This is a genomic window from Limnobacter humi (genome assembly GCF_024518835.1).
Taxonomy (GTDB): Bacteria; Pseudomonadota; Gammaproteobacteria; order Burkholderiales; family Burkholderiaceae_B; genus Limnobacter; species Limnobacter humi.
On the sequence record NZ_JANIGO010000001.1, the window covers coordinates 1 to 56,827 of the forward strand.

60 protein-coding genes and 1 riboswitch (1 of these 61 cut by a window edge) are annotated in these 56,827 nt (G+C 54.6%); of the genes, 29 read left to right on the top strand and 31 right to left on the bottom strand.

Features of this window, described 5'->3' with window-relative positions:
* The 5 genes from NQT62_RS00005 to NQT62_RS00025 form a co-directional block, all read left to right on the top strand.
* Positions 1-208, top strand: a 208-nt coding sequence (locus NQT62_RS00005) for a hypothetical protein (RefSeq protein WP_256762407.1), incomplete at its 5' end; no start/stop codon positions are given.
* A gap of 7 nt (positions 209-215) precedes the next feature.
* Positions 216-851, top strand: a complete 636-nt coding sequence (locus NQT62_RS00010; RefSeq protein WP_256762409.1) for a 16S rRNA pseudouridine(516) synthase — start codon at positions 216-218, stop codon at positions 849-851.
* Between the two features lie 81 nt (positions 852-932).
* Positions 933-1,493 (top strand): elongation factor P, encoded by a 561-nt coding sequence (gene efp / locus NQT62_RS00015; protein ID WP_256762411.1) that lies wholly within the window; start codon positions 933-935, stop codon positions 1,491-1,493.
* 47 nt (positions 1,494-1,540) lie between these two features.
* Positions 1,541-2,620, top strand: coding sequence for an elongation factor P maturation arginine rhamnosyltransferase EarP (earP, locus tag NQT62_RS00020; RefSeq protein ID WP_256762413.1), 1,080 nt, complete (start codon positions 1,541-1,543; stop codon positions 2,618-2,620).
* A gap of 86 nt (positions 2,621-2,706) precedes the next feature.
* The gene (locus NQT62_RS00025; protein ID WP_256762415.1) at positions 2,707-3,381 is read left to right on the top strand and encodes a hypothetical protein; all 675 of its coding nucleotides are present in this window, start codon (positions 2,707-2,709) and stop codon (positions 3,379-3,381) included.
* Between the two features lie 28 nt (positions 3,382-3,409).
* On the opposite strand, the gene NQT62_RS00030 is transcribed toward NQT62_RS00025, so the two are convergent.
* From NQT62_RS00030 to NQT62_RS00050, 5 genes are read right to left on the bottom strand one after another with little or no spacing between them, the layout of a single operon-like run.
* A complete protein-coding gene (locus NQT62_RS00030) occupies positions 3,410-4,333 on the bottom strand; it encodes a tyrosine recombinase XerC (RefSeq protein ID WP_256762417.1) in 924 nt (307 codons plus the stop codon).
* Entirely contained in the window at positions 4,294-4,941 is a 648-nt protein-coding gene (locus tag NQT62_RS00035) for a DUF484 family protein (protein WP_256762419.1), read from the bottom strand. Before NQT62_RS00035 ends, NQT62_RS00030 begins: the two co-directional genes overlap by 40 nt.
* Positions 4,938-5,819: a diaminopimelate epimerase gene (gene dapF, locus NQT62_RS00040; RefSeq protein WP_256762421.1), complete on the bottom strand. Its 882-nt coding sequence runs from the start codon at positions 5,817-5,819 to the stop codon at positions 4,938-4,940. The genes NQT62_RS00035 and dapF overlap by 4 nt, the downstream gene beginning before the upstream one ends.
* 34 nt (positions 5,820-5,853) lie before the next feature.
* The gene (locus tag NQT62_RS00045; RefSeq protein WP_256762424.1) at positions 5,854-6,729 is read right to left on the bottom strand and encodes a lysophospholipid acyltransferase family protein; all 876 of its coding nucleotides are present in this window, start codon (positions 6,727-6,729) and stop codon (positions 5,854-5,856) included.
* 15 nt (positions 6,730-6,744) lie between these two features.
* Positions 6,745-7,590: a lysophospholipid acyltransferase family protein gene (locus tag NQT62_RS00050; protein WP_256762426.1), complete on the bottom strand. Its 846-nt coding sequence runs from the start codon at positions 7,588-7,590 to the stop codon at positions 6,745-6,747.
* Positions 7,591-7,781: 191 nt separating this feature from the next.
* Between NQT62_RS00050 and metK the strand changes: the two genes are divergently transcribed.
* From metK to metF, 4 genes are all read left to right on the top strand, one after another.
* Positions 7,782-8,948, top strand: coding sequence for a methionine adenosyltransferase (gene metK / locus NQT62_RS00055; protein WP_256762428.1), 1,167 nt, complete (start codon positions 7,782-7,784; stop codon positions 8,946-8,948).
* 15 nt (positions 8,949-8,963) lie between these two features.
* Positions 8,964-9,041, top strand: a riboswitch (S-adenosyl-L-homocysteine riboswitch).
* Positions 9,042-9,071: 30 nt separating this feature from the next.
* Positions 9,072-10,499 carry an adenosylhomocysteinase gene (gene ahcY / locus NQT62_RS00060; RefSeq protein ID WP_256762430.1) on the top strand — a complete coding sequence of 476 codons (1,428 nt, stop codon included), beginning with the start codon at positions 9,072-9,074 and terminating at the stop codon, positions 10,497-10,499.
* Between the two features lie 8 nt (positions 10,500-10,507).
* A complete protein-coding gene (locus tag NQT62_RS00065; protein WP_256762432.1) occupies positions 10,508-11,290 on the top strand; it encodes a TlyA family RNA methyltransferase in 783 nt (260 codons plus the stop codon).
* Between the two features lie 27 nt (positions 11,291-11,317).
* On the top strand, positions 11,318-12,136 hold the full coding sequence (metF, locus tag NQT62_RS00070; RefSeq protein WP_256762435.1) for a methylenetetrahydrofolate reductase [NAD(P)H]: 819 nt from the start codon (positions 11,318-11,320) through the stop codon (positions 12,134-12,136).
* A 16-nt stretch (positions 12,137-12,152) separates the two neighbouring features.
* Here metF and NQT62_RS00075 read toward each other — a convergent pair whose 3' ends face one another.
* Positions 12,153-12,716, bottom strand: a complete 564-nt coding sequence (locus NQT62_RS00075) for a 5-formyltetrahydrofolate cyclo-ligase (RefSeq protein WP_256762437.1) — start codon at positions 12,714-12,716, stop codon at positions 12,153-12,155.
* A gap of 58 nt (positions 12,717-12,774) precedes the next feature.
* Between NQT62_RS00075 and NQT62_RS00080 the strand changes: the two genes are divergently transcribed.
* From NQT62_RS00080 to NQT62_RS00100, 5 genes are all read left to right on the top strand, one after another.
* Positions 12,775-14,730 (top strand): lytic transglycosylase domain-containing protein, encoded by a 1,956-nt coding sequence (locus NQT62_RS00080; protein WP_256762439.1) that lies wholly within the window; start codon positions 12,775-12,777, stop codon positions 14,728-14,730.
* Between the two features lie 49 nt (positions 14,731-14,779).
* A complete protein-coding gene (locus tag NQT62_RS00085; RefSeq protein ID WP_256762441.1) occupies positions 14,780-15,754 on the top strand; it encodes a complex I NDUFA9 subunit family protein in 975 nt (324 codons plus the stop codon).
* Between the two features lie 146 nt (positions 15,755-15,900).
* Complete coding sequence (locus NQT62_RS00090; protein WP_370569110.1) at positions 15,901-17,082, top strand: aspartate aminotransferase family protein; 1,182 nt, start codon at positions 15,901-15,903, stop codon at positions 17,080-17,082.
* A gap of 72 nt (positions 17,083-17,154) precedes the next feature.
* Positions 17,155-18,063: an ornithine carbamoyltransferase gene (argF, locus tag NQT62_RS00095; protein ID WP_256762443.1), complete on the top strand. Its 909-nt coding sequence runs from the start codon at positions 17,155-17,157 to the stop codon at positions 18,061-18,063.
* A 52-nt stretch (positions 18,064-18,115) separates the two neighbouring features.
* On the top strand, positions 18,116-19,348 hold the full coding sequence (locus tag NQT62_RS00100) for an argininosuccinate synthase (protein WP_256762452.1): 1,233 nt from the start codon (positions 18,116-18,118) through the stop codon (positions 19,346-19,348).
* Positions 19,349-19,413: 65 nt separating this feature from the next.
* Here NQT62_RS00100 and murB read toward each other — a convergent pair whose 3' ends face one another.
* The gene (gene murB / locus NQT62_RS00105; protein ID WP_256762454.1) at positions 19,414-20,439 is read right to left on the bottom strand and encodes a UDP-N-acetylmuramate dehydrogenase; all 1,026 of its coding nucleotides are present in this window, start codon (positions 20,437-20,439) and stop codon (positions 19,414-19,416) included.
* Positions 20,440-20,492: 53 nt separating this feature from the next.
* On the opposite strand from murB, the gene NQT62_RS00110 reads away from it, so the two are divergent.
* The 4 genes from NQT62_RS00110 to NQT62_RS00125 are packed head-to-tail and all read left to right on the top strand — an operon-like array spanning position 20,493 to position 25,379.
* On the top strand, positions 20,493-20,978 hold the full coding sequence (locus tag NQT62_RS00110) for a YajQ family cyclic di-GMP-binding protein (RefSeq protein ID WP_256762456.1): 486 nt from the start codon (positions 20,493-20,495) through the stop codon (positions 20,976-20,978).
* Between the two features lie 7 nt (positions 20,979-20,985).
* Positions 20,986-21,579, top strand: coding sequence for a UreE family protein (locus tag NQT62_RS00115; protein ID WP_256762459.1), 594 nt, complete (start codon positions 20,986-20,988; stop codon positions 21,577-21,579).
* 38 nt (positions 21,580-21,617) lie between these two features.
* Positions 21,618-24,335, top strand: coding sequence for an aminopeptidase N (gene pepN, locus NQT62_RS00120; RefSeq protein ID WP_256762470.1), 2,718 nt, complete (start codon positions 21,618-21,620; stop codon positions 24,333-24,335).
* Between the two features lie 45 nt (positions 24,336-24,380).
* Positions 24,381-25,379: a class 1 fructose-bisphosphatase gene (locus tag NQT62_RS00125; protein ID WP_256762472.1), complete on the top strand. Its 999-nt coding sequence runs from the start codon at positions 24,381-24,383 to the stop codon at positions 25,377-25,379.
* A gap of 8 nt (positions 25,380-25,387) precedes the next feature.
* On the opposite strand, the gene NQT62_RS00130 is transcribed toward NQT62_RS00125, so the two are convergent.
* Positions 25,388-26,983: a M48 family metallopeptidase gene (locus NQT62_RS00130; protein WP_256762474.1), complete on the bottom strand. Its 1,596-nt coding sequence runs from the start codon at positions 26,981-26,983 to the stop codon at positions 25,388-25,390.
* Between the two features lie 127 nt (positions 26,984-27,110).
* On the opposite strand from NQT62_RS00130, the gene moaC reads away from it, so the two are divergent.
* Positions 27,111-27,584, top strand: a complete 474-nt coding sequence (gene moaC / locus NQT62_RS00135; RefSeq protein ID WP_256762476.1) for a cyclic pyranopterin monophosphate synthase MoaC — start codon at positions 27,111-27,113, stop codon at positions 27,582-27,584.
* An 18-nt stretch (positions 27,585-27,602) separates the two neighbouring features.
* Here moaC and NQT62_RS00140 read toward each other — a convergent pair whose 3' ends face one another.
* The 14 genes from NQT62_RS00140 to miaB form a co-directional block, all read right to left on the bottom strand.
* Positions 27,603-28,130 carry a pilin gene (locus tag NQT62_RS00140; protein WP_306173497.1) on the bottom strand — a complete coding sequence of 176 codons (528 nt, stop codon included), beginning with the start codon at positions 28,128-28,130 and terminating at the stop codon, positions 27,603-27,605.
* A gap of 171 nt (positions 28,131-28,301) precedes the next feature.
* A complete protein-coding gene (gene sucD, locus NQT62_RS00150) occupies positions 28,302-29,189 on the bottom strand; it encodes a succinate--CoA ligase subunit alpha (protein ID WP_256762478.1) in 888 nt (295 codons plus the stop codon).
* Between the two features lie 92 nt (positions 29,190-29,281).
* Positions 29,282-30,448, bottom strand: a complete 1,167-nt coding sequence (gene sucC, locus NQT62_RS00155) for an ADP-forming succinate--CoA ligase subunit beta (protein WP_256762480.1) — start codon at positions 30,446-30,448, stop codon at positions 29,282-29,284.
* A 266-nt stretch (positions 30,449-30,714) separates the two neighbouring features.
* Positions 30,715-31,323, bottom strand: a complete 609-nt coding sequence (locus tag NQT62_RS00160) for a regulatory protein RecX (RefSeq protein WP_256762482.1) — start codon at positions 31,321-31,323, stop codon at positions 30,715-30,717.
* A complete protein-coding gene (gene recA / locus NQT62_RS00165) occupies positions 31,304-32,371 on the bottom strand; it encodes a recombinase RecA (RefSeq protein ID WP_256762484.1) in 1,068 nt (355 codons plus the stop codon). The genes NQT62_RS00160 and recA overlap by 20 nt, the downstream gene beginning before the upstream one ends.
* A 61-nt stretch (positions 32,372-32,432) precedes the next feature.
* Positions 32,433-32,918 (bottom strand): CinA family protein, encoded by a 486-nt coding sequence (locus NQT62_RS00170; protein WP_256762486.1) that lies wholly within the window; start codon positions 32,916-32,918, stop codon positions 32,433-32,435.
* Between the two features lie 30 nt (positions 32,919-32,948).
* A complete protein-coding gene (locus NQT62_RS00175) occupies positions 32,949-33,467 on the bottom strand; it encodes a phosphatidylglycerophosphatase A family protein (RefSeq protein WP_256762488.1) in 519 nt (172 codons plus the stop codon).
* Positions 33,468-33,507: 40 nt separating this feature from the next.
* Positions 33,508-34,590: a thiamine-phosphate kinase gene (gene thiL, locus NQT62_RS00180; RefSeq protein ID WP_256762490.1), complete on the bottom strand. Its 1,083-nt coding sequence runs from the start codon at positions 34,588-34,590 to the stop codon at positions 33,508-33,510.
* Between the two features lie 17 nt (positions 34,591-34,607).
* On the bottom strand, positions 34,608-35,066 hold the full coding sequence (gene nusB, locus NQT62_RS00185; RefSeq protein WP_256762492.1) for a transcription antitermination factor NusB: 459 nt from the start codon (positions 35,064-35,066) through the stop codon (positions 34,608-34,610).
* Complete coding sequence (ribH, locus tag NQT62_RS00190; RefSeq protein ID WP_256762494.1) at positions 35,059-35,562, bottom strand: 6,7-dimethyl-8-ribityllumazine synthase; 504 nt, start codon at positions 35,560-35,562, stop codon at positions 35,059-35,061. Before ribH ends, nusB begins: the two co-directional genes overlap by 8 nt.
* Complete coding sequence (gene ribBA / locus NQT62_RS00195) at positions 35,559-36,683, bottom strand: bifunctional 3,4-dihydroxy-2-butanone-4-phosphate synthase/GTP cyclohydrolase II (protein ID WP_256762497.1); 1,125 nt, start codon at positions 36,681-36,683, stop codon at positions 35,559-35,561. The genes ribH and ribBA overlap by 4 nt, the downstream gene beginning before the upstream one ends.
* A gap of 12 nt (positions 36,684-36,695) precedes the next feature.
* On the bottom strand, positions 36,696-38,261 hold the full coding sequence (gene lnt, locus NQT62_RS00200) for an apolipoprotein N-acyltransferase (RefSeq protein WP_256762499.1): 1,566 nt from the start codon (positions 38,259-38,261) through the stop codon (positions 36,696-36,698).
* Positions 38,261-39,193, bottom strand: coding sequence for a CorC family transporter (locus NQT62_RS00205; RefSeq protein ID WP_256762501.1), 933 nt, complete (start codon positions 39,191-39,193; stop codon positions 38,261-38,263). Before NQT62_RS00205 ends, lnt begins: the two co-directional genes overlap by 1 nt.
* Positions 39,194-39,280: 87 nt before the next feature.
* Entirely contained in the window at positions 39,281-40,618 is a 1,338-nt protein-coding gene (miaB, locus tag NQT62_RS00210) for a tRNA (N6-isopentenyl adenosine(37)-C2)-methylthiotransferase MiaB (protein WP_256762502.1), read from the bottom strand.
* 189 nt (positions 40,619-40,807) lie between these two features.
* On the opposite strand from miaB, the gene coq7 reads away from it, so the two are divergent.
* Positions 40,808-41,431 carry a 2-polyprenyl-3-methyl-6-methoxy-1,4-benzoquinone monooxygenase gene (coq7, locus tag NQT62_RS00215; protein WP_256763499.1) on the top strand — a complete coding sequence of 208 codons (624 nt, stop codon included), beginning with the start codon at positions 40,808-40,810 and terminating at the stop codon, positions 41,429-41,431.
* On the opposite strand, the gene NQT62_RS00220 is transcribed toward coq7, so the two are convergent.
* On the bottom strand, positions 41,428-41,850 hold the full coding sequence (locus NQT62_RS00220; RefSeq protein ID WP_256762503.1) for an OsmC family protein: 423 nt from the start codon (positions 41,848-41,850) through the stop codon (positions 41,428-41,430). The two genes, coq7 and NQT62_RS00220, sit on opposite strands and share 4 nt — an antisense overlap.
* A gap of 542 nt (positions 41,851-42,392) precedes the next feature.
* Here NQT62_RS00220 and rplM point away from each other — a divergent pair.
* From rplM to NQT62_RS00255, 7 genes are all read left to right on the top strand, one after another.
* Positions 42,393-42,821, top strand: a complete 429-nt coding sequence (gene rplM / locus NQT62_RS00225) for a 50S ribosomal protein L13 (protein ID WP_256762504.1) — start codon at positions 42,393-42,395, stop codon at positions 42,819-42,821.
* Positions 42,822-42,829: 8 nt separating this feature from the next.
* Positions 42,830-43,222 (top strand): 30S ribosomal protein S9, encoded by a 393-nt coding sequence (gene rpsI, locus NQT62_RS00230; RefSeq protein WP_256762508.1) that lies wholly within the window; start codon positions 42,830-42,832, stop codon positions 43,220-43,222.
* Positions 43,223-43,353: 131 nt separating this feature from the next.
* Positions 43,354-44,397, top strand: coding sequence for an N-acetyl-gamma-glutamyl-phosphate reductase (gene argC / locus NQT62_RS00235; RefSeq protein WP_256762509.1), 1,044 nt, complete (start codon positions 43,354-43,356; stop codon positions 44,395-44,397).
* Entirely contained in the window at positions 44,394-45,125 is a 732-nt protein-coding gene (locus NQT62_RS00240) for a DUF6776 family protein (protein ID WP_256762510.1), read from the top strand. The genes argC and NQT62_RS00240 overlap by 4 nt, the downstream gene beginning before the upstream one ends.
* 13 nt (positions 45,126-45,138) lie before the next feature.
* Entirely contained in the window at positions 45,139-45,561 is a 423-nt protein-coding gene (locus tag NQT62_RS00245) for a bactofilin family protein (protein ID WP_256762511.1), read from the top strand.
* A gap of 15 nt (positions 45,562-45,576) precedes the next feature.
* Positions 45,577-45,927: an iron-sulfur cluster insertion protein ErpA gene (gene erpA / locus NQT62_RS00250; protein ID WP_256762512.1), complete on the top strand. Its 351-nt coding sequence runs from the start codon at positions 45,577-45,579 to the stop codon at positions 45,925-45,927.
* A gap of 31 nt (positions 45,928-45,958) precedes the next feature.
* The gene (locus tag NQT62_RS00255) at positions 45,959-46,942 is read left to right on the top strand and encodes an AEC family transporter (RefSeq protein ID WP_256762513.1); all 984 of its coding nucleotides are present in this window, start codon (positions 45,959-45,961) and stop codon (positions 46,940-46,942) included.
* On the opposite strand, the gene miaA is transcribed toward NQT62_RS00255, so the two are convergent.
* Genes miaA through tsaE form a run of 4 tightly spaced genes read right to left on the bottom strand, consistent with a single transcriptional unit; the run spans position 46,930 to position 51,730 of the window.
* Positions 46,930-47,886, bottom strand: coding sequence for a tRNA (adenosine(37)-N6)-dimethylallyltransferase MiaA (gene miaA, locus NQT62_RS00260; protein WP_256762514.1), 957 nt, complete (start codon positions 47,884-47,886; stop codon positions 46,930-46,932). The genes NQT62_RS00255 and miaA overlap by 13 nt on opposite strands.
* 12 nt (positions 47,887-47,898) lie before the next feature.
* Positions 47,899-49,797: a DNA mismatch repair endonuclease MutL gene (gene mutL, locus NQT62_RS00265; protein WP_256762515.1), complete on the bottom strand. Its 1,899-nt coding sequence runs from the start codon at positions 49,795-49,797 to the stop codon at positions 47,899-47,901.
* Between the two features lie 17 nt (positions 49,798-49,814).
* Complete coding sequence (locus NQT62_RS00270; protein ID WP_256762517.1) at positions 49,815-51,197, bottom strand: N-acetylmuramoyl-L-alanine amidase; 1,383 nt, start codon at positions 51,195-51,197, stop codon at positions 49,815-49,817.
* A gap of 14 nt (positions 51,198-51,211) precedes the next feature.
* Positions 51,212-51,730, bottom strand: a complete 519-nt coding sequence (gene tsaE, locus NQT62_RS00275; RefSeq protein ID WP_256762518.1) for a tRNA (adenosine(37)-N6)-threonylcarbamoyltransferase complex ATPase subunit type 1 TsaE — start codon at positions 51,728-51,730, stop codon at positions 51,212-51,214.
* Between the two features lie 2 nt (positions 51,731-51,732).
* Between tsaE and queG the strand changes: the two genes are divergently transcribed.
* Positions 51,733-52,812, top strand: a complete 1,080-nt coding sequence (gene queG / locus NQT62_RS00280) for a tRNA epoxyqueuosine(34) reductase QueG (RefSeq protein WP_256762519.1) — start codon at positions 51,733-51,735, stop codon at positions 52,810-52,812.
* 233 nt (positions 52,813-53,045) lie between these two features.
* Here the strand turns inward: queG and ftsH are convergent, their stop codons facing one another.
* On the bottom strand, positions 53,046-54,947 hold the full coding sequence (gene ftsH, locus NQT62_RS00285) for an ATP-dependent zinc metalloprotease FtsH (RefSeq protein ID WP_256762520.1): 1,902 nt from the start codon (positions 54,945-54,947) through the stop codon (positions 53,046-53,048).
* 163 nt (positions 54,948-55,110) lie between these two features.
* A complete protein-coding gene (locus tag NQT62_RS00290) occupies positions 55,111-55,743 on the bottom strand; it encodes an RlmE family RNA methyltransferase (protein WP_256762521.1) in 633 nt (210 codons plus the stop codon).
* Positions 55,744-55,769: 26 nt separating this feature from the next.
* Between NQT62_RS00290 and yhbY the strand changes: the two genes are divergently transcribed.
* Positions 55,770-56,141 (top strand): ribosome assembly RNA-binding protein YhbY, encoded by a 372-nt coding sequence (gene yhbY / locus NQT62_RS00295; protein ID WP_370569111.1) that lies wholly within the window; start codon positions 55,770-55,772, stop codon positions 56,139-56,141.
* Here yhbY and NQT62_RS00300 read toward each other — a convergent pair.
* Together NQT62_RS00300 and greA are read right to left on the bottom strand one after the other, a co-directional pair.
* The gene (locus NQT62_RS00300; RefSeq protein WP_256762522.1) at positions 56,138-56,626 is read right to left on the bottom strand and encodes a DUF4149 domain-containing protein; all 489 of its coding nucleotides are present in this window, start codon (positions 56,624-56,626) and stop codon (positions 56,138-56,140) included. The genes yhbY and NQT62_RS00300 overlap by 4 nt on opposite strands.
* Before the next feature lie 13 nt (positions 56,627-56,639).
* Positions 56,640-56,827 carry the end of a transcription elongation factor GreA gene (greA, locus tag NQT62_RS00305; protein ID WP_256762523.1) on the bottom strand. Its footprint extends 289 nt past the window's final position, so the window shows 188 of its 477 coding nt (coding positions 290-477); the start codon falls outside the window, past its right edge; its stop codon occupies positions 56,640-56,642.

Below are 56,827 nucleotides of genomic sequence, written 5' to 3' on the forward strand. Positions count from 1 at the left end.
CACGCTACAATCTTCAAATCGCTTCGAAAACCGCTTGCTTGCTTCGTTTCGCGCTGCGTGTCGTGCAGCAGAGAAACGAGATTATGCACACCTCTTTCTCACCTGTCAAACACTTTTCGGAAAAAAAGTATCAAAAGCCCTTCATGAAAGTCCACCCAAACGTAAAAATTCTTCAGTCTCAAGGACTTGGAAATCGAAAATTTTGTGAAAAAATTTTGTGGTCTTCCGAGATTTTTCTGAATACCAAAACCTTCCACCCCGATGAGGACCGGATTCAATGGGGTGACGAGCTCACCATCGACGGCCATTCCTATCAAATCAGCCAATTTAAATACCTGCTGATGAACAAACCCGCCGGGTATGAGACCTCGCACAAGCCGTCACGACACAAATCCGTATTTGAATTGCTGCCAGCGCATTACATCAACCGGGGAGTGCAGGCAGCCGGCCGCCTCGATGTTGACACCACGGGGCTGCTGCTGTTCTCGGACGACGGCCAATTCATCCACAAAGTCATCAGTGGCAAACAAGGGATCAAGAAGGAGGTGGAGAAGATTTATGTCATGACGCTGGACATGCCCATCCAAGATGAACAAATTGACCGCCTGCTGGCTGGCGTTGAACTGCAGGAGGAGTTCGACACAGAGTGGGTCAGTGCCAGCAAGGCTGAGCGTCTGGCAGATGGCCGATTGCGCATGGGCATCACCACAGGCAAGTACCACCAGGTAAAACGGATGCTGGCCGCCGTGGGTAATCACGTGACCGGTTTGCACCGGGAAAGCGTGGGGCCATATCAATTACCGGCGGACCTGGCACCTGGCGAATGGATTGAATTTGAGCCGAACGCCTGATTTGATTGGAAAAAGTGGGTTGTGTCGCCAAACACTTCGAGTACAATACGTGGCTTCCAATTTACCCAAGACTCGGTTCCCATGAAAATCGCTCAAGAAATTCGCACTGGCAACGTGGTGATGGTCGGCAAAGACCCCATGGTTGTATTGAAGACTGAATACAACAAGTCTGGCCGCAACGCCGCAGTGGTCAAGATGAAAATGAAAAACCTGTTGACCGGCGCTGGCATGGAAAACGTGGTGAAAGCCGACGAAAAGTTTGAGCTGCTGGTTCTGGATCGCAAAGAAGTGACCTACTCTTATTTTGCGGATCCCATGTATGTATTCATGGACGGTGATTACAACCAGTATGAAGTGGAAGCCGAAAACCTTGGCGACGCACTGAACTACATTGAAGACGGGATGCCTTGCGAAGTGGTGTTTTATGACGGCAAAGCCCTGTCCGTTGAATTGCCCACCAGCCTGATTCGAGAAGTGGAGTACACGGAGCCTGCCGTTCGTGGCGACACCTCTGGCAAAATCATGAAAGCGGCTCGTATCAAACCAACTGGCTACGAAATTCAAGTGCCGGCTTTTGTTGAAATTGGTGACAAGATTGAAATCGATACCCGCACCAATGAATACCGTAACCGGGTTAAGTAAATAGATTCAGAACGCGGATGGAAAGGGCCCCGAGTGGGCCCTTTTTCATGATTCCACCAACAGGCCCCACCATGCGCCACCTGACGATTGTTGTTGTGTGCAAAGTCATCGACAACTTGGGCGATGCCGGTTTTTGCCTGCGTCTGTCCCGGCGGCTTGCCACGCTGGGACACTCCGTGGTGATGCTGCACGACGCACCAGCGACCCTCGCGTTGTTGTACCCAACAGCAGAGTGCTCATCGTTGTTGTTGATTGATGCTCGGTCCTCTTGGCAATGGCCGACAAACGGGGCCGAGTCAAACAGTGAACCGGATTTGATTTTGGAACCGTTCGGGACATCCAGTCATCAGACTCAGACTCGTTTTGATAACACCTTAAAAACAAGATTTCCCAAAACACCCTGGCTGTTGATTGATTACCTGTCCGCAGAGTCGTGGATAGAGGATTTTCACCTACGGTCCTCCGTTGAACCTAGCACGGGTCACCGCAGCACTTATTTTTACCCAGGCTTCACAGCACAAACCGGTGGCATCGTTCATGGCGACTTTGCACAGTCACTCTGGAGCCCCCCAGCAGTCCGCTGTCATCGCATCTTTGTATTCGCTTACCCTCATGCCCCCCTGGACCGTTTGATTAATCACGCCACGCAAGAACAAGCGATTGTGGTGTCTGGTCGAGCCCCTCAAGATCCAGCGCTGAGGACTCGGGTTCAGATGCAAGAATTTGTTCCGCAATCGGCGTTTGATGCACTGTTATTGAAGCATGATTTGCTATTCGTTCGCGGTGAAGACAGCTTTGTGCGGGCGCAACTGGCCGGGCGCCCGATGATTTGGCAGATTTACCCGACCGATGATCAGGTACACCTTGAAAAATTGGCTGAATTTTTCAACCTCTACGCCAAAGGCTTGCCACAGACGACCCGTGATTGGTGGTGGCAACTGTGGCGATGCTGGAATGGCGCAGAACCGGTCGACATTTGGCCCTTGCTGTGGTCACACATGGAAGAACATTGGCCTGTATTGTGCACGCATTCTCAACACTGGCAACAACACCTGCTGAATGGACCAGAGCTTGTAAAGGAAGTTCTGACATGGGTGGAATCCCAAGCCCCTACAAACCAACAATAGCCAATTAATCAGTAACTTATTCCACCCACTGATTAACCCCCAGACCGCTGACACTGAACACCAAGATGATCACTTGGATGTTCACCATGCTGTCTTTTCTACTATCGCTGGGACTTGGATTTGGCGCCATCGACTTGGACGAACTCCCGATGACTCAGGTGCAGTCCATCGTGAATGAGGTGGTGCAACAACTCGACTCAAGCCTGTCGGTCAAACCGAGTGTGGTCGTCAGTAACCGAAAGGATCCTACCCCGCTGGGCGCCATCTCCTACACCAGCGGCCGATGTGTCATCGTCATCAACCCCAATCCAGATGCATGGGCGCAATGGGGACGCTTTCTGAATGCGGACAACAAACCAAATTGGCAAGAGATCATTGCCGCTTCAGCAGCGCATGAGGTGGGCCATTGCATGCGGGAAAGCCGTCAGTTTGTGACGCAATTCACCGTACAGGACCCTCAGCATCAAGCCTTGTCTGGCTCCGCTCAACTTTCTGGTTCCCACGAATCAGTATTCAAACAAGAGCTATTCGCCGACGCGGTGGCGCTGATTTATGCGCGGGAATTTGCTGGCCCCAACGCTGAGCCTGTGGTGGAGGCCATGATCAACAGCCGAGAGAGATTTGCTGACAATGACCCCACTCACAGCACCGGGGCTTACCTCAAGGCATTGAAAAGCATGGATGTAACACGCCACGCTGCTGAATCCATGGGGCAAGCGGCCAGCAGGTTGCTCAATGATGTCAGCATCGCCGCCCTGTAAACGGCGGCCAATTCGACACCCGCAAACCTTACTTCGCCCGGGGAAACGCCTTGTCGTAAACCGCGGAGAGGTGGGCAAAATCAAGCGCTGTGTAAACCTGGGTCGAGGCAATGGATGCATGGCCCAGCAATTCCTGGACCCCGCGAAGGTTCTGTGAACCTTGCAGGACATGACTTCCGAAGGAATGGCGAAGCATGTGCGGATGCAGGTGTTGGCTCAATCCTTTCTGCCGCGCGTATTTGGATATGGCGTGCTGCGCCATTCGGACGGTCAACGGTTGGCCTTTGGATGACAAAAAAAGTGCAGCCGAATCTGGCATGTTCAATTCGGTTAAATGGCGCTGCCGACACTCAAGGAATTGAAGCAGTGTGTTCCGAAGACTCTCGATCAGCGGAACAACGCGAGTTTTTGAACCCTTGCCCAACACACGCAACTGGGCCGCATTCAAATCCAAGCTGGACATGGCGGATACATGGGCACCCGGCGTTTGCAATGAGAGGGCTTCGCTAATGCGCAGCCCGGTGCCGTACAGCAACTCAATCAAAACACGGGACTGGCAAGCCTGAAAATCAGTGGCCCCCCCCCCCTCCAACAAGGCCATGACCTGATCAACAGACAGCGCTTTGGGCAACGCTTTGCCAGACCTGGGCGTTTTTAAAGTTTCGGCGGGGCTATTCTGCAAATGCCCTTCGCGAACCAGAAAACCATAAAACCCGCGCCAGCTACTGGCCATCCTGGCCAACGACCGGGGCGAAAGGCCATCGGCATGTCGCCGCGCGAGCAGGCTCTTCAAGCCAGGCTCATTGAGAGCCGCTGGGTTTTCACCCAGCAAGCCCAGGTCTCGCGCCACCGCAGCACAGGTGTTGGCGCTGTATCTGCGCTCGAAGGCCAAATAATTCAGGTAAGCCTGAACTAGTGGCTGGGGGCTTGCAGGCGACTGAGGGCTGCGCATGCGATTTCAGCCAAGGTATTGAGAAAATCGGTTTCAAGAGTGGGCGCAAATCGATCTTTGTCTGGGGAGCCCAAACCAAGCACTCCAAAAGCATCCGGGCTGGCACCGACGCGGATGGGCATGAGCACCACGGAACGGGGGTGAATTTCCTCGCCTTCGAAGACTGCTAAGGACGGGGCATGGTCGGCAAAGCCGCAATACAGACCCTTCATTTGGCTAAAGAGATTCCGATCGGTCGATTGGGCATCCGCGGAGTCCAACCACAGGGACAGTCGAACCATGGGAACCTGAAACTGCTGTTTGATTTGCTCGGTGAGAACCAGGGGTAAAGTCGCAACATCCTTGATGGTCAGCAGCGTTCGCGATACCGCCTGCAACTTGTTGATGATGGCCTGGTTTTCGACAGCCGCATTGCTCATGTCGGCGATGCGGTGCTCAAGGGCCTTGACCTTTTCGCGCATGGTTTGCAATTGCCGATCCTGCAGCGAAGCAACATTGCCCGAGGTTTGCTCTGGCAAACGCACAAAGGCCAACACACCTGGGTTACGGATGAGGAACTCTGGATTTGCTTTGAGAAAATCCACAACTTTTTGAGCTTCTTCGCTCATAGATAAAACTCTCCTTCGAAAACGGTTTGTGCGGGGCCCGTCATGAGTACATCACTGTCTGGATTTCCCGACCATTGAATGGTCAGCGTACCACCGGCTTTGACGATGTCGACCTGATCGGACAGGAGTCCCATTTTCATGCCGGCCACTGCGGCAGCGCACGCGCCAGTGCCACAAGCCAGCGTCTCGCCGACGCCGCGCTCATACACCCGGAGGTGCGCCCGGCTTCGATCCACCACACAGAGGAATCCGACGTTGACCCGCTCAGGAAACCGAGGATGGCTCTCCAGCGTGCTCCCCAGAGATTGCACCAGGTCATCGGATGCTGGCTGATCCAGCAAAATAACCACATGGGGATTGCCCATGGACACCACAGAAACCCAGAGGTCTTGCTCAACAAGCCCAGCATCCACGGGTAATTTGTATTGCACTAGCCCGCCGAACTTCCGCATGGACAAACCATCGGCAACAAACGGCAAAGCGGCAGGCTCGAAGCTGGCTGGCCCCATGTTGACCTTCACCCAATTGTGTCGAATGATTTGAGGCTCGATCACGCCAGGTATGGTTTCAACCCGAATGCTGTTTTTGTCAGTCAGGCCTTTGTCCGTCACGTACTGGGCGAAACAGCGAGCGCCATTGCCACATTGCTGAACCTCATGGCCATCGGCGTTAAAGATACGGTATCGAAAGTCGTTGCCAGCGGACTGGGCCGTTTCAACGACCAAGACCTGATCAGCGCCAACGCCAAAGTGGCGATCCGACAATCGCTTGATCAACTCCGGCTGAAGGTTCAACGATCCGTCCCGGTTGTCCAGCACGACAAAGTCGTTGCCAGCGCCATGCATTTTTGTGAATCGCAGTATGGTCCGAGAGGGCATTTGCAAAATTCCGAGGGAACGAAGGTGTAAGCACTCAGTATATTCTGGACTCACCGGGGGGGCGGGTCTTGAAGCGCTTATGAAGCCAAAGGTATTGCGTGATGTTGTCGCGAACCCACCGTTCAATGTGGTGATTCATGGCCTGCGTGGATGCAGTCTCATCGTCAAGTGGAAAATTGGCCAAGGGTTCGCCAATCGTCACCTCATAACGCCCCTGCCTGTAACGGGTCAACACGGGTATAACCTGGGCTTTCATCATTTTGGCCAAGCGGGCGACCGCCGTCACAGTGGCGGCTTTGTTGCCGAAAAAATCGACGAATACGGAGTCGCGCTCACCAAAATCCATGTCTGGGAGGTAATACAGCGGCCTTCCCTGCTTCATCGCGGCAATCAAGGGGCGAATGCCTTGCTGACGGGACAACAGGAGCGGTTGGCCCAGTTGGGAACGCCCTTTGAGAATGAGGTCGTTCAAGACTGGGTTTTTCTGGTTGGAATACATGGTGACCATGTCAACTTCCAGACAGAGCCGACTCCAGGCAGCGTCCAGTCCCAAAAAATGGGGTGCAAGGAAAATGGTATTTTGCCCACCGGCCAACACCCGTAGTGCTTCGGGATTGACCAAGCGAACACGGCGACGCACCGTGTTGGCATTGCCTTGCCACAACCACCCGCGGTCCAAAAACGTACGGAGATAAAAATACATGTGGGCAGCGCACCAACCCCAGCGCTGAAATGGTCCCGCTTCGGGGAAACAGAGGCGCAGATTGGTCAAAGTGACTTGACGCCTTTCACGGGCAACAGCCATCAACAACAGTGTCAACACTATGGCAATTGTGCTGGAGAGCATTCGATAGAACAGGTAAGGCAAGTTGGCCAAACCAAACCAACACTTGATGAGCAATGACGTCACGATGCGACCCTCAATTCAGGTATTTTTGGGTGCTTTGTAACGCTCATAGCCCCAATAGTATTGTTCGGGATGCTTGAGGATAAGCGCTTCCATGGCTTGATTGACCTGGGTTGCTGCCTCAACAGGGTCCTCGCTCAATTGAACGGGACCTGGATACAAGTCAAGCCGAAAGCCCTGTCCAAAAGGCTTGCGATAACCGATTGCCAAAATGACGCTGGCGCCTGTTGTATTCACCAAACGACCTGGCAAAGTCATGGTGTATGCGGGCTGCCCAAACATGGGAGCCCACACACCCTCGCCATTGGAGGGCACTTGATCGGGCAAGAGACCGACGGCCTCACCGCGCCGCAGGGCCTTCAGAAGAATTTTGACACCCGACAAATTGGTGGGTGCAATACCCACACCATCCCGCGCTCGGCTGGTTTCAATGATTTGCTGCAGTTCTGGCTTGCGATTGGGGCGATACAGCACCGTGATGGCTTGCCGTGTTGAAAAAATTTGGGCGGCCGATTCGAAGCTTCCCATGTGGGGCGTGAGAAACAGCATGCCTCGCCCCTTTTCCCGAGCGCTATCCACAACATCCCAACCGGTGATTTCGGCGCAAGCCGCCACGCCTTGATCGGTTTTCCGTCCCCACAAAAACGGCAACTCAAGCAGGGCCATGCCAGCCTGGGCAACGGATCCCCGCACCGCTTTCCATTTCAACGACCCATGGCTTCCAAAAGCGATAGCGGCATGTTGGTGGATTTTTCGCCGATAAGACGCCGACAGGCCGTACACCGCCCAGCCCAACACAGCACCAATGGCATGCAACAGGGGCAAGGGAAAACGGGCCAGCAGATTGAACAGAGGTTTGATCATGAACGGATTGTACCCAGAGCTGATGAACCATTTTTTTGCCCAATACTCTATTTTGTTGTATATTCGCTGAGTTCGCTGAGTTAAATGACAACTTGCGGGGCGAACTAAAACAACACTGCTAAAGCGTCGCCGGGCTTCAAATCAACAGGGGTCGGCTTCGCCGAGTCACCCGTTCATTTGGAGCTTTTTTTATGTCTAACGAGTTTTATTTCACATCCGAGTCCGTATCCGAAGGTCACCCCGATAAAGTGGCGGACCAAATTTCGGATGCTGTTCTGGATGCCATTCTGGCCCAGGACCCCCGTGCACGCGTTGCTGCCGAGACCCTAACCAACACCGGCTTGGTGGTCATGGCGGGTGAAATCACCACCCATGCACAAGTCAATTACATTGACGTAGCCCGCGAAACCCTTAAGAAAATTGGTTACGACAACGGCGACTTTGGCATTGATTACAAAAGTTGCGCAGTCATGGTTTGCTATGATCGCCAAAGCCCAGACATCGCTCAGGGCGTAGACAAAGCGCATGATGACAACCTGGACCAAGGTGCCGGCGACCAAGGCCTGATGTTCGGTTATGCGGTGAATGAAACCCGCGAATTGATGCCACTGGCCATCAGCCTGTCTCACCAACTGGTTCATCGCCAGAGCCTGCTGCGCAAAGATGGCCGCTTGCCCTGGTTGCGTCCAGATGCAAAATCTCAGGTCACTATCAAATATGTGGACGGAAAACCCTACGCGATTGACACCGTGGTGTTGTCCACCCAGCATTCGCCCGACATTTCCTTGAGTTCATTGCGGGAGGCCGTCATTGAGGATGTGATCAAACCTGTTCTACCCAAAGAACTGATCAAGGGCGACATCAAGTATTTGGTGAACCCCACGGGCCGATTCGTGATTGGTGGTCCGCAGGGCGATTGCGGTCTGACTGGTCGAAAAATCATTGTGGACACCTATGGTGGTGCTGCGCCACACGGTGGCGGTGCTTTCTCTGGCAAAGACCCGTCCAAGGTCGATCGCTCAGCCGCCTATGCCGGCCGTTATGTGGCCAAAAACGTGGTTGCAGCCGGCCTGGCCGAGAAATGTCTGGTGCAGGTAAGCTACGCCATTGGCGTGGCCAAACCAACATCGGTGATGGTGAATACCTTCGGCACTGGCAAAATTTCGGATGAGAAGATCACAGCGTTAATTGGGGAACATTTCGATCTGCGCCCCAAGGGTATTGTTCAAATGCTGGACTTGCTTCGTCCAATTTATGCCAAGACGGCAGCATATGGTCACTTTGGCCGTGAAGAGCCCGAGTTCAGCTGGGAGCGAACCGACAAGGCAGAGGCACTTCGCGCCGCGGCGGGAATCTGATAAACTGCAAAGCTATTGTTCGAGGAGCGTTGCGACACCCGTTTTTTCGGGTGCTAGGCTCGAACTGAAAATAAACAACGGCGCTCACGCTTCTTTCTTTTTGTTTTTTTAAAGGAGGGCGTGATGAACGCCATTGCAAAACCACTCACCGCCTCAGGCGAAAACGACTTTTTCGTTGCAGATCTGGGCCAAGCCGACTTCGGCCGCAAAGAAATCGCGATTGCCGAAACCGAAATGCCCGGCCTGATGGCCATTCGCCAGGAATACGCGGCCAGCCAGCCCTTGAAAGGGGCTCGAATCACCGGTTCGCTTCACATGACCATTCAGACGGCCGTGTTGATTGAAACGCTGGCTGCCTTGGGTGCCGACATCCGCTGGGCGTCTTGCAACATCTACTCAACCCAGGACCACGCCGCTGCCGCGATTGCTGCTGCAGGCATTCCCGTGTTTGCCTACAAAGGGGAGTCGCTGGCTGATTACTGGAAATTCACCCACCAGATTTTTGAATGGTCCGATGGCGGCTATTCCAACATGATTCTGGATGACGGCGGCGACGCAACATTGTTGTTGCACCTGGGTGTAAAAGCTGAAAAAGATCTTAGCGTGTTGAACAACCCCGGCAGTGAAGAAGAAGTCTGCTTGTTCAACAGCATCAAGGAAACCCTGAAAAAAGACCCTCAGTGGTATTCCAAGCGCATTGTTCACATCAAAGGCGTCACTGAAGAGACCACCACGGGTGTAAAGCGCCTGTACGACATGGCCAAAAAAGGCGAATTGGCCTTCCCCGCCATCAACGTGAATGATTCGGTGACCAAATCCAAGTTTGACAACCTGTACGGTTGCCGCGAATCGCTGGTGGATGGCATCAAACGGGCCACCGACGTCATGATTGCCGGCAAAGTGGCTGTGGTGGCAGGCTATGGCGACGTGGGTAAAGGCTCCGCACAAGCCCTGCGTGCGTTGTCAGCGCAAGTATGGGTTACCGAAGTGGACCCCATCTGTGCCTTGCAAGCGGCCATGGAAGGCTACCGTGTCGTGACCATGGACTACGCCTGCGACAAAGCCGATATTTTTGTGACCGCAACCGGGAACAAAGACATCATTACTCATGACCACATGGTGAAAATGAAGGACCAGGCGATCGTCTGCAACATTGGTCACTTCGACAATGAAATCGACATCGCGAGCGTGAAGCAGTACACCTGGGAAAACATCAAACCACAGGTAGACCACATCATTTTCCCTGATGGCAAGCGCATTATCATGCTGGCCGAAGGTCGTTTGGTGAATTTGGGTTGCGGTACCGGTCACCCTTCATTTGTGATGTCATCCAGCTTTGCGAACCAAACCATCGCCCAGATTGAGCTGTTTACGCAGACCGACAAGTACCCGGTTGGCGTGTATGTACTGCCCAAGCACCTGGACGAAAAAGTGGCCCGCTTGCACCTGAAGAAAATTGGTGCACAGCTGACAGAACTGTCACAAGACCAGGCTGCCTACATCGGCGTCAAGCAAACAGGCCCTTACAAGCCTGACCACTACCGCTACTAAGAAATCCGTTGCGAGCTGATCTCGCTTTGGTGAAACAGGGCCTGTGCACATCCCGTGCGCAGGCCCAGTCGTTCATAGAACAAGGTTTGGTCCAAGTTCAACGGGGGATGGCTTTGCCCCACCCAGTCCGGAAAGCATCTCAGACCATTGAGGCAACCGACACACTGGTGGTGGCTGAATCGGATTGTCGGCTGTATGTGTCTCGCGGTGGCTTGAAGTTGCAAGGTGCGCTAGCGCACTTGCAGATGCGAATTGACGGAGCGCGCTGTATGGACTTCGGTCAATCAACGGGTGGATTTACAGATTGCTTGTTGCAACACGGTGCTCATTCGGTGATCGGCTTGGATGTTGGACATGGGCAATTGCACGAGCGCTTGAGAAATGACCCGCGGGTGTTGGCCGTCGAAGGGGTGAACCTGAAAACAGTGGATGTTGTACCGCTGTTGGCCCAATGGCAACGAAGTCATGCGGATTTTCTTCCGATCGATGTGTCGGTGGCGGACGTGTCTTTTATATCGCTGGTGAAGATCATGCCGACCCTTGCACAATTTTTACCACCGGGTAGCCAGAACATCTGGTTGGTTAAACCCCAATTTGAATTGGGCCCCGATCACATTGGAAAACAGGGCCTGGTGAAGTGGAAAGACGGACTACTGACCGAGCTAGAGCAAGCCATACGACAAGCCTGCCACTGCCATGGCTTTGAAACAAAAGAATTTTTCCCCTGCCCCTTGAAAGGTGGGGATGGAAATCAGGAATACATCGTTCGGGCGCTAAAAACGGCCCATTAAACCTGTGACTGCGACGTGACGAATCATATGAACATCAGCTTCGAATTTTTTCCAGCCAAAACAGACGAAGGCACAGAAAAACTCAAACAAACCCGCGCACAACTCGCCGAGCGAAACCCCGAGTTTTTTTCGGTCACTTTTGGTGCAGGCGGAACCACACAGGACGGCACCCTGTCGACTGTGTTGGATATACAAACTGCCGGCAATGAGGCGGCGCCACACCTGTCTTGCATTGGCTCATCCAAAGACAAAGTGCGCGATCTCTTGAACACCTACAAAGGCCACGGCATTCGCCGGATTGTTGCTTTGCGAGGAGATTTGCCGTCCGGAATGCTCGAAACAGGTTCCTTCCGTTACGCCAGTGAATTGGTGGAATTCATTCGGGCAGAAACAGGCAATCATTTCTTCATCGAGGTGGCCGCTTACCCGGAAACACATCCGCAAGCCCGAAGTGCCATGGCCGATGTAGATGCGTTTGTACACAAGGTGAAATGCGGGGCCAACTCAGCCATTACCCAATATTTTTTTAATGCGGATGCATTTTTGTATTTCAGAGACCAGGTCCAGACCCGGGTTGATATTCCCTTGGTACCAGGCATTATGCCCATCACCAACTTCAGTCAGCTGGCACGTTTTTCCGATGCTTGCGGCGCTGAATTGCCACGCTGGGTGCGCAACCGCCTTCAGCAGTTTGGGGATGACCGTGACGCCATCCGGTCGTTTGGCCTGGACGTGGTCACCGGCCTGTGTGAGCGACTGATTCGAGAAGGCGTACCCGGCCTGCATTTTTACACCATGAACAACGCACAACCCACCTTGTCCATTCTGGATCGATTGGGCCTGTAAGGCCTCTGGCGGGGTATCAACCGATGCGAGTTCCTTGCTCCGTCACGACTGCATCCAACAGTCTGTCGTGGGGTTCGCGGAAATCATCGGCGACTTCCGAAGCGCTGTAAGCGATGCCGATGCAAAATGGCAAATGGCCATGTGCTTCATACGTTTGCAGGGTTTTGTCGTACCATCCAGCGCCGTAGCCCAACCGGGCGCCGGACCGATGAAACGCCAGACAAGGAATGATCAACACTGCGGGCTTCACCCAGTGTTTGTGAACTGGAACTGGAATACCGTATTCACCGACCTCCAGTGGATCATCAGCATGCCATTGTGCAAACTGCAGTTTGGCCTCCACGGGTGATCGAATACACACCGGCAAGGCCCATGAATACGCTTCCAAAGCCTTGGATTGCACAATTGGCAACACATCGGGTTCGCCCTTGAACGGATGGTACAAACCGACTGTGCAGGGCCCGAGGGATTGGAGTACAGTTAACAGAGAGGCCCGTATTTGTTGGCCAAGCGCTAGCACCGCGGCGGCATCTCGGTTGGCACGTTGGGCCAAGGCCCACTGCCGCAGATTTTTTTTCATGACAGATTGAATGATGAAACGATTCTTACAACGACACTTTATCGCAAGCTGTCTCGTCATGCTGACCAGCCTGATCGGCTGGCCAACGGAAACTCGTGCACAAGCCACCGCCCTGAACGATCAAACGGACCAGGGCGAGTTGATGCGTCAAATCAAAAGTGCCTACGCAGATGGACGGTATGCCGATTTTTCACGCCTGGCAGCCAAATTGCCCGCCAATCACATCTTCAGACCCTACATCGACATCTGGCAGTTTCGCTTTTTTCAAAAAGGTCAGGAAAAAGCCAATCCGGATGAACAATTGATCTGGAAAACGGACGATGTACTGCCCCTACTGAACCGTTACCCAAGCAGCTGGCCAGCGGAGCAACTCCGCCGTGAATGGCTGCAACAGTTGGCCCGAGGCGGACAATGGGCATTGTTTGCCGAGCAGCGGCCACAACTGAAATACCGGGCCGACCAAGGCGTTGAATGCGCTGACATGCTGTATGCCAGTACGCAAGGGCAACTGGTTCAATCAAAACTGAACACCGTGCTGAGCAGTGACAAGAAACTGCCACGGACTTGCCGCATGCTGCTGCGCAATTTATACGACCGCGGAGCCATCAATGGCAGTGATCTGGACAAGCATATTCTGCACTTGGCCGAGGGGAAGCAACCTGGTGCGGCCCAGCAGTTTGTGGATGAAATGGCCGATACAGCCTGGGGTAGAAACCTCGACGGTAAATTGTTGATCCAGGCTTTTGACAGCCCGGACAAAATGCTCAAGAACCTGACCGGACGTGGCACGGATCTGTACATCGGGGTTGCGCTCACCCGGAAAGCGGTTGAGGACTACGATGCCGCGGCCCGACTACTGGACACGGACCTCAAAGGAAAACTGTCGGACAGAACAGAGCGCTGGTTGTGGGGGCACATCGGTTATCGGGCAGGCCTGGTCTGGAACCCCATGTCTGAAAACTACTTCAAACGAAGCAGCGCGGATGTGTTGGGCCCCGAGCAACAGGAGTGGAAGGTACGCTCTGCACTGCTCCAAGAGGACTGGCCAACCGTGTTGGCCTTCATCAATGAGATGAGCCCAGACCTGCAGGACAACCGCACATGGCAATATTGGAAAGGCCGGGCACTGGCCGCCAACGGAAAAGTGGTTGAAGCGCGGCAGGAATGGATACGCGCGGCCAACACATTCTCGTTTTACGGCAAGCTGGCCAATGAGGAATTGGGGGCAACAGTGTCTGCGCCCAACAAGCCCGCAGCGTTGACAGCAGCAGAACTGGACAAAGCGAAAAAAAATCCAGGGCTGATGCGTGCTTTGGCCCTCTACGATGCCGGCTTGCGAACAGAAGGTTTCTGGGAATTCAATTTACAGATTGCGCAGATGAATGACCGTGAACTGTTGGCAGCGGCCACTTGGGCCGAAAAAAATCAGCTGTATGACCGGGCCATTGCCGCTGCAGACAAAACCGAAATGGAACACGACGTTTCGTTGCGGTACCTCACTCCGTTTCGGGATCGCATGACGGCCAAAACACAGGAAGTCGGAATTGATGAATCCTGGGTTTACGGACTGATTCGACAGGAATCACGCTTTGTGACCATTGCCAGATCTGGCGTTGGGGCCAGCGGGTTGATGCAGGTTATGCCAGCCACGGCTCAATATGTGGCCAAGAAAATCGGTTTAAGTGACTTCAAAAAGTCGGATATTTCCGACATCGACACCAACCTAACATTGGGGACCAACTACCTGAAAATGGTGTTTGATCAACATGGACAATCCCCGGTCCTGGCCTCGGCTGGATACAACGCAGGGCCATCCCGGCCTTCGTTATGGAAACGTCGACTCGGAGAAAACCGTGTGATCGAAGGTGCCATATTCACCGAGCTGATTCCGTTTGACGAGACCCGGGACTATGTCAAGAACGTAATGTCCAACACAGTGGCCTATGCATGGGTTCTGAACAATTCCTCGACATCCCTGAAACAAAGACTGGGTATCATTCGAGGAAGTAACTGATATTGGTTGCAACCCGTCATCTCAACAACGCATTCTATTCTCGTACACCATGTCGACAACAAAAAACGTGCTGGTTATCGGCGGCTCAGGTTTTATTGGCCAGGCTGTTTGCAATGAGCTAACCAAAGCCGGACATCGCATCACGGTGCCTACCCGTCGCCATGACAACGCCAAGCACCTGCTGACCTTGCCCACCTGTCGGGTCATCACAGCCAACATTCACGATCGGGCTGCCTTGGGTCGACTGATGGTCGGTCAAGATGTGGTGGTCAATTTACTGGGTGTTTTGCACAGCAAACCCGGCAAACCCTATGGTCAGAATTTTCGGGTGAATCATGTTGAGTTTCCCAAAGCGCTGACGGCCTCCATGAATCAGCACAAGGTAAAGCGGCTGATTCACATCAGTGCACTGGGCGTGGGGGTACAAAACCCGGCACCGTCCATGTACTTGCGCTCCAAAACCGACGGTGAGGCTGCAGTCAAGGACAGCGGCCTGGCGTGGACCATTTTGCGTCCTTCCGTGGTCTTCGGCCGGGGGGATCGCTTCCTGAATACATTCGCAAGTTTGAGTCTGCTGGCACCGTTCATTCCGCTAGCGGGTGCAACGGCCCGCTTCCAACCCGTTTCCGTTGGTGATGTGGCCCAGGCTGTGATGGTCTGTATAAACGACGACGACAAATCCACCGTGCACAATACCTTTGATTTGGTGGGCCCCGAAATATTCACGTTGAAAGCATTGGTGCAGCTGTCTGCGAAGGCCGTGGGGCGCCAGCCTTGGATTGTAGGCATTCCAAACATTCTGGCCAAAGCGCAAGCCCGTATGATGGAATTGGCCCCTGGCGAACCGCTGATGAGTCGGGACAATGTGGACTCCATGAAAATCGACAATGTACGAACCTCTGGCAGGGTATTTCCGCTGCCTCGCTACGAGACCTTGTCGGTGATTGCGCCCGATTATTTGCGTGCCCGACATTTGCCCACTGAGTTGGATCAGTTTCGGGCGCATGCGCACCGCGAGGAGTGAGGCTGAAGAATAAGGCCACGTAGGGCTTGCTCCTTTCCCTTAAGCCTTGATTTATCGTACAATTCTGCTTTACACCACGCAGCCAAAACACAAGGACCGGCTGCGTTTGTTTTTCTGGCCTTGCGAATTTGATTGAGAGTATTGCCGTGACCGATCACTTGATGAAAACCTATGCCCGTCAACCCATTGCCTTCACGCATGGAGAAGGTGCATGGCTGTGGTCCACGGATGGTCGAAAATACCTGGATGGTCTTGCTGGAATTGCAGTCAACGGGCTTGGGCACAACCACCCCAAGCTGGTCAAAGCGATTGCAGACCAAGCTGCCAAGCTGATCCACACCTCCAACCTGTACCGAGTAGTTGAGCAAGAACTGTTGGCCACCCGGTTGTGTGAACTGTCCGGCATGCAGGAAGCGTTTTTTTGTAATTCAGGTGCCGAGGCCAATGAAGCAGCCATCAAGCTGGCCCGCCACTACGGATACAAAAAAGGCATCGAAAATGCAAAGGTTATTGTGATGGAGCGTGCTTGGCACGGGCGCACGCTGGCCACACTGGCCGCTACCGACAGCCCCAAGGCCAAGGTTGGATTTGGCGAATTGCCAGGTGGATTCGTGCGAGTGCCTTACAGAGATTTCGCAGCCATTGAACAGGCCAGTGCAGACAACCCCGACATCCAAGCTGTTTTGTTGGAAGTGCTGCAAGGTGAAGGCGGTATCAACGTGGCGGACACGGAGTACCTGCAGGAACTTCGCAAGCTATGCACAGCCAAGGGCTGGCTATTGATGATTGACGAAGTGCAGAGCGGTATTGGCCGAACCGGAAAATGGTTTGGTTACCAACATGCGGGCATTGAACCCGACGTGATTACCCTGGCGAAAGGTTTGGGATCCGGCGTCCCCATCGGAGCATGCCTGGCAGCCGGTGCGGCAGCCGGTGTTTTTACGCCTGGCACCCACGGCACCACATTCGGTGGCGGCCCGCTGGTTTCTGCTGCTGCGTTGGCCACACTCAACATCATGGCTGAAGAAGGGTTGCTGGAACATGCCGAGCAGATGGGTGCGCTGATTCGTGCAGTACTGACCCGAGAACTGGCAGGCGTGGCAGGCGTGAAGGAAATCCGCGGACGAGGCTTGATGATTGGCGTGGAGCTGTGGAAACCTTGCGCTGAACTGGTTGCCATCGCCCGTGACAAAGGATTGATCATCAACGTCACTCGCGACAATGTGGTTCGATTGCTGCCACCACTGGTGATCAAACAGGAAGAAGCCAACATGCTGGCAATGGACTTGGCGCCGTTGATCAAAGCATTTTTGAATGGAGCGGCTTGAGGCAACCGCCTCACCTGAGACGGCACCCCGAGGGTGCCCTCCCAGGGCACACAGCCGGGAGATGATAACAACATGCCGATCAAACATTTTTTGCAGTTCAGTGACCTGAGTCGAAGCGATTTCGAGTATCTGATTGAACGCACACGGGACATCAAAGCCCGGTTCAAACGCTACGAGCCCTACTACCCGCTGCAAGATCGTACTTTGGTCATGATTTTCGAGAAGGCCTCTACCCGAACACGTTTGAGCTTCGAAGCTGGAATGCATCAGCTTGGCGGGTCGGCCATATATCTGAACACCAAAGACAGCCAGCTGGGCCGAGGTGAACCCGTTGAAGACGCCGCGCAAGTGATTTCTCGCATGTGCGACATCGTCATGATTCGCACCTACGAGCAGGAAATCGTGGAGCGGTTCGCCACCAATAGCCGGGTGCCCGTGATCAATGGTTTGACCAATGAATATCACCCCTGCCAAATCCTTGCCGATATTTACACGTTCATCGAACACCGCGGCAGCATTCAAGGCAAGACCGTGGCATGGGTGGGTGACGGAAACAATGTGTGCGCCACCTGGCTACAAGCGGCGGAAATGCTGGACTTTCAGGTGAATGTATCGACACCTGCCGGTTACGAGGTAGACCCTAAACTGAATATCAAAGGAACTCACCATGCCTATTTTGCAGACCCCATGGAGGCCTGTAAAAATGCGGATATTGTGACCACGGATGTCTGGACGAGCATGGGCTTTGAAATGGAAAACAGTGAACGCATGAAAGCGTTTGCAGATTTTCAGGTGGACACCGACATGATGAATGTCGCCAACAAAGAAGCCGTGTTCATGCACTGCCTGCCAGCCCACCGGGGAGAGGAAGTGGCCGCTGAAGTAATCGATGGCCCACAGAGTGTGGTGTGGGATGAAGCTGAAAACCGCTTGCACACCCAAAAAGCCCTGATGGAATTTTTGTTGCTGGGTCGCAAATGAGCGACCATCAGCGTATTGAACAACCTGATTTCAATTTTGACTGTGAACGACCATGAGTGACGTGAAGAAAGTGGTGCTGGCCTACTCCGGCGGACTGGACACCTCGGTGATTTTGAAGTGGCTGCAAGACAATTACCAATGCGAAGTAGTGACCTTTACAGCCGACCTCGGCCAGGGAGAAGAACTTGAACCCGCGCGCCAGAAGGCGCTGAAATTCGGCATCAAACCCGAGAACATCTACATTGATGACGTTCGAGAAGAGTTCGTTCGCGACTTCGTGTTTCCGATGTTCCGGGCCAATACTGTGTATGAAGGTGAATATCTGCTGGGTACCTCGATTGCACGCCCACTGATTGCCAAGCGATTGATTGAAATCGCCCGCGAAACCGGCGCTGACGCCATTTCCCATGGTGCAACCGGCAAGGGCAATGACCAAGTGCGCTTCGAACTGGGTGCTTATGCCCTCATGCCTGGGGTGAAGATCATTGCCCCGTGGCGTGAATGGGATCTGTTGTCCCGGGAGAAACTGCTGAAATACGCGGAAGATGCCGGTATCGATATCGACATGAAACACCGCAACGGTGGTGCGCCCTATTCCATGGACGCCAACCTGCTGCACATCAGTTTTGAAGGCCGGCACCTGGAGAACCCCAGCGCCGAGGCCGAAGAAAGCATGTGGCGCTGGACGGTCAGCCCTGAGGCGGCCCCGGACCAGGCCGAGTATCTGGATGTTGAATTTGAACAGGGCGATATTGTTGCCCTGAATGGCAAACGCCTAAGCGCAGCCGAAGTCCTGACCGAGCTGAACCGCCTGGGCGGCAAGCATGGCATCGGTCGCCTGGACCTGGTGGAAAACCGCTACGTCGGCATGAAGAGCCGCGGCTGTTATGAAACCCCCGGCGGAACGATCATTCTGAAGGCACACCGCGCCATCGAATCCATCACGCTGGACCGTGAAGTGGCCCACCTCAAAGACGACCTGATGCCCCGCTACGCAAGCCTGATTTACAACGGTTACTGGTGGAGCCCGGAACGTGTCGCCCTGCAGACCTTGATCGACCACACGCAGCAGTGCGTGAACGGCTGGGTGCGCCTGAAGCTGTACAAGGGTAATGTGATTGTGGTGGCCCGCGACTCCAAGACCGATTCGTTGTTTGACCAAACCATTGCGACGTTTGACGAAGATGGCGGCGCGTACAACCAAGCCGATGCTGGTGGGTTTATCAAACTGAATGCCTTGCGGATGCGGATTGCTGCCAATGCACGCAACAAACGCGGGCAGTAACGCCAACACCGAAACTGCTGCACAACGCAAAAAACCGGCCCTAGCGGCCGGTTTTTTTATTCAAATCAGTCAGCGATCAGATTGGGTTCGGCATCCAGATGAACACCAAAGCGGGCTTGAACTGCTTGCTGGATGCGCTCAATCAAGCTTAGCAAATGGGCGCCCTGCCCTGCCCCATGATTCACCAGAATCAGCGCCTGCCGCTCATAGACCCCCACCGATTGCTCAATGGCCCCCTTCAAACCACACTGCTCAATCAACCAGCCAGCCGCCAACTTAACCAAACCACCTTCAGCCGGAAAATGAACCAGTTGGGGATGCGCCAGCTTGAGTGACTCAAACTGCTCAACAGCCACCAGAGGATTTTTGAAAAAACTCCCGCTATTGCCGAGGACGACCGGGTCTGGCAATTTTTCAGTCCGAATGTCACTCACGGCTTTGAGGACATTCAAGGGGCTGACCACGCCCAGATCAGCCACACGGCGGGATAGGTCGCCATAGTGAAGTATCGGCACCCATTGAACAGGCAATGCAAAATCCACCGCCGTAATCACCCAGCGCCCTTTGCCCGATTGCTTGAACACACTTTCCCGATAGGCAAATTCACAGGCTGTCAGATCCAGGGTTTGAAAGGTTCGCGTCTGCAGTTCATACACCTGAACAGTCCGAACGCGGTCTTTGAGTTCAACACCATAGGCACCAATGTTTTGAACAGGACCAGCGCCCACCGAGCCCGGAATCAAGGCCAGGTTTTCCAGCCCACCCCAACCCTGCTGTATGGTCCACTCCACCAGGTTGTGCCAGTTTTCCCCAGCCATGACCCGAAGATGATGATGGACACCGTCGCAACCCAGGTATTGCTTGCCGGTCAGCGCCATTTTCCAGACGGTGAGATCATTGACCTCGCGAACAAACACGGTGTTGCTGCCCTCACCCAGCAACAGCGCAGCCCGCCCCTGCTGAAGACTGTCGGCATACCGGACCAAATCGGATGTCGTTGAAATGGTGTGAAGCGCCTTTGCCCAGGCCTGCAGACCAAAGGTGTGCAGGGGCTTCAAATCCACTGGATAGGCGTCGCCGTGTGCTGACATGGTGGGTGTTCTAGGGATTACAATTGAATCCATTGTGCTTGAAGGAATGAACTATGCCGTCTTTTGATGTGGTCTGCAAACCAGACTTGATTGAACTGCGAAATGCCGTTGACCAGGTGAACAAAGAAATCACGAATCGCTTTGACTTCAAGGGATCCGATTCCCGGGTTGAGCTGAACGATGACACGCTGTACGTGTACGCGGACGATGACTTTAAATTGGAACAAGTGTCCGAGGTGATTCGAAACAAATTCGCAAAACGAAATGTGGATGTGCGGTTTTTGACGTTTGACAAAAAGGAAAAAATTTCCGGCGACAAACTCAAACAAACCGTGTTGGTTAAAAACGGCCTTGACAAAGACCTCGCCAAGCAAGTGGTCAAGGAAATCAAGGACAGCAAAATGAAAGTACAGGCCAGCATTCAGGGCGACACCGTGCGCGTGACTGGCGCAAAACGCGATGATCTCCAGGCTGCAATTGCCTTGCTCAAAAAACAAGTCACCGACACGCCGTTGGGCTTTGAAAACTTCAGGGATTAAACTCACCATGAGCCATTCACACGATCACGATCACGATCACAGCCACTGCAACCACGACCATTCGGTGGTGTACAACAAGGTGGTCAAAGCCAGCCACAAGGTGGCTGCCGTATTGCTGCGCAACGCCAAAACCCTCGCCTTGACCTTTGATCAACGACAGGAATTGCCGCACGATTGCCCCACCACCGATGGCGGCAGTATCGTTTGTCACATTGATGAACCGGTCGAACCCGGGGACAGACTGGTGTCGAACACCAATGAGTGGGCGGTGGTGCAGGCTGCACCCGAAGCCTTGTTTGAGGTGGCACGCGGACAAAACGGTTACGAGGCTTTTATCCACATTGCAGGCCTTGAAATGTGGCCTTTGCAATTGACCGAGCTTGGCGCGCGCGTCGTGGCCAGCCATGAATGCATGCACATGCTGGAACACTTCGGTCTGCAATTCCAACAGATTGAAGCCCCCATGCTGGAATTGAGCGTGCCTGAGATTAAACACCACGATTGCTGCGACCACGACCATGGCCATGAACACGGCCATGAGCATGCGCACGACGGGCACGACCACAGCCATTGTGGCCATGACCACAAACACGACCACTGACATCCAGCCATTGTCATCACCCAGCAGGACCCCACGCCATGAAAGACGCGCCAGCGACCGTGACCTTTTACCGCAAGGATTACAAAACACCCAATCACCGGATTGTAAAAACAGATCTGGTGTTTGAGCTGAACCCATCGCGAACCAAGGTCAAAAGCCGCTTGCAGTTTGAAGCGTGGGATGCGCAAGTCAACGACCTCGCCGCACTGGAACTCGATGGCGAAGCACTCGAACTGGAGTCCGTGACTCTGAATGGTCGCCAGCTGTCGAATACGGAGTACCTGCAAACCGATACCAGCTTGACCATTCCCCATGCAGGACGACACGGTGTGCTGGAATTGACGGTGTACAACCAACCCGACCAAAACACCCGTCTGGAAGGGCTGTATGTATCCAACGGCAATTTTTTTACTCAATGTGAGGCGCAGGGGTTTCGCCGCATCACCTATTTCCCGGATCGACCCGATGTACTGAGCAAATTCACCGTCACGCTAATCGCCAACAAAGCCTCCCACCCGGTGACACTGAGCAACGGTAACCTGCTGGAAGCCCGTGACCTGGACGATGGATTGCACCTGAGCCGTTGGGAAGACCCCTTCCCAAAACCCGCTTACCTCTTCGCGCTGGTGGGTGGTAATTTTGTCTGTCAGGAAGAAACGATCACCAAGGGCAATGGTCAAACAGCCCTTCTGCAGGTGTGGGTGGAACCCGGTAACCTGGACAAAACAGACTTTGCCATGCAAAGCCTGAAACGCTCCATCGAGTGGGACCGTCAACGCTTTGGCCTGGACCTGGACCTGGACCGCTTCATGATTGTGGCCACAGCTGACTTCAACATGGGGGCCATGGAAAACAAAGGCTTGAACATTTTCAACACCAAGTTTGTGTTCGCCAACCCGCAGTTGGCCACCGATGTGGATTTTGAGAATGTGGAAAGTGTGGTGGGGCATGAATACTTTCACAACTGGACCGGCAACCGCGTGACCTGCCAGGATTGGTTCCAGCTTTCCCTGAAGGAAGGGCTGACGGTATTTCGGGATCAAGAATTTTCAGCCGACATGCTGGCCCACGGTTTGAGCCCGGAACAAGCTGCATCCGCACGGGCTGTAAAACGCATTGATGATGTGAAGGTTTTGCGTGCGGCACAATTTCCGGAAGATGCTGGCCCCATGGCCCACCCTATCCGCCCCGACAGCTATCAGGAAATCAACAATTTCTACACGGTGACTGTGTATGAAAAAGGCGCAGAGGTCATTCGCATGCAGCACACGCTGCTGGGCGAGGCCTTGTTTCAACGCGGCATGCAAATTTATTTTGAGCGCCATGACGGCCAAGCCGCCACCTGCGAGCAATTTGTGTCAGCCATGGAAACCGCCTTGCAGGAAAGCAATCCTGGTTTGAACTTGCAACAGTTTCGGCACTGGTATTCGCAGGCGGGTACACCCGAGGTTCATGCGAGCTGGGCTCACGATGTGAGCCTGGGTGAGTTGACTCTGATATTGAAACAGCGGTGTGCGCCTACACCGGGACAAGCCAGCAAACCCGCGTTTCATATTCCAATCCGGCTGGGTTTTGTCGATCAGCAAGGCTGCGACCAGGCATTGTTGCTCAAAGGTGATGCCACCGCACTGCGGGGTGATGTTCTCAACCTCACGCAGACTGAGCAGCGCTTTGTCTTTACAGGCCTGAGAACCCCCGTGGTTCCGTCCTTGCTACGTGGGTTTTCTGCACCAGTGAATTTGCGCACCAGCCACAGCTCAGCAGACCTCATCTTTCTTGCGGCGCATGACAATGACCCGTTCAACCGCTGGGACGCAGGTCAGCAGGTGTATGCCAAAGCAGTTCAAGAAGTGCTGAAGCGTCAAGGCGATACCCACGGCGAAGCGGTTCAGGCTGCACTCGAGGTATTTGGCAACCTGCTCAACGACCATCGCCTATCGGATGGCTATTTGGCCATTGCCTTGCAGCTGCCGGGTGAAGGAGCCTTGTTTGAACAGCAGGAAGGCTTGGTGGACCCGGTCGCCTTGCACATGGCCCGCTGTGCCCTTCGCGATCGCATAAGTGCCCAGTTCCAGGGCGAATTGATGGCGCTTTACAAAGCACGGTACAAACCTGGTGAGGCCTATGCCTACACCACGGTGGCCGCTGGCGAACGCGCACTGAAAAATCTGTGCTTGAGCTATCTCGTGGCGGGTGCTGAACCTGAAGACCTTGCATTGGCCCAACAACAATATGCCGAATGCAACAACATGACGGACCGCGTAGCGGCCCTCAGTGCCCTGGTGTACAACGGCCCCGCCAACACCCCGGAATTGGCGCACTACTATCAATTGTTTGGGCACGAAGCCCTGGCCATCGACAAATGGTTCATGCTGCAGGCCACAGTGCCTGCCAGCAACACGGACGTGGATACCTTGGCACAAGTCAAAACCCTGTTGAAACACCCGGCGTTTACCTTGAAGAACCCCAACCGGGCGCGCTCACTGTTGGGGGCATTTGCCATGCAAAATCCCAGCGTGTTTCACCAGCACAGTGGTCAAGGTTATGCGTTGTGGGCCGATCTGGTCATTGAACTCAATGGCATCAACCCCCAGGTCGCAGCCAGAATGGCCCGCGCGCTGGACCGCTGGACCAAACTGGTCACGCCCTTGCAGGTCCATGCTCGCCAGGCACTGGAACGTATTCATGGCACCAGCCAGTTGTCGCCCGATGTGCGGGAAGTCATCGGCAAAGCCCTGGCAGCGGCACCGCACTGAGCGGCCCTTCGGTACAATATTTGCAAATTTTCAATCAGGACAACCATGAGCATGATCACTTTAAGCCAGTACCTGAAAGCCGCGGAAGGCGCTGCGGGGCACGGCCGAATTACGCCAGAATTGAGCACCCTGATTCATGCGCTATCAGGTGTTTCGCAACATATCTCGGCGGCGGTCCACAAAGGTGCATTGAGTGGTGTGCTGGGCACAGCCGGGACCGAAAACGTGCAGGGCGAAACCCAGAAAAACCTCGACATCATCGCCAACGACATGATTTTGGTGGCCTTGGCGGCCAGTGGGGTGGTGGCTGGTATGGCCTCTGAGGAACTGGACGATTGCTCACCCGTCCCTGGTCATGCGGACAAACCGTATTTGGTGCTGTTTGACCCGCTGGATGGGTCCAGCAACATCGACGTGAATGTGTCCATTGGGACCATTTTCTCGGTGCTGCCCAACCCACGCACTGGTGACATCAACAACCACAGCTTTCTGCAACCCGGCACCGCACAAGTGGCGGCCGGTTACGTGGTGTATGGACCCCAAACGTCGTTGGTGTTGACCTTCGGCAACGGTGTGGCCGCATTTACGTTGGATCGCGAGGCCGGTGAATATGTGCTGACCACCCCAGCGATGGACATTCCCGCAGACACCAAAGAATTTGCCATCAACATGTCCAACCAGCGCCACTGGTACCCACCAGTGCAGAAATACATCGCGGAACTGCTGGCAGGAAAAACCGGCGAACGCGGTAAGGATTTCAACATGCGCTGGATCGCGTCCATGGTGGCCGATGTCCATCGCGTGTTGACTCGTGGCGGAATTTTCATGTACCCCAAAGATTTGCGCGACCCCAATAAGCCCGGCAAACTGCGATTGATGTACGAAGCCAATCCCATGAGTTTCCTGGTTGAACAGGCTGGCGGAAAATCATTTGATGCCGCCCAGCGCATACTGGACATTCAACCCACAGAACTGCACCAGCGTTGCGCGGTGATGCTGGGCTCAGCCCATGAAGTACAACGGGTGGCCGATTACCACCTGTAAATGAACACTCAAGGCCCGTTTCCGCTGGCCTTGAGGTACTCACGCTCCTCATCGGCCTTGCGCTTGTATTCCCGTTGTTTGGCGTCTATTTCAGCCAGCAGGTAGTAGTTGTCCTGCGCATACTGCTTAGCAATTTGCGTTTGCTCAATGGCGGGCAAATAGGCGCCTCTCAAGCTGTAGGATTGTGCCAAATATAGGTGATGGTCCGCCCGTTTGCCCAAAGCCAGCGCACTTTGGGACAGCAACTCGAACAGTTGTGGATTGGACCGGTAAATTTGGGTCAAATCACGCAGGTAGGTGTCTGACTGCTGGAACAGACCCAGGCGCTGCAGGCCATCGGCATACAACACCTTGGCAGACAGTTCATTTCGATAATCATTTTTAAGGCGTTCAAGCAAAGCCAGCACAACCTTTCCATCGTTATTCAGGTCCGCCACTAACTTTGGAGAACCCACATTCAACGCTTGTTGCGACGATGGGTAAGCAGCATCCAGACGGGTTTCAATCACCTGGCTTTGCAACATCAGCGGCGCGATGACCGGTTTGCCCGCCATTGACTGGCGAAACAATTCCAGCGAACGATCTGCAGCCTCCTGGGCCTCCCTCTTTTTCAGTAAATTGGCATACACCAGCGATTTGCCGTACTCCAAAGCAATCGGGTTGGTGAATCCATCCTGCTCGTTTGGCGAACTCAGGGCCTTCAGTCGATCGCTCCATTGCTGGTTGCTTTTGTCACCATATACCAACGCCTTCATTCGCAACAACTCGAAATCCAGCGGCGCCGGCGGCCTGACGCCTTTGCCAGCATCAATACCCACCCGGTTCCGGATATCGGCAATTCGCTCAGTGGTCAGCGGGTGGGTGCGAAGGTAGGCGGGCGCATTGTTCTCGTACAGCCGCGAGGCTGTTTGAAGGCGGCCAAAAAAATCAACCATTCCTTGCGTGTTGAAACCAGCGGACTGCAATGTCTGAAAACCAACCCGATCCGCCTCACGTTCAGCATCGCGCGAAAAGGCCAGCTGCTGATCAATTCCGTACCCAGCACCAGCGGCCATAATGCCGGTGGCCGCTTGTGGATTGCTGGATGCCACCAGGATGGCGGCAATCATCGCAGCAGCCGACACCATGGTTGTCTGTTTTTGCTGACCAAAACGGCGTGCAATGTGGCGTTGCGTGACGTGCCCTACTTCGTGTGCCAACACCGAGGCCAATTCTGACTCGTTGCGCGCGGCTGCAATCAACCCGGTGTGCACACCGATGTAGCCGCCTGGCATGGCAAAAGCGTTGATGGCTTTGTCCGTCACCAGGAAAAATTCAAAATTCGCGGGTGATTCACCGGCTGCTTGCGCAATTTTTGCACCCAGTTTGGTGAGGTACCCCGTGATTTCCGGATCAGAATTGACAGCGCCGTAGGCCTTGTAGTCCCGCATGATAAGCGCCCCCAAGCGACGCTCGTCCTGCACGGACAACTCTGCACCACCTGCATCGCCCAGGCTGGGCAAATTGCTCAACGCATCCGCATGTGCGGCTGGCCCAGGCCAGGCGGACAGTGCGCCAGCCAAGCACAACAGACTGATCAGAGATTTGCAGATACGAATGGCCATTGGCAACAATCAGGGGATGAACCTCTGGGTATGATAGCGCGATGCCCTGCAAGTTCAACGCACGTTGTCAAGGGGGGCGCTAAAATTGCGGTAAAGATCTGTAAACAGTCATCTCGGGAAGCAACACATGAACGGCCTTACACACTTTGACCAGCACGGCAACGCACACATGGTGGACGTCGGTGCAAAAACGGACACCGAACGCAAAGCGGTGGCCACTGGCCGAATTCGACTGGGTGCCGAGGCCTACGCTGCGCTGAAAGCGGGAACCAGTAAAAAGGGCGATGTTCTGGGCGTGGCAAGAATTGCGGCCATTCAGGGCGCAAAACGCACATCGGATTTAATCCCGTTGTGCCATCCACTACCTCTGACTCGTCTGGCGGTTGAATTTGAACTGGATGACACCCAGTGCGAGGTTACCTGCTACTGCACAGCCCAAACCGTGGGCAAAACCGGTGTGGAGATGGAAGCCTTGACCGGTGTACAAGTCGGGTTGCTGACCATTTACGACATGCTGAAAGCAATTGACAAAGGCATGGTGATGGTTGAAACCCGCCTCGTTGAAAAGCGAGGCGGGAAAAGTGATTTCACGTCAGTCTAAACGACGGATCCGACAACACTACTTAGGTTGATTTCGGCAAATGGCCGGAACAAAATCCAGGGCCTGAGCGGTAGCGGCCGCGTTGCCAGTACCGCTGGCTCCTAACGAACATGCCCATGACACAATTGTTTGACCGTTGGAGGCAAGGGCTGGTGGGTTGGCGTTGTTCAATGGTTGAATATAAATGTATTGGCCACGAACTGCTGCCGGAATGGTATTGCCCGTCGACAGTTGAACAACAATGCCGCGGTTGCCGACCGTTACACCCTGAACGTTTGGCGTGGTAATGGACGGACAGTTGGCTTGACTATTGGTTGTCGGAAAGGCGCCGTTGGTGGCGTAATATTCCAGAAAACCCGTTTTACAACCCTGGGCATAGTTGATCGCTTCAGAAATTCGACCGCGGGCTAGGTAGTTGGCAAAAGCGGGCACAGCAATGGCCGCCAGCACACCCACAATGGCGATGGCAATCATCAATTCAATCAACGTGAAACCGCCAGACCGTTTATTCAGGCCACGACGGGAAAATTTTCGGATAGCGCTCATGTTGTCCTCAGGGGGAGTGGTCAATGAGCGTTCATTGTTGGCCAGGGGGGCCGGTGGTTATTACCCCCATTTGCGTGAAAAACAAAACCCCACCTGTTGGGATTAACAGGTGGGGTTTGACAAGGCGATATATAACTCTCTGGAGTACTGTAACCGCAGCTTGGACTTACATCACAAGCCGATTGCTTTTTTCAGCAAACGACCCATTTCAGACGGGTCTTTGGTCACGGTAATACCACAGGACTCCATCACAGCCAGTTTTTCCTGCGCGGTGCCTTTACCGCCGGAAATGATGGCACCGGCATGGCCCATGCGCTTCCCGGGAGGAGCTGTTACACCCGCGATAAAGCCGACCACAGGCTTTGTCATGTGGTCTTTCACCCAAAGTGCGGCCTCTTCTTCGTCGCTGCCACCGATTTCGCCAATCATTACCACAGCGTCGGTGTCGGGGTCATCATTGAACATCTTCATGACTTCGATGTGCTTCAAGCCGTTGACGGGGTCTCCACCAATACCCACAGCGCTGGACTGACCAAGACCCAGCTCAGACAATTGACCCACCGCTTCGTACGTCAGCGTGCCGGAGCGGGATACAACGCCAATCCGACCCTTCTTGTGAATATGACCGGGCATGATCCCAATTTTGATTTCATCGGGGGTGATGACGCCAGGGCAGTTTGGACCAACCAGAATGGTCTTGCGACCCTCTTTACGCATGCGTTCACGCACTTCCATCATGTCGCGGACAGGAATGCCTTCGGTAATGCAAATCACCAAATCCAAATCGGCCTCGACCGCTTCCCAAATGGCTGCTGCGGCAAAGGGAGGTGGAACATAAATCACCGATGCATTGGCGCCAGTCTGTTTTTTGGCATCAGCCACAGTGCCGAAAATCGGCACGCCTTCAAAGTCTTCACCCGCTTTTTTCGGGTTCACACCGGCCACAAAGCAATTTTTGCCGTTGGCATATTCGCGACACATGCGGGTGTGAAACTGCCCGGTTTTTCCAGTAATACCCTGAGTGACGACCTTGGTATCTTTGTTGATCAAAATAGACATTGTCTGAATCCTTTACAGTGGCCCGGCCCGTTATGGTTTACCGAGCATCAAATCATGCAGTTCGGTTGATTCAACCGACTTAATCCCGAAACTCAAGCAGCCTTGGTCGCAGCCACCACTTTCTGGGCTGCCTCGCCCATGGTGTTGGCCGAAATAATCGGCAGACCAGATTCGGCAAGAATCTTTTTGCCCAAATCCTCGTTGGTCCCTTTCATGCGAACCACCAGCGGCACCTTCAGGCCCACCGCCTTGGAGGCTGCCACCACACCATCGGCAATCACGTCGCAGCGCATAATACCGCCGAAAATATTGACCAAAATCGCCTTGAGATTCGGATTTTTCAACATGATCTTGAACGCTTCAGTGACTTTCTCAGTGGTTGCGCCACCGCCCACGTCCAGGAAGTTGGCAGGCTCGCCACCGAAGAGCTTGATCGTGTCCATGGTGGCCATCGCCAGGCCTGCTCCATTGACCAAGCAACCGATATTCCCATCCAGAGAGATGTAGGACAGATCAAACTTGCTGGCCTCGATCTCGGCCGGGTCTTCTTCGGCCAAATCGCGCATGGCCACAATGTCCGGGTGGCGGAACAAGGCGTTGGAATCAAAATTCATTTTGGCGTCCAACGCAATGATGTCGCCGCTGCCGGTCAGAATCAACGGGTTGATCTCTGCCAAACTGGCATCGGTGTCCCAAAATGCCTTGTACAAACCCTGGAAGGCCACGCGCGCTTTGGCGACGGAACCTGCAGGAATGCCAATTTTGGTGGCCAGGCTGTCAGCCTCCGCATCGGTCAAACCCGCCACTGGGTCTACAAACACCTTGTGAATCAATTCGGGCGTGTGCTCTGCCACCTCTTCAATTTCCATGCCGCCCTCGCTGGAGGCCATCACACACACCCGCTGGGTTACACGATCAACCACCATGCCCACGTAGTATTCTTTCTTGATGTCTGCGCCCTCTTCCACCAACAGTCGGCTAACCTTTTGGCCTTCCGGACTGGTTTGGTGGGTAATCAGTTGCATGCCCAGGATCTGGCTGGCGAAGGTTTTCACATCGGCCATGCTCTTGGCCACTTTTACACCGCCGCCCTTGCCACGACCACCGGCGTGAATTTGTGCTTTCACCACCCATACCGGGCCACCCAGCTTTTCGGCCGCACTCACCGCCTCGTCCACAGAAAAGCATGGGTAACCGGTAGGCACCGCAACACCATATTTCTTCAGAATTTCCTTGCCTTGATACTCGTGAATTTTCATGTGGATTCCTTGCTGGAAAGTTAACGCGCCTCAGCCGGGATGCACAACGCAACCTGACGGAGCAATTTCAAACCATGGAGAGTGTTTTGATCGCGTGACAGCGCAAGCGAAGACCCCAAAAAACCGCAGGGGCAAGGATGCTGCACGGCAGGCGTGCGTGGAGATTGATTTCCCATCATTCTTTGCTTCTTGTGTCGTCGAATAACGCTTCGTTAGACAACTAGACTATCACTTCTATTGAAACACATAAGCCAGCCAAGACTATATCACGCATCGGCTTGAATCTCTGAGAGCAGTCTTTTCCAAGCTTTGTGAATGTTGCCAAATTCAAACCCGCGTGTTCCCAAACCGCGCAGGGCTTTGGCCTTCAGCCTCATGAGGTTTTCCCGTAGTTCGGGGGAATCGGGCGTAGACAGGACACTGAGCAAGTCAGCGGAATAACGCTTTCGCAGCCATTCCAGTGCCCTGCTGTCTTCCGCCTCCAGTGGCTCTGGGTCAAGCCCAGGTGTATTCTGCGATTCATTCTCTGCTGCTGTGCAGGTGGTGACCTGAAAGGAAAGACCATGCTGGGCCAGTTCAGCCTCAATGGCTCTGTTACCCAAACTGGATGCACGCCGGCGAATGAGTGACTGTCCAAACCGCTGATCAGACTGAAACTGCCGGGCGGCTGCCCATTCTATGGCGTCATCCACCTCTTCGATGGAATATCCACGCCGAAGAAGCTTGTCTCGCAATTCTTTGCGGGAATGTTCGCGGCGGGACAGGAATGCCACCGCTTTGGATTTGGCCGATGGCAAGGGTCGTGATGGCGGTTTGATCTGCTCAAAACCGCCATCGGCCAACTCCGGCGCTGATTCAGTCTTCCGTGACTTCATTGCCTGCGGTCTTCAGGTCTGTGGCCCCCATGGCTCGCACACCCAATTTTTCGCGGATTTTATTCTCAATTTCCATCGCCATGGCTGGATTGGCTTTCAGGAATTCCCGGGCATTGTCTTTGCCCTGGCCAATTTTTTCACCGTTGTAGGCATACCAGGCACCCGATTTGTCGACAAACCCATGCAATACACCCAAATCGACGATTTCACCTTCACGAGAGGTTCCCTGACCGTACAAAATGTCGAATTCGGCCTCGCGGAATGGCGGACTAACCTTGTTTTTGACGACTTTGACGCGTGTTTCATTGCCAATGACCTCATCGGCTTTCTTGATGGAGCCAGTGCGACGAATATCCAAGCGGACAGATGCATAAAATTTCAGCGCATTGCCGCCGGTGGTGGTTTCAGGACTACCAAACATGACGCCAATTTTCATGCGGATCTGGTTAATGAAAATCACCAGACAATTGGTTCGCTTGATGTTGGCTGTCAGTTTACGCAACGCCTGGCTCATCAAACGGGCCTGCAATCCTGGCAGTGAATCGCCCATGTCGCCCTCGATTTCCGCCTTGGGGGTCAGTGCAGCCACCGAGTCAATGATCACCAGGTCCACCGAACCAGAACGGACCAGTGCATCCACAATTTCAAGGGCTTGCTCACCAGTATCGGGTTGGGAAATCAGAAGATCCGCCAAATTCACGCCCAATTTTTGGGCGTATTGCACATCCAGGGCGTGTTCGGCGTCAATAAATGCACAGGTGCCGCCCAGTTTTTGCATCTCTGCAATCACTTGCAGTGTCAGGGTGGTTTTTCCAGAGGATTCCGGACCATAAATTTCAACCACACGGCCACGCGGCAAACCGCCAATGCCCAAGGCAATATCCAAACCCAGAGAACCTGTGGAAACCGACTGAATGTCGTGTTCAACCTCGTTTTCACCAAAGCGCATAATGCTGCCTTTGCCAAACTGTTTCTCAATTTGGCTCAGCGCAGCGGCCAGTGCTTTCACTTTGTCTGCTGATTGGTTCTTGGTCCGCAAGTCTTCCATGGTTTGCCTTCAACGAATCGGTTGTTAATGCGTGAATTATTGCACAGTATTTACTGTTTATCTATACAGTCTTTTTGAGTGATACCTTGGCGAGAATTTCTAACCCGGTTTGTACCGCCTGAGCCCGCACAGCAGCGCGATCTCCTTCGAACACCCGGTGAAAGGCTTCAATGGATTTGTGACGCACAGCCAGCCCGAACCAAACGGTGCCCACTGGTTTTTCGGGCGAGGCTCCACCAGGTCCGGCAATTCCGGAAATCGACAAACAGCAATCCACGCCGAGTGCGACCAAGCCGCCATTGGCCATTTCTTTGACGCACTCCTCACTCACGGCACCATGGGCTTCCAGCGTCGACTCCCGGACATACACCGATTTCATTTTGACCGTATTGGAGTAGGTGATGAGACCGCCTTCAAAAAAATCACTGGATCCGGCGAGGCTGGTGATGGCATGGCCCAAACCACCGCCAGTGCAAGATTCCACCACCCCCAGTTTGGCGCGAGCCTCTCGAAAACGCTGGGCAATCGCTTCAAGTTCAGTATTCATGGCATACAAACCAGTGAAGTGCCTTCAAATTCATCGAAACATCCAGCGTGCAACCAGCGATAAAAAAAACAGACTGATCAGCGCCGCAACGATATCGTCCCACATCACACCGAAGCCGTTTTTCCACCGTTGATCAAACCACCGGATGGGTTGAGGTTTGACCATGTCGAAAAACCGAAAAACCACCACGCAGCCTAGTTGCTGCAGGGGTGTTGAGTACACTGGGGCGGCAACCCACAACACGAGCCAAATCGCCACCACCTCATCCCACACAATACTGCCATGATCAGCCACCCCGAGTGCACGGCCCGTGAGGTGACAGCACACACATCCCACAGCAAAAGCCAGCGCCAACACGACCAGCCAATGTGAGGCACTGGGCAGATGCGGTGCCATCCATACATAGGTCAACCACCCAAACAGCGTTCCAAACGTGCCCGGGACGACCCAGGCCAGCCCACTACCAAAACCCAGCGCCAACAGGTGTGCTGGGTTGGACAGAGCAAATTTCCAGTCAGGCCGGACTATTCCGCGGGGTTTGGCGCTCATCGAAGGTGTGTGTATGCCGTGTTGCGGGCGTAAATGACCATCAAAAATGGGTGTATGACCGTTTGACCAATGGTACAGGATTCAATGACGCATCTCCTTGAGACTGCAACCAAACCCCCTGCCCCGCCGTGACCATACCCAATTCAAACAGGGCATGTGGACCCGACAATTGCCGTAACGCCACGTCAGCCGTCGGGGCGGCTGTGAAACACAAACCATAGTCGTCACCGCCCGTCAACGCACAGTCCAGCAGCCATTGCCGTTCGTTCAGATTCAATTGACCGATCCATTCGGGAAATGCACGGTGCCAGGCATCCAGCAAGGCAGACTCCTTGATGAGTACTGCCACCTGGCTGGCCTGTGCGATGTGTGCCACATCGCCGCTCAATCCATCCGATGTATCCAGGCATGCAGCAGCCAGGTTACGCAATTGGAGTCCCAATTGGATCTGGGGTTGCGGGCAATTCAGTTGCTGGCAGGCACGCAGCCTGACCGCTTGCGGCATGCCCGCCTTCAAAGCCGTCCACACGGCCGAATCCGGCTGCATCGCGACCGTGTCGTATAAACCGCGTTGGTCCGCCTCCAACAACAAACCAATGCGGGCCAACCCTGGCAGCCCCTGCGCCCATAAACGGTGACCTTCAACCGCCGACGACCGGGGAAACCCACTGTGAAGAGCCGGTGCTTGCCCAAACACAGTGACCGTGATGCTCAAGCCACCAGGTAGGTTGGTTTTGGTGGTGTCACCGCCCACCAGGGGGCAGCGGTGAGTTTGCGCAATCCGCAACAAACCATCAGAAAAATGGTGTAGCCAGGCCGGATCCAGCGCTGGCAAACTCAAGGCCAATGTAAAACCCAACGGCTCTGCACCACTGGCGGCCAAATCAGATAAATTGACAGCCAAAGCCTTCCAGCCCAGGTCCTGCGGTGCAACGTCGGGATAGAAATGCACTCCAGACACCAGGGTGTCCGTTGAAACAAACAGCGTGTGCCCTGGGTCTGGATTTAGCATGGCGCAATCGTCACCAATGCCGAGGGGGACCCGGGTCGCGTGAGACGCCAACAAGGGCCCGAACGGTTCCTTGAAATACCGGTCAATCAGGTCGAATTCCAGACTGGCCAAGCAACGCACTCCAGCGGTTATTGTGCGCGAATTTCAGCCTGGCGCGCCTGCCCGGCAACTTTGTCTAACACACCGTTGATGAATTTGAATGCGTCGGTGCCACCAAAGGTTTTGGTCAACTCCACCGCTTCATTAATCACCACCCGATAAGGAATATCCAGGTGGGTATTCATTTCATGAGTGCCCAACACAAGCACAGCCTTCTCTACAGGACTGAGTTCGGCCCATGGTCGATCCACAAAGGGCTGGATTTGCGCTATGAGATCCTCTAAATTGCGGACGGATCCATGCAACAGGGATTGATAGTGAGCCCGGTCTGCTTTGTCGAATCCTGGTGCATCCTGAATATGCGCGTCAATTTCACCCACATCGCTGGGATTCAGAAACCACTGATACAAACCTTGCAGAGCCAATTCGCGGGAGCGTCGGCGCGCATTCCGGGTATGGCCGCGCCGCTTTTGATCATCATCACTCATCCGCTTCTTCTCCACTGAGACCCGGCAAATTGTCATCCAGCGTCATCATGAGATTGCCCATTTCAACCGCGCAACGAGCGGCATCGAGCCCCTTGTCCTCAATTCGTTCGATGGCCTGGTCTTCGGTGTAGGTGGTGAGCACCATGTTTACGATGGGCACATCATTGTCCATGGCCACAGTTGAAATACCCCGCGCACTTTCACCGCAGACAATCTCAAAGTGATAGGTGTCGCCTTTGATCACACAGCCCAAGGCAACCAGCACATCAAATTCACCAGACTGCGCCAGACGTTGCAACGTGATGGGCAGTTCCATGGCGCCCGGTACGGTCACGTGAAGGATGTCCTCATTGAGCACACCGAGTCGAAGCAGCTCGCTGCAACAGGCGCGCCACAAGCCATCGGTGATTTCCTGATTAAAACGAGCCTGAACAACGCCCACGCGGATGCCGTCGCCATTCAGATTCGCGGGCACACTTCCCGGGTTGTTGCTCATTTGCTTTCTCCATGGATATACCCAGACACTTCCAGATCAAAGCCGGTCATGCTGGGCATTTTGCGGGGACGCGACAGAAGTTTCATCTTGTTAACGCCCAGGTCTTTCAAAATTTGCGCGCCCACGCCATAGGTGCGCAGGTCTGGGCTGGATCCAGCCCCCTTGCGGCTTGTCGCACCCCGATGCTCAATGTCGTCCAACGACGCAAACTGACCGAGCAAACGGTCGGAGGACACATTGCAATTCAACAGCACAATCACGCCTGCGCCTTCTTCTACCACCCGCTTCATGGCAGCTGGAATGGAGAAGGAATGCTCGGAATAGCGCGCCTCCAGAAAATCAATCATGGAGGTTGGCTCATGCACGCGAACCAGCAATTCACGGTTTGGATCGACGCTTCCGTACACGAGTGCAAAGTGGGCGCTGCCGGTGGGCTTGTCACGATAAGACACACAGCGAAATTCGCCCTCCACCGTGTTGAGTGTGCGCTCGTGCAGGCGCTCAATCAATGACTCATTCGCACTGCGGTACTGAATCAAGTCCGCAATGGTCCCAATTTTCAAGCCATGCTCTTTGGCAAACTCAATCAGGTCGGGCAACCGGGCCATGGTCCCGTCGTCTTTCATGATTTCGCAAATAACCGATGCAGGTGTTAGGCCTGCCATGGCAGCCAGGTCGCAACCGGCCTCTGTGTGCCCAGCACGCATCAACACGCCACCATTGACCGCTGACAACGGGAATATATGGCCCGGCTGGACCAGCTCCTCCGGCTTTGCATTCCGGTTCACCGCCACACGAATGGTGTGTGCTCGGTCCGCTGCAGAAATACCCGTAGACACCCCTTCAGCCGCCTCAATCGACACGGTGAAGTTGGTCCCGTGCGACGACCCGTTGGACTGCACCATGGGTCGAAGGCCCAGTTGGCGACACTTGTCCTCTGTCAATGTGAGGCAAATCAGTCCACGACCAAACTTGGCCATGAAATTAATCGCCTCAGGTGTCACGAAGTCTGCGGCCAGAACCAGGTCACCTTCGTTTTCACGGTCTTCCTCATCAACGAGGATCACCATGCGGCCATTGCGCATTTCTTCAACAATCTCGCGTACTGGACTAATCGACATGGCAAGACACTTTCAAATTGGAATTCCGCTATTGTAAGCCTTGGAACGCCGGTCTCGAAGCACCATCAGTGCAAGCACTGCGCCCCATATGCCAAACCAGAGGAAAGCCCCTAGACGGGAAAACAAGGTTTTACCCGTGCGCCCCTGCAATTCTCCATCCCACACCATGGCCTGGCCGGGAGCCACTTTCAAAACCCAACGGCCATGGTCATCCACAATACCGGACAGGCCCGTGTTGGTGACCCGCAAGCCAGGCTTGCGATGCTCTGCTGAACGCGTCCGACCCATTTGGGCGTGCTGATCCAACGCCCAAGACTGTCCGAACCAGGCCAAATTGCTCAAATTCAGCAGCACCGTTGGTTCGCGATTGGCATCGCGCAAAAGGCTGGCAAACTCGCCGCTGAAAATATCTTCATAACACACAGTGCCTGCGACAGATTGACCCGCAATGGTCAATGGCTCTAGCGCACCGCGTCCACGACTGAACTCGCCCATGGGCATGTTGAGCATGGCAACAAACCAACCAAATCCGGTGGGTATGAACTCTCCAAATGGAACCAAATGGCGTTTGTCATGCCGCCGCTGAGGAATGATTAAATCCCGGTCGCGCTCTGCACCGTTGAAAACCACAATCGAGTTGTAATAATCCCGGCCTTCTTGGATGGCAGAGCCCATCACCACATCAATTTTTCCTGGAACGCCAAAATCTCTGAATCGCTGCTGCCAAACATCAGGCGTATCCGTCCATACCAAGGGATTGACGGTTTCCGGAAACAGTAGCGCGCCTCCGTTCGTCAACTTCTCACGCGCCACATCCCCCAACTTGAAAGCCTGCTGCATGTTGCCGATGATTCGGTCTGGATCGAACTTGATGCTTTGATCCACATTGGTTTGAACACCGGCTACCTTCAACACACCGGCAGACTCGACCGGCACAGCCACAGTCAGGCCTGCTATCAGCAAACTACAGATACCCAAGACCTGCAGTGCGGGTTTGTACGCGAAGGGCTGACCCGAGAACCAACTGCGAACGGTGTTGAATCCTGCAAGCACCAGCCACAACACCAAAAATAAGCTGCCGTAGTTGCCCAGCCAAGGCAACAGATTCGCAACCGGAGAATCCACCAACGCGTCACCCAGGTTCAGCCACGCAAAGCCGGTGAACAATGTTCCCCGGAGCCATTCGAAGAACGTCCACGCGGCTGACCACGCTGCTGCCGACAAAACCGGGGAGGGCCTCAAGCCGATCACTCTCCGATGCCACCACTGGAACACCCCGCAGGCCATGGCCGGAAACAATGCCAAATAAGCCGCAAAGAATACAACGGCTAAGACGGCAAGCCAGTTGGGCAAACCGCCGTAGTGATGCAAGCTGGTGTACAGCCAGTGAACGCCCACGGAAAAGGCTGCCCAACCAAAGCCAAAACCAGCCCCTGCGGCCTGGCGAGCATTGCGCGCTTGCAGTGCCAGCTCCTGAAGGGCCACCAGCAGTAAAATGCCAAGCCACCAGACTTCAAATGGTGCAAATGACAATGCCCAGGGGGCACCCAGCGCCAAGCCGGTCAAGAGATAAAACATTATGAGTTGGCAGCGTTGGGCGACATGGACTCACGATTCGGACTGCCCGAGATTGAGGATGCGTCGAGTGATGCACAGACTTGAACCTTGAGCAATTGGACTTGCCGGGCATCGGCTCGCAACACCTCGAACCGGACGTTGTTCATCACCACCACCTCGCCTTTGCGAGGCACTCGGGCCAAATGACTGGATAACAACCCGCCCACTGTGTCGGCTTGGTCGGTCTCAAATTGGGTACCGAATGCCGCATTGAATTGCTCGATTTCGGTCACGGCCTTAACGCGATAAACACCCGTATCGGCGCCTTCCAGGCTAACGATATTGTCGGCCTCTTCATCGAAGTCATATTCGTCTTCGATATCACCGACAATCTGTTCCAAAACATCCTCGATGGTTACCAGGCCGGCCACGCCGCCAAACTCATCCACCACCAGCGCAATGTGGTTGCGGTTTTGACGAAAATCACGCAATAACACATTCAAACGCTTGCTTTCGGGGATAAACACGGCAGGTCTTAACATGTCCCGAAGATCGACACCCGCTTGCAACTGACACTGCAGCAGGTCCTTGGCCAACAGCACACCAATGACATTGTCACGCTGGCCCTCGTAGACCGGAAAACGGGAATGGGACTTGTCCACCGCAAAGCTCAGGATGTCTTCGAGAGAATCCTCAATGTTGATGAGGTCCATTTGAGCGCGGGGAATCATGATGTCGCGGGCGGCCAACTCACCGACCTGCATGACACCTTCAATCATGGACAGCGCATCAGCATCCAGCAGGTTTCGCTCGTGTGCCTGTTGGAGCACCTCGAGCAATTGCTCTCGGTCTTCCGGCTCGCGCAACAGCAGCCAAGACAAACGCTCTAGCAGCCCCCGCTCACGCCGGTTAAAACCAGGCAGCTGGGGCTGCGACGGACTGGGGTCGGACATACGGGCGAGTTACCCTTTACACAATGCGAGGCCTCAAGGATACCGCAAAAAAGTTGACGGTGTTTTGACAGAACCTCCGGGGAAGCGCTACACCACCCCGGTCAATTCGCCACGGAGAGAGTGCGGAAAGGCCTCCACAATACGCACCTGGACCATTTGCCCTACCAGCCTTGGATGGGCCGCAAAATTGACCACCCGATTGCATTCAGTTCGCCCAGACAGTTCCGCTGGATTTTTCTTGGACGGCCCCTCCACCAAAATGGTTTGCACGGAGCCCAACATGGTTTGACTGATGTGCGCTGCATGCGCTTCGATGTGTTTCTGCAGTCGGGATAATCGCGCCAATTTGGCGGCTTGATCAACCTCATCCACCAAATCGGCCGCTGGTGTACCAGGCCGAGGACTATAAACAAAGGAAAAGGATGTGTCGAAGCCAACAGCCTGGATCAAATCCATGGTTTTTTCGAAATCAGCGTCAGTTTCGCCAGGAAAACCCACGATAAAGTCAGATGACATCGACAAATTGGGGCGAATTTCTCTCAATTTGCGAATGATGGATTTGTATTCCAGCGCGGTGTAACCCCGCTTCATGGCCGCCAAAATCCGATCAGAACCGGCTTGAACCGGCAAATGCAGATGACTGACCAGCTTGGGAAGACGCGCATAACAGTCAATCAGGCGCTGGGTAAACTCTTTGGGGTGCGAGGTGGTGAAGCGAATGCGCTCGACACCTGGAACCTCATGGACATACTCCAGCAATAAGGCGAAGTCAGCAATTTCACCATCCGCCATTGCGCCCCGGTATGCATTGACATTTTGGCCCAGCAGATTGATTTCCTTCACGCCTTGGTCGGCCAGGTCGGCCACTTCAGTGAGCACATCATTGAATGGGCGAGAAATTTCCTCACCACGGGTGTAAGGCACCACGCAGAAACTGCAGTACTTGCTGCACCCTTCCATGATGGACACAAACGCGGTCGCGCCGGTGTTTTTCGCCATGGGCAGGCTATCGAACTTTTCGATTTCAGGAAAAGAGATGTCCACCTGGGGGCGCTGGGTGATGCGCTTTTTCTCGATCAGTTGTGGCAAGCGGTGCAAGGTTTGTGGGCCAAACACCACATCCACATAGGGGGCACGCTTCACAATGGCTTCACCTTCCTGGCTGGCCACACAGCCTCCAACCCCGATGATCAAGTCTGGATTGGACTTTTTCAGGTGTTTGACCCGCCCCAGGTCACTGAACACCTTTTCTTGCGCCTTCTCACGAACCGAACAGGTGTTGAAGAGAATCACATCGGCTTCTTCGGGGTTGTCGGTGCGGTCCAGACCATCGGAGTGGCCAAGCAGGTCTGCCATTTTGTCCGAGTCGTACTCGTTCATTTGGCAGCCAAAAGTTTTGATGAACAGTTTCTTTCGAGAGGTCATGGTGTGCCTGCAAATGCCCACCGTGCCCGACGAACACTGCTTGGCAGCAAGGGCGGAAACACGGGGACGTTGTAAATCGTTGCGCGTTGGGAGCGGATTCTACCCGTACTCTTTGGTAAAATGAAGACACACCCGAAAAATCAAGGGATTAGAAGCAGCGCCATGGCCCTACCGTTTACCCTACCATCCCTGGACGCGCTGTTGGCTGAAGCCGACAAAGCGCTGAAAACCCTAACAGCCACTCCGATTGCACAACGCCGCAACCCGGCCAAAAATATGCACGGCAACTCGGACACCTTAAACGACCAGGAAAAATCCAAAGTGATTGGTTTGATGCGGGTGAACCACGTGGGGGAAGTGTGCGCACAGGCACTGTATCAAGCCCAGGCATTGTGCAGCCAAGACCCGGCCAAAAAGGCACTCTTTGTGGAGGCCGCCCGGGAAGAAGCGGACCACTTGGCTTGGACACAGGAGCGGCTAAACGAACTTGGTGGTCGCCCCAGCCTGCTTAACCCACTGTGGTACGGCGGCGCCTTTGCATTGGGCCTGGTGGCCGGTCAATTGGGTGACAAGGTTAGCCTTGGGTTCATGGCCGAAACAGAAAGGCAGGTGGAAAAACACCTGAACAACCACCTTCAGCGACTACCGGCAGCCGATGTGGCCTCACGGGCCATTCTGGAGCAAATGAAACAGGATGAAATTGATCATGGACAGACGGCCTTGGCCCATGGCGGTGAACATTTACCCCTGCCGGTCAAAATGGCCATGACCGCCATGTCGAAGGTCATGACCACGCTGGCACAGAAAATTTAGTCTTCCACGATGTCGTGGGTAAACACCAGCTCCGCAGTTTTGCCCAACATGGCGGAGGCTGAACAATACTTCTCGTGGGACAGCTTGATGGCCCTGTCCACCAAATTGGGTTTCAAGCCTCGACCCGTGACCGTGAAGTGAAAGTTGATTTTGGTGAATACCTTGGGCTCCTTGTCCGCCCGCTCAGCCGTCAGCTTGACGTGGCAGTTGCGCACATCTTGCCCACTTTTGCGCAAAATCAGCACCACATCGTAGGCCGTACAAGCGCCGGTGCCCGACAAAACCACTTCCATGGGACGCGGTGCGAGGTTGTTGCCGCCGCCATCGACCGCACCATCCATGCAAAACATGTGGCCACTCCCTGTGGTGGCCACGAAACTCATGCCCGGCAAACCAGACCAACTCACTTCTGCTTCCATCAAATCACCCTGTAAAAACAGACAAACTTCAATTGTGCTATGCACAACAAAGAACCAAACAAAACTTGAAATCTCACTCTATTTGAGTAAAGTTTTGTTAAAAATAACCTTCTGGTCATTAAAAATTAATTTAAATACATGATTTTAATCAGTAATTTTAAATGACCTAAAAACCAACAATTTAGTTGCTTTTATCGGCCACCGCACCAAATCTCTTGCACCGCAACAGAATTATGCCTACAATTCAATCATCGACGTTGAAGATGTGACGAAGTTGATCCGATCCTCGTCACCCGACGCAAGATTGTCTCCTCCACCCTCCTCCTTTGGTGGATTTAAACCCAAGCACTCCGGTGCTTGGGTTTTTTTTTCGTCTGAACACCCGAAAACCTCAAAAACACAAAAATTTTAACCGAATAATCAAAAGTTTGCTAAAATCGCGGGTTACCTGTTGGGAGAGCCTTTCGACCGGTCTTGGTTTCAAGGTCACAACAAGAGAGGCAACAGGTAAAGCGAGTACATTCAACCCTTAAGGAACAACCATGAAAACCTACTCAGCCAAACCCGGTGAGGTTAAACAAGAGTGGTTTGTGATTGACGGCACCGACAAGGTGCTGGGCCGCGTAGCCAGTGAAGTTGCGCGTCGCCTGCGTGGCAAACACAAACCTGAATTCACACCCCACATCGACACCGGTGACTTCATTATTGTGGTCAATGCCGGAAAACTGCGTGTGACAGGCACCAAAGGCCTGAACAAGAAGTACTTCCGCCACTCCGGTTTCCCCGGCGGCATCTACGAAACAAACTTCGACAAGATGCAGGAACGTTTTCCCGGCCGTGCGCTGGAAAAAGCCGTGAAGGGCATGCTGCCCAAGGGTCCGCTTGGCTACGCAATGATCAAGAAACTCAAGATCTACGCTGAAGCCGAGCATCCGCACTCTGCCCAACAACCCAAGCCGCTTGAAATCTGAGGTGAAGCATGATTGGTGAATACAATTACGGTACCGGTCGCCGCAAAAGCTCGGTTGCACGCGTTTTTATCAAGAAGGGCACCGGCCAGTTCGTTGTGAATGGCAAACCCCTGACTGAATACTTCGCCCGCGAAACAGGCCAGATGGTTGCACGTCAACCCTTGGTACTGACTGCCAATGAAGAAAACTTCGACATCATGGTCAACGTTCGCGGTGGCGGCGAAACAGGTCAGGCAGGTGCTGTGCGCCACGGCCTGACACGCGCCCTGATCGACTATGACGCAGAGTTGAAGCCAACACTGTCCAAGGCCGGTTTGGTCACACGGGATGCGCGTGAAGTTGAACGTAAGAAAGTCGGTTTGCGTGGCGCCCGCCGTCGCAAACAGTTCTCCAAGCGTTAATACTGCCGGTATTACGCCTACCGAGAATTCAGACTCTCATCCAGCCACCCTCCCAGCTGGAGTACAATCAAAAGCCGCACATTTGTGCGGCTTTTTTTCTGTCGATACTTTTTGGCAATCAAGGGCATGAAATGATCAAAGTGGGCATTGTGGGTGGAACTGGCTACACCGGTTCCGAGTTGCTGCGTATCCTGGCACTGCACCCCCAGGTTGAACTCAAAGCCATCACATCACGCGGCGAGGTGGGTCAAGCCGTGGCAGACATGTTTCCAGCCCTTCGCAAACGGGTAAATATTGCGTTCTCCGAGCCCACGTTTGAATCCCTGAAAAATTGCGACCTGGTGTTTTTTGCCACCCCACACGGGGTTTGTATGGCACAAGCGGCCGAATTGGTGAATGCCGGTATTCGGGTGGTGGACTTGGGGGCCGACTTCCGTCTGAAAAATACGGCTGAATTTGAGCACTGGTACGGCATGCCCCATTCAGAACCCGCCCTCCTGGAAGAAGCGGTGTATGGCCTGATTGAGGCCCATCGGAATGCCGTCCGCACCGCCCGCTTGGTCGGCCTGGCGGGTTGCTACCCAACCTCTGTCCAATTGGCCTTAAAGCCTTTGCTGACCGCCGGCGCACCCCTGATTGACGAGACCACGATCATTGCCGACTGCAAGTCTGGTGTGTCGGGTGCTGGCCGAAAGGCCACCGTGGGAAGCCTGTTCTCAGAGGCCAGCGAAAACTTCAAAGCCTACAGCGTGAGCGGACACCGTCACTTGCCGGAAATTGAACAAGGGCTGGAAATGATTTCGGGTCGCAAAACCCATGTCACTTTCACACCGCACTTGGTGCCCATGGTGCGCGGAATTCTTGCCACTGTGTACGTGAAACTGAACGATGCCGGTCAGGCGACCGACCTGCAGGCCCTGTACGAAGGGCATTACCGGGATGAATATTTCGTTGATGTCATGCCCAAGGGCTCCCTGCCCGAAACGAAGCATGTTCGGGGCTCCAATTTCGTCCGTCTGGCGATCCACCGTCCCCAAGGGCGGGATACGGCGGTCATCCTGGCCACCATCGACAATCTGGTCAAAGGTGCGGCAGGTCAGGCGGTTCAGGCCATGAACGCCATGTTTGGTCTGCCCGAACACCTTGGTCTTGAACAACTTCCGCTGGCACCGTGAACACCCTGACCAACAATTTGAAGCGGCGCCGCCACCAGCTCAAGACGCTGCTGCCCGGGGTTCAACGATCGTCTCGAATTGCATTTTCGATTGGGTTGAGCATCGGCTTGCTGGTGAGCATCATCATCGCCTTGTATGCAAGCCTGGGACCGCAGAACAACCCCATGCAGCGCTTGTTTTCCACCACGGAAGTCAGCGACTTGAATGCCCAGCTCAGCACCCTTCAGCGGGATAATCAAGAGTTAAAAGAGGCGACAGCCCGTTCTGTGGAACTTCAAAAACTGGACGAAGAAGAGCGGGAAAAGCTCAACTTGTTGATTACCAACTTGGAAAGCGAAAATGCCCGTTTGAAAGAAGACTTGGCGTTCTTCGAGGGCTTTATCCCCGGTAGTCTGGAAGGAACCATCTCCCTCAAACGCTTGCAGGTCACACGCGATACCGTACCCAATCAGTATCGATACAGAGCCCTGTTGATCCAGGGCAACGACAGCCCTCCTGTCAATCTCAAGGTTCAACTACTGATCAAGACCTTGAACAAAGACAAACCGGCTGTCATAGTGTTACCAGCAACACCCAATGCCAAAGACCCCCAATTTGAAATACGGTTGACCCGTTTTTCACGGGTGGCCGGCACTTTTTCCTTGCCGGACGGTGCAAAACTTCAAAGTGTCGAGCTCCGAATTCTGGAGGGTGGCACCATCCGGGCCCAGTCCAACACGAAACTCTAAAGGCGAACACACCATGTTTTCGAAGAAATCCAAGCGCATGTTGCCCATTCAAAGCCTGGTCGGCGCCGGCATGCACATCAAGGGTGACATGAAGTTCAAAGGCGGACTACGCATCGACGGTGAGGTGGATGGCAATGTCGTGGCCGAAGAGGGGGAAAAGTCCCTGTTGGTCATCTCGGAAACCGGACGGGTGCGCGGCAGCGTTCAAGTGGGGCATGTGGTGGTCAGTGGTCACATTGTTGGCCCGATTGAGGCCAAGGAACTTCTGGAGCTCCACCCTTCCGCAAATGTCTCCGGTGACGTAAGATATAAGGCATTGGAAATGCATCCCGGCGCGGTCGTGGATGGCACTTTGCAACACGAGCAAGATGATTCGGCGCCCGCAAAGCTGGCATTGGCCAGCAGCAAAGCCGGATCTGGCAGTAAACAGGCTTAAACAAGGCAGGACACCATGGAAGCAACCACAGAACAACCCAGCGTATTGGTTTTCACTGATGCGGCCGCCGCCAAAGTGCGGGATTTGATCAACGAGGAAGGCAACCCTAACCTGAAGCTGCGTGTATTCGTGCAAGGTGGTGGTTGCTCTGGTTTCCAATACGGGTTCACCTTTGATGAAGACGTGAACGAGGACGACACCACGCTGGACAAAGGCGGAGTGACCCTGTTGATCGATTCAATGAGCTTTCAATACCTGACCGGTGCAGAAATCGACTACAAAGAGGACCTGAACGGTGCTCAGTTCGTGATCAAGAACCCGAATGCCACCACCACCTGTGGTTGCGGTTCGTCCTTCTCGGTCTAAAGAACACACGCAATACTGGTGTTAACCGGTATTGCTGGAGACAGCAAAGCCCACCACACTGGTGGGCTTTTCCATGGATGGGTGTCCGGCTTGGCAAACCCGGCCCAAATACACCGTGAACCCACTGCTGCTTTTTCCTGATTTCTCACTGATTGCGCTAGGCTACCTGCTCAAGCGCTTCTGGATGCCGCCCCAAGCCTGGGTCACCATCGAAAAGCTGGTGTATTTCGTTCTGTTTCCATGCCTGCTGTTTCATTCCGTGGCAATGAGTCCCGTCAATTTAAATACGGTGGGTGCATTTGCCTTGGGTGGCCCCCTGGTCATCACCGTCAGTTTCATCGCTGGCTGGGCTGGCCGATGGATTAGTCCCATGGGCCGGATTGATTTCGCCTCAGGCCTACAAACAGCCTACCGTTTCAATTCATACATCGGCCTTGCACTGGCCAGCCGCCTTGGTGGTCCTGAAGGAGTGGCCAACCTGGCAATTTTATTAGCGCTGGGTGTACCACTGTGTAACATGCTGGCCGTGGGCTCCATGAGCCGGGGGAATATTTGGGGTGTTCTGGGCGACATTGTCCGAAACCCGCTGATTATTGGCACCCTGCTGGGCCTGTTCGCAAAGCTGCTGCAAATTGATATTCCTCACCCTGTGCAGCTAACGCTGGAACGCCTTGCGCAAGCCGCTGTGGCCTTGGGTCTCCTTGCGGTGGGGGCGGGCCTTGTGTTTTCGGGCATTCGTGGTCATTGGTCTGTCTCCATCTGGTGGCTGGGTCTGAAATTGATTGCCTCACCAGCCCTGGCCCTGGCCTATGCGCATTGGGTACAACTGCCCGTTGAACAAACCCGTGTTTTGCTGGTGTTTTCAGCCCTGCCCAGTGCGTCGAGCGCCTACATATTGGCCGCGCGTATGGGTGGGAACGCACCCTTGGTCGCCTGCCTGATTTCGCTGTCCACCGTTGGTGCAGCCTTCACCTTGCCCTTGGTGTTCACACTGGCCCAACCTCATTTGAATTGAAGCAAGGCGTCCACCGTGTTGCTCAACCAGGGTTTGGCAAGTTCCAACCAATTGGCCTGAAGCGGATCCACGGTGTGTTTACCAGGCATCGAACGCAACCAGGTGATTTGCCGTTTGGCCAGCTGTCGGGTTGCTGCCACCCCTTTCTCGATCATCTCGGCACGGTTTAATTCGCCATCCAGATACGCCCACACCTGCCGATAACCCACGCACCGCATGGATGGCATGGCCGTATCCAGCACATAACGCTGGCGCAGCGACACCACCTCATCAATCAAACCAGACTCCAGCATGTGCACAAAACGTTCTGCGATACGGGCGTGCAACACAGACCGATCACCCGGCTCAAGCGCCAGTGTGGGCAGGCTCAAACGTTGAGCCTGATCCCGTTTGTGAAATGTGGACAGCGGCTGCCCGGTGAGCAGGTATACCTCCATGGCACGTTGCAGACGTTGCGAATCATTGGGCTTAAGCCGCGCAGCGGTGACTGGGTCTACCTTGGACAGTTCAGCATGCACATGGGGCCAGCCCAGCTGATTCGCATCAGCCTCAATTCTTGCGCGGATGATGGCGTCGGCCTTGGGCAAATCATCCAGCCCCGCCACCATCGCGTTGTAGTACATCAGGGTTCCGCCAAGAATGACAGGCACCCGCCCACGCTGCCGGATGTCGGCGATCAGACCATGACACGCGGTGAGAAAATCGGCTGCACTGAACGTTTCTTCTGGAGAGATGATGTCAATTAAATGGTGTGGAACCGATGCCAGCTCCTGAGGACTGGGCTTGGCAGTTCCGATGTCCATGTCGCGAAACACCAGCGCCGAATCCAGACTGATGATTTCAATGGGTAAGCCCTGCTGTGCCAACCACACGCCCAAGGCAGATTTTCCGCTGGCAGTAGGCCCGACGATGGCCAAAGCAGGAATGTCAAAGGGTATGCCCATGTGCACAGCCCCCTATTGCCCGCGCAAAAACCATTTGTCCATGTCGCCTAGCGTAAATAAACGCCAGGTGGGTCTGCCATGGTTGCACTGGTCTGAACGCTCGGTACGCTCCATGGCACGCAAAAGGGCATTCATTTCAGGAATACTCAGCTTGCGGTTGGCCCGTACCGCTGTATGGCAGGCCAGGCCCGCCAGCCATGCATTGCGCTGCCGCTCCAACACATGGGCCACGCCATACTGGTGCAAATCTTCCAGCCATTGTTGAATGAGTGCGGATACATCTTGACCCGCCAGCATGGTGGGCATGGCCCGCACAGCCACTTCTTGGGCCGACAGCAAACTGAGCCGGAAGCCCATCTGATCCCACAGCGACTGGCCCTGTTCCACTTCGCTGGCCAGCCGTGGATCAATTTGCACCAACAGCGGCACCAACAACTCTTGGGATGAAATGGATAGACGCTGATCCAAGGCCTGCTTGAATTGCTCGTACAACACGCGCTCATGCGCCGCATGCATGTCCACCACCACCATGCCATCCGGTCGAAGCGCCAGTACATACACTCCGTGCACTTGGGCGATGGCTTGTCCCAAATACTCTTCAGGCTCATTGCGTGAGCCCGAATCTGACCCAATCGATCCAGCAGGTCTGACCTCGGGACGCGCGGGCACCTGAAGGGGCGTGTCCAGGGGGCGGTGGGCGGCCAGATAATCGGCCAAGGCCTCTTGCGCCATACCCGGGTTGGCTGGCCCTTCCCGATTAAACGGCAATACCCCAGACTTGGGCTGAACCCGTAGGGTTGGCTGGCTATTGGTGTTTGGGCTCGAACGCCAAGCCACAGTGGCAGCGACCGATTGAGAGGGTTCCGACTGTGTTTCGTGGACCGCATCGGCAATTCGTTCGCTCAGCGGAACAGTTGCCCTGGACGGTGCCAACACCGATTCAATGGCCTGCCTTACCCATTGGTGCACTGCGCGAGCATTGCGAAAGCGCACCTCGGTTTTGGCAGGATGCACATTCACATCCACTTCCGATGCAGGCAGGCTTAGAAACAGAACGAAAGCGGGGTATTTATCGCCATGCAATACATCTTCATAAGCGGAGCGCACGGCATGGTTAATGAGCTTGTCGCGCACAAATCGGCCGTTCACATAAAAGAACTGCATGTCGCCCTTGCCCCGGGCCGAGTCGGGCAGGCCCACTGCACCATGCAGGCGCATATCACCAGCTTGCACATCAATCGGTTTTGACTGGCCATCGGCCAATGCATCCAGAATACTGAACACACGGGTGCTCCAAGGCATGGCCTGGTGGCGGCTGTGCAACTTGCCGTCCCGATACACCAACCAGCTCACCGCTGGATTGGCCAAGGCCATGCGCTTAACCACATCCAGACAATTGAAAAATTCAGTTTGTTCGGTTTTTAAAAACTTCCGGCGGGCTGGTGTGCTGAAGTACAGCGACTGGACATCCACCGTGGTACCCGGCGAATTCGCCGACGGCTCAATATGCCACCCACCTGACAGATTGTGAATGCTGTAAGCGCAGCCTTGCCCGTCTGGAAAACTGGTCAGGGTGAATTGGCTGACCGAGGCGATAGAGGCCAATGCCTCGCCACGAAAACCCAAGCTCATGACCTGTTCAAGCTCGTCGAGCGACTGAATTTTGGACGTGGCGTGACGGGTGACTGCCAGCGTCAACTCATCGCGCGGAATACCCCGGCCATTGTCTTGAATGCAGATGCGTTGAATGCCCCCGCCATCGATTCGAATGGTGATCTCAGTGGCACCGGCATCCAGCGCGTTCTCGAGCAATTCTTTCACCACCGAGGCGGGACGGTCCACCACCTCGCCGGCGGCGATTTGGCTGATCAAGACATCGGGCAGGAGGGCAATGGGGCGTGCAGAAGTCATACCCCATTATAGGATACTCAGGTGAGGCGACGAGCCACCGGGGGGTTCTTGGCGAAGTACTGGGCAATACCTGCTGCAATCGCTTGAGCAATCTTTTTCTGGTGATCCGGGTCATTCAGTTTCTTTTCTTCTTCCGGATTACTGATGAAAGCGGTTTCAACCAGGATGGACGGAATGTCCGGTGCTTTCAACACTGCAAAACCAGCCTGCTCCACTTCGGCCTTGTGAAGCCGGTGAATTTTCCCGATTTTGCCCAACACTGCACTGGCCAGCTTGATGCTGTCGTTGATTTGCGCGGTGGTGGACAAATCGAGCAACACTTTGGCCAACTGATTGTCGGCCCCTTTGATGTTCACGCCGCCAATGAGATCAGACGAATTTTCCTTGTTGGCCAGCCATTTCGCTGCGGTACTGGACGCTCCACGCTCCGATAAAACGAACACGGATGATCCGCTGGCTGTGGGCTTGACAAAGGCATCCGCATGGATGGACACAAACAGATCAGCATTGACACTGCGGGCCTTCTGGACCCGTGTGCCCAGGGGTACAAAAAAGTCGCCGTTGCGGGTCAACATGGCGCGCATGCCAGGCATGCCGTCGATTTCTTCTTTCAACAACTTGCCAATGGACAGCACCACATGCTTTTCATATGACCCGGAATTACCCACGGCGCCCGGGTCTTCACCACCGTGCCCTGGGTCAATGGCCACGGTGATCACACGTTTGACCTCGAGCCCTTTGGCAGGCTTTTCAATGTGTTTATCAGCGGATTTGTCGGCCAGCTTCTCTGGCGTTTTTTCAGGTGTTTTGTCGACCGGTTTGTCGGCTACAGCGGGTGTCTTGGCAACTTTGCCGCTGCCCTGCCCTTCTGCCATGCGAATGGCACGGGCAATTTCATCCTCTTTGGTGGAAGGCTCGACTGTTGCGGACTCTTCGGGCTTGTTGACCAAGGCCATCAATGGGTCAGCGGGTTTTTGAGGGTAAAAATCCACCACAAACCGGTTTTGGTAGGTGGCCACCGGGTCGATATTGAATATTTCTGGCCGAACGGGCGCCTTTAGATCGAACACAATCCGCACGGTGTTGGCATCAAATTGCCCAACGCGGATTTGCTGCACATAAGGGTCATCGGCTTTCAGTCGGGAGGTCAGCTCCTTGAGCGTTTTGTCCAGTCGCATGTCCAGAATATCCACCACCATGCGGTGGGGATTGTCGACCAGAAAGAATTTGTATTTGAGCGGGCCTTCATGTTCGAGCGTCACGCGAGTGTAGTCGTCAGCCGGCCACAGGCGAACATCCACAAAACGCACCTGTCCAACGGCCCAGGCGTCTGTGGGCAGCAATTTCAGCAGGAATCCGGCTGTGGCCGTTTTCAGCAAATCTCGGCGTGTAATGCTCATGTGTTACCCAGTGTTCAGATCAAATGGTCCAACACCTGTTTTCCCCGTTCGGTGTGTGCAGTCACGGTCATGATTCGTACGGTGGTCGGTTCATCGGGCGAAGCCGGAAAACCATCAGCCGGCGTGGGTGCTGGTCCTGTCATCGATCCATAAGCCAGTTCAAAAGCCAAGTCTGCCAACGGCAACAACCCAGCTGCTTTTTCAGGCCATTCAACCAGGCAAACCGCCTGTTCGTCGAAATAGTCTCGAAATCCTGATTCTACCCATTCATTCTGATCGAAGAAGCGATAAAAATCAAAATGATACACAGAGTAATTCGAGAGATTGTAAGGTTCTACCAACGCATAGCTGGGACTTTTGATGGGCCCGGTGACACCCAAGGCCCGAAGATAAGCCCTCACCAACGCGGATTTGCCAGCGCCCAAGGGGCCGCTCAGGGTGATGCACAACGGCGCGCAGGCGTGCTGCGCGAGCTTTTCGCCTACACTACGGGTTGCAGCCTCATTGGGGCATTCAATGCGTATGGTTTTCATGCATGTCTGATCTGGAACAACAACACTGGGCCCTGATTCAAGCGGCAGCGCAGCGTCAGGGCTTCACAGCACTGGGGGTGAGCGATACCCATCTGCAGGCCTGCGAACCACACCTGACCGCCTGGTTAAACAACGGCATGCACGGTGAAATGGCGTACATGGCTCGCCATGGCACTGCGCGCTTGAACCCGAACCTGCTACTTGAAGGGACGATCCGCATCGTATCACTCCGCATTCCCTACGTGCCTGAAAATACGTTGTCAGCAAGCGACGAAACAGCGTTCACCGACCAAACCCTGCAAGCTGTTCACGATCCGAACCACCCTTACATCAGTTTGTACGCCCGGGGCCGAGACTACCACAAGGTGATTCGCAAAGCCCTTCAGCGGCTCATGACCGATGTTCATGCCCAGGTGGGCCATTTGGGCTACCGCGTTGCGGTGGACAGCGCCCCCACCCCGGAAGTGGAAATTGCCCGGAAAGCGGGACTGGGTTGGCGCGGCAAACACACCTTGCTCATCAATCCAAAAGAAGGGTCACTGTTCTTTCTGGGCGAAATATTTACCAACCTGCCTTTGCCGTTGACGGGTGAATATACAGAAGACCACTGCGGCACCTGCACGCGGTGCATGACCGCCTGTCCCACACAGGCCATCGTGGCACCCTATTCCGTGGACGCGCGGCGCTGCATTTCTTACCTCACCATTGAGCATGACAGCGCCATTCCAGTTGAACTGCGCCCCGCCATGGGCACCCGAATTTACGGCTGTGACGATTGCCAACTGGTGTGCCCCTGGAACAAGTTTTCAAAGCCAGCCGTGTTTGCCGATTTTGAGGCGCGTTCGGCATTGGTCAATCCAGGTTGGGCAGACTTGATGGGGTGGACAGAACAAGAATTTCTTCAACACACCGAGGGTACCGCAATACGGCGAATTGGCTATCGCCGTTTTCGACGCAACCTCGCTGTGGCGGCAGGCAATGCCAAGGGTGTGGCCGACATACCTGAATTGCTGAGGCATATGCGGGAAGGAGCGGATGACTTCCTCAAAGAGCATATTGATTGGGCGCTGGCCCAGCATTGAGCGGGACGCTATTGGATTGGCTTTGGTTTTGCAGCACCTCGGCACGCGCCTAGGCAATGGTTTTTATTGCGACAATGCGCGGGGCAACCTTTGCCTTTCGGGGGGCGTTCGGCACGGGCTGCCGGTGTTGCTGGGGCCAATACGAACACACGATCCACCGCTACTGCAAAGGGGCAATAAAAAACCGGTGGGATTTCTCCTCACCGGCTTCCTTTCATCAGACACTCAACACATCAAGCCACTGGCGCTGGCTGACTGCTCGGTGCCACCTTTTCGCCACCACCGCCACTGCTGGGGCTTCCGCCCGTGGGTGGTGTGCTGCCGCCGCCGACTGGGGGCCGTGGATCACGGCCTTCCATGATGTCGTTGATCTGGTCGGCATCAATGGTTTCCCATTCCAGCAAGGCCTTGGCCATGGCATGGGCCTTGTCACGGTTCTGGTCCAACAAGTCCCAGGCGCGCTTGTATTGCTCGTCGATGATCTTGCGGATTTCGGCATCCACCTTTTGCATGGTCGCTTCCGACATATGCGTGGTTTTGGTCACGCTGCGGCCCAAAAACACTTCGCCTTCATTTTCCGCATACACCATGGGGCCCAATGCTTCGGTCATGCCATAACGGGTCACCATGTCTCGCGCAATGGCCGTGGCGCGCTCAAAGTCGTTCGAAGCGCCGGTGGTCATCTGGTTCATGAAAATTTCTTCAGCAATACGGCCACCAAACAACACCGCGATGGTGGAGAGCATGCGCTCTTTGTCCATGCTGTAACGATCACCTTCGGGCAACTGCATGGTCACACCCAGGGCGCGGCCACGGGGAATGATGGTGACCTTGTGCACAGGGTCGGTTTTGGGCACCAAACGGGCCACGATGGCGTGACCCGACTCGTGGTAGGCCGTGTTGCGTCGTTCCTCTTCCGGCATCACCATGCTCTTGCGCTCGGCGCCCATGATGATTTTGTCCTTGGCTTTTTCGAAGTCTTGCATTTCGACCACACGGCCATTGCGGCGCGCAGCAAACAAGGCGGACTCGTTCACCAGGTTGGCCAGGTCAGCACCGGAGAACCCCGGTGTACCGCGGGCCAGTACGGAGGCATCCACATCGGCGCTCATGGGAATTTTGCGCATGTGCACTTTCAAAATTTGCTCTCGACCGCGAATGTCGGGCAAGCCCACCACCACCTGGCGATCGAAACGACCAGGGCGAAGCAAAGCTGGGTCGAGCACGTCGGGGCGGTTGGTTGCGGCGATCACAATGATGGCTTGACTGGTCTCGAAACCGTCCATTTCCACCAGCATCTGGTTCAATGTTTGCTCGCGCTCGTCATTACCGCCACCCAATCCGGCACCCCGTTGACGGCCCACGGCGTCAATTTCATCAATGAAAATGATGCAGGGTGACTGCTTTTTGGCTTGTTCGAACATGTCGCGAACACGGGCAGCACCCACACCCACGAACATTTCAACGAAGTCGGAACCGGAAATGGCAAAGAACGGCACTTTGGCTTCGCCCGCGATGGCTTTGGCCAACAGGGTTTTACCGGTACCGGGCGAACCCACCATCAACACACCGCGGGGAATGCGTCCACCCAGCTTCTGAAATCGTGAAGGATCTCGGAGGAATTCCACCAGTTCCTGCACGTCTTCCTTGGCTTCGTCGCAACCGGCGACGTCGGCGAATGTGACCGGATTGGTGGCTTCATCCAGCAGTTTGGCTCGGCTTTTGCCGAAACTGAAGGCCCCGCCTTTACCACCGCCCTGCATTTGGCGCATGAAGAATACCCACACGCCGATCAGCAGCAGCATGGGGAACCAGCTGACGAACAGGCTCATGAGGAGCGAGGGCTCTTCTTCGGGCTTGGCACGAACCTGAACACCATATTTCAGCAGGTCACCCACCATCCAGATGTCGCCGGGTGAATACACCACGCGGTCCTGGTCCTCGTTGGTTCGAGCACGGACGGTACGGCCATCCACCACCACACTTTTGATTCGGCCATTTTGAGCTTCCTGCATGAACTCGGAATAGCTCATTTCGTTGGAACGCGATTGCTGCCCTTCAAACTGCTTGAACACAGTGAAGAGCACCAAGGCCACCACCAACCACACCGCTGCTTTCGAAAATGAATTGTTCAACGCCACTTCTCCTAGATGGTCCGCCTCGCTCCTTGGGAAGGTGGAGACGGAATCCCCATTTTAAACCCAAGCCTTGTAAATTCGCCATCGCACTATTTGATTGCAGCGATTGACCGGCTTTATTGAAAGTTTTTATCGGGAATTGATTTACTGCAGATATTCCCTATTTGAGACCCTTGGCGAGCAAAAAGGTTTCCCGGGATCGATCACGGGACGCTTTGGGCTTGCGGGGTGAAACCACTTTGAAAACCTGCTTCATCTCATGGACGATCCCACTGTAGGAAGAGCCGTGAAAAATTTTCATGATCAGGGCGCCATTGGGTTTGAGGTGATTGACGGCAAAGTCGATGGCCAGTTCGCATACATGCTCAATGCGGGCCGCGTCAGCCGAGGCAACACCCGACAAATTGGGTGCCATGTCCGACACCACCAAATCCAGCTTCTCCCCATGGAGGCGTTTGTCCAATTCCAACAACACCTCATCGTCCCGAAAATCGCCTTGAATGAAATCAACTCCCGCAATCGGTTCCATGGGAAGCATGTCCAGTGCAATAATACGACCTTGCACGACCCCGCCAGGCCCGACCATGGCCTCGCGGAGCACTTGAGACCAACTGCCGGGCGCACTACCCAAATCAACCACATTGATGCCAGGCTTGATCAAGCCCTCGGGTTCGGCGATTTCCTTGAGTTTGAAAGCCGCACGCGCACGGTAACCCGCCGCCGTGGCCATCTTGACGTAAGGGTCGTTGATGTGGTCGTGCAACCAGTTTTTGTTGACTTTACCTTTAGCCACAGATTTACCTACAGAGCGAAATACACATGACGGACGCCGCAATCACACTGACACCCGCCGAAAAAAAGGCCCTCAAAGCCCAAGCCCATGGGCTTGACCCCGTGGTGATGATCGGCGACAAAGGCCTGACCACCAACGTCATCAAGGAAATCGACATGAACCTGTCGGCCCATGCCCTGATCAAGGTGCGCGTGGCTGGAGACGACCGGGAAGCCCGGCTGGAGTATGCGCAAGCCATTTGCGCCAACACCGGCGCAGCGCTGGTTCAACACATTGGAAAGCTCTTGGTATTGTACCGCCCACTATCCGCCGAGAAACAGGCCGAGAAAGCGAAATCGGCTCCGCGAAAGCCCAAGCCTCCTCGCCTCACCAAGCGTCAGCACAACGCCAAAGATTAAGCGGTTTCAGTGTTGCCCGTGGTGGTTGCTTTCACACCATAGCGGTCAAGGCCCCACAGCAACACGGCGATCATTTTCACAGAGTACAGCACGCTGGACACCGCGTGCATGTTGCCAAAGCTGGCCTTGAGTAGGGCCAGTTCATCACCGGAGGCGTTGCCCATTGCATCCCGCATATGGGCCATGTGGGGGTGCATCCACGCCAACTCGACCACGCCAACGGCCAACACCAGCAACGCCAAGGCATTGCCTTTGAGGCCAGCAGCCACGGCGCCAGCGGTGTTGGACAGTGCCAGCAACACCAGGCTGGCCGCCACACTGAAAACACTCAGCATGTAAAACAGACGCCCGGCCACCAAGCCAGCTTCTGGCCTTGGAAGCCACTTGAACAGGCCTGGGGCCACGACAATGGCCATGAACCACAAGGCACCGAGCCAAATGGCCCAAATGGCCAGTTCTGCACTCCGAAAACCTTTCCAGCCCATGGTGTTGCTTCCTTTAGATGTAACGGACTTCCAGCACTTCGTATTCACGCACGCCACCCGGTGCCTGCACGGCAGCGATGTCGCCCTCGTATTTCCCAATCAATGCGCGGGCAATTGGACTCGAGATGGAAATCAGGTTGGACTTGATGTCAGCCTCATCATCACCCACGATTTGGTACTCCACCTGCGAACCAGCCTCGA

What these genes read in the sequence shown, in the direction of transcription:
- NQT62_RS00115 (WP_256762459.1), top strand. Translation starts at nt 20,986, where the DNA reads ATGAGCCATTCACACGATCACGATCACGATCACAGCCACTGCAACCAC.
- NQT62_RS00170 (WP_256762486.1), bottom strand. Translation starts at nt 32,918, where the DNA reads ATGAATACTGAACTTGAAGCGATTGCCCAGCGTTTTCGAGAGGCTCGC.
- argF (WP_256762443.1), top strand. Translation starts at nt 17,155, where the DNA reads ATGCCGATCAAACATTTTTTGCAGTTCAGTGACCTGAGTCGAAGCGAT.
- erpA (WP_256762512.1), top strand. Translation starts at nt 45,577, where the DNA reads ATGGAAGCAACCACAGAACAACCCAGCGTATTGGTTTTCACTGATGCG.
- NQT62_RS00100 (WP_256762452.1), top strand. Translation starts at nt 18,116, where the DNA reads ATGAGTGACGTGAAGAAAGTGGTGCTGGCCTACTCCGGCGGACTGGAC.
- miaB (WP_256762502.1), bottom strand. Translation starts at nt 40,618, where the DNA reads ATGACCTCTCGAAAGAAACTGTTCATCAAAACTTTTGGCTGCCAAATG.
- sucD (WP_256762478.1), bottom strand. Translation starts at nt 29,189, where the DNA reads ATGTCTATTTTGATCAACAAAGATACCAAGGTCGTCACTCAGGGTATT.
- ahcY (WP_256762430.1), top strand. Translation starts at nt 9,072, where the DNA reads ATGAACGCCATTGCAAAACCACTCACCGCCTCAGGCGAAAACGACTTT.
- recA (WP_256762484.1), bottom strand. Translation starts at nt 32,371, where the DNA reads ATGGAAGACTTGCGGACCAAGAACCAATCAGCAGACAAAGTGAAAGCA.
- pepN (WP_256762470.1), top strand. Translation starts at nt 21,618, where the DNA reads ATGAAAGACGCGCCAGCGACCGTGACCTTTTACCGCAAGGATTACAAA.
- NQT62_RS00175 (WP_256762488.1), bottom strand. Translation starts at nt 33,467, where the DNA reads ATGAGCGCCAAACCCCGCGGAATAGTCCGGCCTGACTGGAAATTTGCT.
- NQT62_RS00300 (WP_256762522.1), bottom strand. Translation starts at nt 56,626, where the DNA reads ATGGGCTGGAAAGGTTTTCGGAGTGCAGAACTGGCCATTTGGGCCATT.
- dapF (WP_256762421.1), bottom strand. Translation starts at nt 5,819, where the DNA reads ATGCCCTCTCGGACCATACTGCGATTCACAAAAATGCATGGCGCTGGC.
- NQT62_RS00130 (WP_256762474.1), bottom strand. Translation starts at nt 26,983, where the DNA reads ATGGCCATTCGTATCTGCAAATCTCTGATCAGTCTGTTGTGCTTGGCT.
- metK (WP_256762428.1), top strand. Translation starts at nt 7,782, where the DNA reads ATGTCTAACGAGTTTTATTTCACATCCGAGTCCGTATCCGAAGGTCAC.
- NQT62_RS00030 (WP_256762417.1), bottom strand. Translation starts at nt 4,333, where the DNA reads ATGCGCAGCCCTCAGTCGCCTGCAAGCCCCCAGCCACTAGTTCAGGCT.
- murB (WP_256762454.1), bottom strand. Translation starts at nt 20,439, where the DNA reads ATGTCAGCACACGGCGACGCCTATCCAGTGGATTTGAAGCCCCTGCAC.
- queG (WP_256762519.1), top strand. Translation starts at nt 51,733, where the DNA reads ATGTCTGATCTGGAACAACAACACTGGGCCCTGATTCAAGCGGCAGCG.
- NQT62_RS00270 (WP_256762517.1), bottom strand. Translation starts at nt 51,197, where the DNA reads ATGAGCATTACACGCCGAGATTTGCTGAAAACGGCCACAGCCGGATTC.
- NQT62_RS00075 (WP_256762437.1), bottom strand. Translation starts at nt 12,716, where the DNA reads ATGAAAAAAAATCTGCGGCAGTGGGCCTTGGCCCAACGTGCCAACCGA.
- NQT62_RS00110 (WP_256762456.1), top strand. Translation starts at nt 20,493, where the DNA reads ATGCCGTCTTTTGATGTGGTCTGCAAACCAGACTTGATTGAACTGCGA.
- NQT62_RS00140 (WP_306173497.1), bottom strand. Translation starts at nt 28,130, where the DNA reads ATGAGCGCTATCCGAAAATTTTCCCGTCGTGGCCTGAATAAACGGTCT.
- mutL (WP_256762515.1), bottom strand. Translation starts at nt 49,797, where the DNA reads ATGACTTCTGCACGCCCCATTGCCCTCCTGCCCGATGTCTTGATCAGC.
- NQT62_RS00050 (WP_256762426.1), bottom strand. Translation starts at nt 7,590, where the DNA reads ATGATCAAACCTCTGTTCAATCTGCTGGCCCGTTTTCCCTTGCCCCTG.
- NQT62_RS00160 (WP_256762482.1), bottom strand. Translation starts at nt 31,323, where the DNA reads ATGAAGTCACGGAAGACTGAATCAGCGCCGGAGTTGGCCGATGGCGGT.
- nusB (WP_256762492.1), bottom strand. Translation starts at nt 35,066, where the DNA reads ATGAGTGATGATGATCAAAAGCGGCGCGGCCATACCCGGAATGCGCGC.
- rpsI (WP_256762508.1), top strand. Translation starts at nt 42,830, where the DNA reads ATGATTGGTGAATACAATTACGGTACCGGTCGCCGCAAAAGCTCGGTT.
- NQT62_RS00245 (WP_256762511.1), top strand. Translation starts at nt 45,139, where the DNA reads ATGTTTTCGAAGAAATCCAAGCGCATGTTGCCCATTCAAAGCCTGGTC.
- argC (WP_256762509.1), top strand. Translation starts at nt 43,354, where the DNA reads ATGATCAAAGTGGGCATTGTGGGTGGAACTGGCTACACCGGTTCCGAG.
- NQT62_RS00025 (WP_256762415.1), top strand. Translation starts at nt 2,707, where the DNA reads ATGCTGTCTTTTCTACTATCGCTGGGACTTGGATTTGGCGCCATCGAC.
- metF (WP_256762435.1), top strand. Translation starts at nt 11,318, where the DNA reads ATGAACATCAGCTTCGAATTTTTTCCAGCCAAAACAGACGAAGGCACA.
- moaC (WP_256762476.1), top strand. Translation starts at nt 27,111, where the DNA reads ATGAACGGCCTTACACACTTTGACCAGCACGGCAACGCACACATGGTG.
- tsaE (WP_256762518.1), bottom strand. Translation starts at nt 51,730, where the DNA reads ATGAAAACCATACGCATTGAATGCCCCAATGAGGCTGCAACCCGTAGT.
- NQT62_RS00035 (WP_256762419.1), bottom strand. Translation starts at nt 4,941, where the DNA reads ATGAGCGAAGAAGCTCAAAAAGTTGTGGATTTTCTCAAAGCAAATCCA.
- efp (WP_256762411.1), top strand. Translation starts at nt 933, where the DNA reads ATGAAAATCGCTCAAGAAATTCGCACTGGCAACGTGGTGATGGTCGGC.
- NQT62_RS00085 (WP_256762441.1), top strand. Translation starts at nt 14,780, where the DNA reads ATGTCGACAACAAAAAACGTGCTGGTTATCGGCGGCTCAGGTTTTATT.
- miaA (WP_256762514.1), bottom strand. Translation starts at nt 47,886, where the DNA reads ATGGGCATACCCTTTGACATTCCTGCTTTGGCCATCGTCGGGCCTACT.
- earP (WP_256762413.1), top strand. Translation starts at nt 1,541, where the DNA reads ATGATTCCACCAACAGGCCCCACCATGCGCCACCTGACGATTGTTGTT.
- NQT62_RS00125 (WP_256762472.1), top strand. Translation starts at nt 24,381, where the DNA reads ATGAGCATGATCACTTTAAGCCAGTACCTGAAAGCCGCGGAAGGCGCT.
- ribH (WP_256762494.1), bottom strand. Translation starts at nt 35,562, where the DNA reads ATGAGCAACAACCCGGGAAGTGTGCCCGCGAATCTGAATGGCGACGGC.
- yhbY (WP_370569111.1), top strand. Translation starts at nt 55,770, where the DNA reads ATGACGGACGCCGCAATCACACTGACACCCGCCGAAAAAAAGGCCCTC.
- sucC (WP_256762480.1), bottom strand. Translation starts at nt 30,448, where the DNA reads ATGAAAATTCACGAGTATCAAGGCAAGGAAATTCTGAAGAAATATGGT.
- NQT62_RS00220 (WP_256762503.1), bottom strand. Translation starts at nt 41,850, where the DNA reads ATGGAAGCAGAAGTGAGTTGGTCTGGTTTGCCGGGCATGAGTTTCGTG.
- NQT62_RS00205 (WP_256762501.1), bottom strand. Translation starts at nt 39,193, where the DNA reads ATGTCCGACCCCAGTCCGTCGCAGCCCCAGCTGCCTGGTTTTAACCGG.
- NQT62_RS00080 (WP_256762439.1), top strand. Translation starts at nt 12,775, where the DNA reads ATGCTGACCAGCCTGATCGGCTGGCCAACGGAAACTCGTGCACAAGCC.
- rplM (WP_256762504.1), top strand. Translation starts at nt 42,393, where the DNA reads ATGAAAACCTACTCAGCCAAACCCGGTGAGGTTAAACAAGAGTGGTTT.
- lnt (WP_256762499.1), bottom strand. Translation starts at nt 38,261, where the DNA reads ATGTTTTATCTCTTGACCGGCTTGGCGCTGGGTGCCCCCTGGGCATTG.
- ribBA (WP_256762497.1), bottom strand. Translation starts at nt 36,683, where the DNA reads ATGTCGATTAGTCCAGTACGCGAGATTGTTGAAGAAATGCGCAATGGC.